Raw genomic sequence first — 40383 nt, 5'->3', positions numbered from 1 at the left:
CTTCGACCCGGCTGGGGGCTCTGCCCCCAGACCCCTGGGATATTTGGAAAGCAGAGAAAGTGGGGGGGCGTGATCGGCTCGAGCGTGTCTCGAGGAGGTCAGCAGAGAGGTCGGGATGGTCGCGCGGATCGATACCCCTCCGGCGCAGAGTTCAGGGATCGGCGAGGCGGCGGAGCTCGTAGATCAGGTCGAGCGCTTCGCGGGGGGTGAGCTCGTCTGGGAGGATGTCGCGGAGGCGGGTCTCGACGGCGCCCTCCTTTGCAGGAGCGGGCGCGGGCGGGGGCGCGGATGCGGCGCTGAAGAGGGGCAAATCGTCGATCAGCGCCTTGGGCCGGGTCCCCTGTTCGCCCGACTCGAGCGCGTCCAGCACTTCGCGGGCGCGGGCGACGACGGCGGGCGGAAGGCCGGCGAGCTTGGCCACCTGTACCCCGTAGGAGCGGTCGGCGGCGCCATCGCGGACCTCGTGCAGGAAGATGACGTCGCCATCCCATTCCTTGACCGCGACGGTGCGGTTCTCGACCCCCGGCAGGCGCGCGGCCAGGGCCGTCATCTCGTGGTAATGGGTCGCGAAGAGCGCCCGGCACCGGTTCACGTCGTGCAGGTGTTCGAGCGTCGCCCACGCGATCGAGAGGCCGTCATAAGTGGCCGTGCCGCGCCCGATCTCGTCCAGGATCACGAGCGCGCGGTCGTCGGCCTGGTTCAGGATGGCCGCCGTCTCGACCATCTCGACCATGAAGGTGGAGCGGCCCCGCGCCAGATCGTCGGACGCGCCGACCCGGCTGAAGAGCTGGCTGACCGTTCCGATATGCGCCTCCGCCGCGGGGACGTAGGCGCCCATCTGCGCCAGCACGGCGATCAGCGCGTTCTGGCGCAGCCAGGTCGACTTGCCGGCCATGTTCGGTCCGGTCAGAAGGCGGATCGCGGCGCCCTCCTCGGCGGTCAGGCGGGTGTCATTGGCGACGAAGGGCTGCCCCGTGGCGCGCAGGGCCCGTTCGACGACCGGATGGCGCCCGGCCGTCACCTCGAAGGCGCGGCTGTCGTCGATCCGGGGGCGGCACCAGTCGAGGCCGCGCGCCAGATCCGCAAGCGCCGTGGTCACGTCGAGTTCGGCCAGCGCGCGGGCGCAGGCGAAGAGGTCGGGCGCGGCCGCGAGGACGGCGTCGCGCAGGGCGGCGAAGGCGCGGGCCTCCAGGTCGGCCGCGCGGGAGGCGGCGTTCAGGATACGGGTTTCGAGATCCGAGAGTTCCACCGTCGTCCAGCGAAGCTGGTTCGCCGTCGTCTGGCGGTGGATGAAGGTGTCCGCCCGCTCGCGCATGGCCGCCTCGTGGGTCGCGGTGGTTTCCACGAAGTAGCCCAGCACGTTGTTGTGCTTGACCTTGAGCGAGGCGATGCCCGTCGCCTCGGCGTATTTCGCCTGAAGCGAGGCGATCACGCCGCGACCTTCGTCGCGCAGGGTGCGAGCCTCGTCGAGTTCGTCGTCGTAGCCCGCCGCGATCGCGCCCCCGTCCGAGAGGCGGGCGGGCGGCTCGGCCACCAGCGCGCGGACCAGAAGGGCGCGCAAGTCCGGCGCGGCGGTCAGTGCGGACAGGTCCAGCGGAGGATCGGCCAGGCGCTCGGCCAAGGCCGCCCCCGCCTCGAGCCCGGCGCGGATCGCGCCGAGGTCGCGCGGGCCGCCCCGATCCAGCGAGAGACGCGACAGCGCGCGGTCCATATCCGCCGAGCGGCGCAACGTGGCGCGGATCTCGTCCGAGAGGATCGGATCCTCGACCGCCCATTGCACCGCGTCCAGCCTGTCCCGGATCGTCGCCACCCGCGTCGACGGCGCGGCGACGCGGCGTTCCAGCAGGCGCGCGCCGCCCGCCGTCACCGTCCGGTCGATGGCCCAGAGCAGCGAGCCCTCGCGCCCCCCGCTCGCGCCGCGCACCAGTTCGAGGTTGCGCCGCGTGGCCGCGTCGATCTGGAGCTGGTCCGACGCCGCCTCCCTCCGGGGCGGGCGCATGAGCGGCAGCTGGCCGCGCTGCGTGAGGTCCACGTAGTCGATCAGCGCGCCCATCGCCGCGACCTCCGGCCGGGTGAACGTGCCGAACGCCTCGAGCGAGGCGACGCCGAAGAGGCGGGTCAGCCGGTCCTCGGCCCCGGCGCTGTCGAATGAGGCGCGGGCCAGTTCGGTGACCTGTGCGCCCGCCTCCTCGACCGTCTCGCGGCGGTCGGAGCCGTCGGGCAGAAGCACCTCGCGCACGCCGAGGCGCGCCAGATCGGGCCCCAGGCGGACGGCCGGACAGGGCGCGACCCGGAACTCTCCGGTCGAGATATCGGCCCAGGCCAGCGCGCAATCGTCCCGGATCGTGGCGAAGGCGGCGAGATAGTTGTGGGCCCGCGCATCCAGCAGCGTATCCTCGGTCAGCGTGCCGGGCGTGACCAGGCGCACGATGCCGCGCTCGACCACCGCCTTGGAGCCGCCACGCTTCCTGGCCTGTTCGGGGGTTTCGAGTTGCTCGCCCACGGCGACGCGAAAGCCCTTGCGGATCAGCGTCATCAGGTAGCTTTCCGCCGAATGCACGGGCACGCCGCACATGGGAATGGGCTGGCCCAGATGCTCTCCGCGTTTGGTCAGCGAGATGTCGAGGGCCGCGGCCGCGGCCACGGCATCGTCGAAGAACAGCTCGTAAAAGTCGCCCATGCGGTAGAAGAGCAGGGCATCGCCCGCCTCTGCCTTGATCTCGAGATACTGGGCCATCATCGGTGTGACGGCCGGTTTGGCGGACGCTTTGGCGGACATGGGCGACTCCCTCCGGTGGGGGTTGGTAGGCGGGCACGAGGGGGAGGTCCACATGCGGGTTGTGGTGGCAGGCGCGGGGATCGTGGGCGTGGCGACGGCGATCTGGTGCCAGCGCGCCGGGCACGACGTGACGCTGGTGGATCGCGACGGGCCGGCGGCGGAGGCGAGCCACGGGAATGCGGGCGTGCTGGCCGCGGGCGGGGTGATCCCGGTGACGGTGCCGGGGCTGGCGCGGCGGGCGCCCGGGATGCTGCTGGACCGGTCGTCGCCCCTGTTTCTGCGCTGGGGCTACCTGCCGCGGCTGGCGGGGTTCCTGCGAGCGTATCTGGGGCATGCGACCGAGGCCCATGTGCGCCACTATGCGGGGGCGATGGCGCGGCTGCTGGGCGACGCGCAGGCGCAGCATCTGGATCTGGCGCGCGGCACGGGGGCGGAGCGGTTCGTGCATCCCCATGACTACGCCTTCGGCTACGGGTCCGACGCCGCGCGGCGGGCGGACGAGTGGGGCTGGGGGATCCGGCGCGATGCCGGTGTGCGCTTCGAGGAGGTGGCGGGCGACGCCTATGACGATCCGTTCTGGCGCGGACGGTTCGCCCGCGTCGTTGTTTGCCGGGACCATGGGCGGATCAGCGACCCAGGGGCCTATGTCGCCGCGCTCTTCGATCATTTCCGGGCCGAGGGGGGCGACTTCGTACGGGCCTCGGTCGCGGATGTGGTGCTGGAGGACGGGCGGTGCACGGCCTTGGAGACCGACGCGGGGCGCGTCGGAGGCGACGCGGTGGTCATCGCGCTGGGGGCCTGGGCGGCGCCCTTGGCGCGCAAGCTGGGCGCGCGGGCGCTGCGCTTCGAGACCGAGCGGGGCTATCACGTGGAGCTGGTCGCGCCGTCGGCCTTTCCGCGCGATTCGATGATGGTGGCCGAGGGCAAGTTCGCCGTGAACGCAATGGAGGGCCGCATCCGCTGCGCCGGGGTGGTGGAGTTCGGTGGCCTGCGCGCCCCCGCCAGCCGCGCGCCGCTGACCATGCTGCGCCGGAGGATCGCGGCGCTGTTCCCCGACCTGACCTGGAAGGAAGAGCGCGAGTGGCTGGGTCACCGCCCTGCCACCGCGGACAGCCTGCCGCTTATCGGAGAGGCATCGGGCGCCTTCCTCGCCTTCGGGCACCAGCATGTCGGGTTGACAGGTGGCCCCAAGACGGGTCGCATCGTCGCCGGGATGATCGGGAAAGAGGCCGGCGAAGACTGGTCCGCATTCGCGCCCGAGAGACACTCAGGGAGAAAGACATGAGACACGCACTGATCGCCGCGATGGCCTTCGCCACGCCCGCGCTGGCCGACGGGCACGCCCAATCCTGGGACATGCCGATGGCCTATGCGGCCTCGAACTTCCATTCCGAGATGGGCGTGGTCTTCGCCGACAAGGTCCGCGAGTACACCGACGGCGCCATCGACATCACCGTCCATGCGGGCGGCAGCCTGTTCGGCGGCGGCGACATCAAGCGCGCGATCCAGACCGGGCAGGTGCCCATCGGCGAGCGACTGATGAGCGCCCATGCCAACGAGAGCGCGCTGTTCGCCTGGGACAACGTGCCCTTCGTCGCCACCACCTTCGAGCAGAACGAGGCGCTGTGGCAGGCCGCCCGCGACGCCGTGACCGAAGAGCTGGAGGGCCAGAACCTCGTGACGCTCTATACCTGCCCGTGGCCGGGACAGGGCTTCTATTTCAACAAGGAGGTCGCCTCGTCCGAGGACACGGCCGGGCTGAAGTTCCGCAGCTACAACACCGCCACCGCCACCTTCGCCGAGGAATTGGGCATGGTGCCGGTGCAGGTCGAGGCGGCCGAGCTGTCCCAGGCGCTTGCAACGGGCGTGGCCGAAGCCTTCATCTCGTCCGGCGCCACGGGCTACGACCGCAAGGTCTGGGAGCATCTGAGCCACTATTACAAGGTCAACGCCTGGATGCCACGCAACTACGTGATGGTGAACAAGGCGGTCTGGGACGGGCTGGATGACGGCGTGAAGGAAGGGGTCCAGCGCGCCGCCGACGAGACCGCCGCCGATTGCATGGCCCGCTCGGAGGAATTGACGAATTTCTACTTCGACGAGCTGGAGAAGAACGGCATGACCGTGACCGATGCCTCCGGCACCTTCGCTGAGGAACTGGACGCGATCGGCGCCAAGATGCAGGAGCAGTGGCTGGCCGAGACCGGAGAGACCGGGCAGGCCATCCTCGACGCCTACGAAGGCAACTGAGCGTGCGGCCCCGGTCAGCCCGGCTTGCGGGCCGGGGCCTGCCGCGTCAGGGCTTCGGACCTGCGCGTTGCGGCCTGCGGACGGCAGATCGGACCGGCATGCCCGCGGCCGTGTTCCATGCCGCGAATGACGGCGAGGGATACGGTCGCTCGGCCCGCGCGGCCCCCGTTCCGTGCCCGAGGCATGGGACCGCCCGCCGATGAATGACTGGTCCCCCTTTCTGGGCCTGCCGCTCTGGGTCTGGCTGTTCGTGCTGCCGAGTGTGCTGGCGCTGGCCGCCGCCTTCGCCGGGCCGGCCATGGCCCGGGCGATGCGGCCCGTCTGGCGGGCGCTGGACGCGATCTATGTCGCGGGCGGCGTGGTGGCCGCCCTGTTCCTCGTGACGATCCTGGGCCTGATCGTGGCGCAGATGATCGCCCGCTGGACCGGCACGGCATTCCCCGGATCGACCAATTACGCGGGCTACGCGATGGCGGGGGCCAGCTTCTTCGCTCTGGCCTACGCGATGACGCGGGGGGCGCATATCCGGGTGGCGATCTTCCTGAACATCAACCCGTTCCTGTCGCGCTGGCTGGATGTCGCGGCCCTGTTCGTCGCCGCCGTCACGGCCACCTACTTCGCGCGCTTCGCCGTCAAGGCGACGATCCTGTCAGAGATGCTGAATGACCGCACGCAAGGGCAGGACCGGCTGCCGGACTGGCTGATCTCGGCCTTCCGGCTGGAATTCGAGGGTGGTACGGGCTGGTCCTACACCCCGATCTGGATCCCGCAGCTTGTCATGTCGGCCGGGGCGATCCTGCTGGCGATCTGCCTGTGGGACCTGTTGATCCGCACGCTGGCCACGCGCGAGCGGCAGATCGTGGCGGAGGCGATGGAATGACCGAACTCGCGGCGACGATCATCTTCCTGTTCACGCTGTTCCTGCTTCTGGGCGGTTCGGTCTGGGTGGGCCTTGCGCTGATGGGCGTGGCCTGGGTCGGGATGGAGCTGTTCACCGTGCGGCCCGCGGGCGACGCGATGGTGACGACGATCTGGGCGATGTCGTCGTCCTGGACGCTGACGGCGCTGCCGCTCTTCATCTGGATGGGAGAGATCCTCTACCGCACGCGCCTGTCCGAGGACATGTTCCGCGGCCTCGCGCCTTGGGTGCGGGGGCTGCCGGGGGGGCTGCTGCATACCAACATCGCGGGATGCACGCTGTTTGCGGCCGTGTCGGGTTCGTCGGCGGCGACGCTGACCACGGTGGGCAAGATGTCGATCCCGGAGCTGCGCGCGCGCGGCTATCCCGAACATATGGTCATCGGCACGCTGGCGGGCGCGGCGACGCTGGGCCTGATGATCCCTCCATCGCTGGCGCTGATCGTCTACGGCGTCTCGATAAACGAGAGCATCACCAGCCTCTTCATCGCGGGCGTCCTGCCGGGTCTCGTCCTGGCGGGCCTGTTTGCAAGCTACATCGTCGTCATGCACTACGCCCGGCCGAGCGAGCGCGCCGTCCCCGAACCGGCCATGCCGCTGGGCGAGCGGTTCCGCGAGAGCCGCTTTCTGATTCCGGTCATGTCGCTGGTGACGGTGGTGATCGGGTCCATGTTCCTAGGCTACGCCACCGCGACCGAGGCCGCCGCCGTCGGCGTGATCGGCGCGCTGCTTCTGGCGGCAGCGCAGCGGAGCCTGACCTGGGAGACCTTCACCACCGCGCTGATGGGGGCCACGCGGACCTCGGCCATGATCGCGCTGATCCTGATGGGTGCGGCGTTCCTGTCGCTGTCGATGGGATTCACCGGCCTGCCCCGCGCGCTGGCCGAGTTCATCGAGACACTGGAGCTGTCTCCGGTCACGCTGATCGCGGCGCTGACGCTGTTCTACATCATCCTCGGAATGTTCCTGGACGGGATCTCTTCGATCGTTCTGACCATCGCGATCGTGGAGCCGATGGTGCGCGCCGCCGGAATCGACCTGATCTGGTTCGGCATCTTCGTCGTCGTCGTGGTCGAGATGGCTCAGGTCACGCCGCCCATCGGGTTCAACCTGTTCGTGCTGCAGGGCATGACCGGGCACGAGATCGGCTACATCGCCAAGGTCGCGCTGCCGATGGTGGGGCTTATGCTGCTAATGGTGGTGATCCTGGTGATCTTCCCCGAGCTTGCGACCTGGCTGCCCGAATTCGTGGCGGCCCAGCGCTAGGGATGGCGGCGCCCGCCCTGACCGTGCTGATGCTGGACACGGCCTTTCCGCGGATCCCGGGCGACGTGGCCTGCCCCGCCAGCTACCGCGAGCCGGTCGAGATCCTGCGCGTACCGGTCACCGTGGCGCAGGCGGTGCATTGGCAGCCGGAGCTTCTGGACGTCGCGCCGTTCGAGGCGGCTCTGGCGCGCGCGCGGGGCGAGCTGGTCACCACCTCCTGCGGATTCCTGGCGCCGTGGCACGACCATCTCGCTCGGCTCGCGGACCGGCCGTTCCTGGCCTCGGTCCTGAACGCGCCGCCGGTCGAAGAGAGCCTGCTGCTGACCTACGATGCCTGTGCGCTGGGCCCGGCGCATCTGGCGGGCTGGCGCAACGTTGCCTTCACGGGGCTGCCGCCGGACGGGCATCTGCGCGACGTGATCGGCAACGGCCGCGACCGGATCGACTTCGCACGCGCCGAGGCGGAGGTGGTCGCGACCGTGCACCAGAACCTCACCGACCAAGAGGCCGTCGTGCTGGAATGCACCAACCTGCCGCCCTTCGCGCCCGCGCTGCGCATGGCGACGGAGCGGCCGGTCCACCACATCCTGACGGCGCTGGAGGCGCTGCGACCGGGTCTCGTGCGGCGCGAGTTCCTGACAGCCGGGTAGGCCCGCACCGGCGCGGTGCCGCGAATGGCGCTTGCCAAGTGACCTGACGGCACATGAGGATGGCGCAGGGAGGCGGCCCGCCCGGGCCGTGACAAGCAGGAGAGACTCCAATGACGTCAAGACGATCCGTGATCCTTGCCGCTGTAGTGGCGGCCGTCGGCGTGGCGGGCGCCGCATTGGCGCAGGCACCGCAATTCTTCCGCATCGGGACGGGGGGCACGGCGGGGACCTATTATCCGATAGGCGGTCTGATCGCGAACGCCATCTCGAACCCGCCGGGATCGCGCCCCTGCGAGGAGGGCGGATCCTGCGGCGTCCCGGGTCTGGTGGCCTCGGCGCTGTCGGCGAACGGCTCGGTCGCCAACGTGAACGCCATCGCGGGCGGCGCGCTGGAATCGGGCTTCGCGCAATCGGACGTCGCCACCTGGGCGCAGACCGGCACCGGCATCTGGGAGGGCCGGGACGCCGTCGAGGAGCTGCGCGCCATCGCCAACCTCTACCCGGAATCGATCCACCTGGTCGCGAGCGCGGATGCGGGCATCGCTTCGGTCGCCGACCTGGCGGGCAAGCGCGTCAGCCTGGACGAGCCGGGATCCGGCACGCTGGTGGACGCACGGATCATCCTGGACGCCTACGGCCTGTCCGAAGAGGATATCGAGCCCGAATACCTCAAGCCAAACCAGGCCGGCGAGCGGATGCGCGACGGCGCGCTGGACGCCTTCTTCTTCGTGGGCGGCTTCCCGGCGGGCGGCATCGCCGAGCTGGCCAGCCAGCACGAGATCACTCTCGTCCCCATTGCGGGCGCCGAGGCGGAAGGCATCTTCGAGGAATACGGCTTCTTCGCCGAGGACCTGATCCCGGCCGGGACCTATGAAGGCGTCGATGCGGATACGGCCACGATTTCGGTGGGCGCGCAGTGGATCACCAGCGCCAACCAGCCCGAGGAGCTGATCTACCAGATCACGGCCGCGCTCTGGAACGAGAACACGCGGAAGCTGCTGGATGCGGGCCACGCCAAGGGCGCCCAGATCACGCCGGAGACGGCGCTGGACGGGATCGGCATCCCGCTGCACCCCGGCGCGGAACGTTTCTACCTCGAAGCGGGCCTGCTTCAGTAAAGACCAGACGGGGGGCGCCGATTGCGCCCCCCGAATTCCATCCGGAGGGCGGGACATGGCCGAGCAACGCAGCGGCGCGGGCGCGTCAGGTCAGGGCCGGGGGGCCGGACAGGCGGAGACGGACCGCGAGTTGAGCGCCGAGGAGCTGCGCGAGATCGAGGAACGCTTCGACCCCGAGAGCCGCTTTCGCCCCCTGAGCAAACCCCTGACCCGCGCGATCACCGTCGCGCTCTTCGTCCTGTCGGTCTACCACACCTACACCGCCGGGTTCGGCATCCCGCGGGCCACCAACCATATGGGCCTGCATCTGTCCTTCACCCTGGGCCTGATCTTTCTGTCCTTCGCGATCTGGGGCCGGGGCGAGACCGAGCCCGGCCTGCTGAGGCCACTGGGCCTGCCGGTCTGGGACTGGGCCCTGGCGATCCTGGGGATCGTGTCGGCCTATTACGTCGCCTGGATCTACGACGACCTCGCCTTTCGGGTCGGCAACCCGAACGCCACCGACCTGACGATGGGCACGATCCTGATCCTCGTCCTGCTGGAGGCGACGCGGCGGGCGATGGGCTGGCCGCTGCCCGTCATCGCGCTGTTGTTCATGGCCTACGCCTATTTCGGTCAGTCGATGCCCGGCGTGCTGCAACATCCCGGCGCGTCCTGGAGCAACATCGTCAACCATCTCTACCTGACCAGCCAGGGCATCTACGGCACCGCGCTGATCGTCATCTCGACCTACGTGTTCCACTTCGTCCTGTTCGGCGTACTGGCGACGCGGATCGGGCTGGGGCAGTTGTTCATCGACATGGCCTCGGCCGTGGCGGGGCGGTTCTCGGGCGGGCCCGCGAAGGTGTCGGTGCTGTCTTCGGCGATGCTTGGCTCGATCTCGGGCTCGTCGATCGCGAACACGGTGACGACCGGCGCGCTGACGATCCCGGCGATGCGCAAGATCGGCTACCCGAAGCATTTCGCCGCCGCCGTGGAGGCCGCCGCCTCGACCGGGGGGCAGATCACGCCACCCGTCATGGGCGCCGTCGCCTTCCTGATGATCGAATATCTGGGCGTCCCGCTGACGACGATCCTGACGGCGGCGCTGGTGCCCGCCTTCATGCACTTCTTCGGCGTGATCGTTCAGGTCCACCTGGAGGCCAAGCGCCGCGGTCTGCGGGGCCTGAGCCGCGACGAGATCCCGCGCGTGATGGCCGTGCTGGCCCGCGACTGGCTCACGGTGGTGCCGCTCATCCTGCTGGTGTCGATCCTGCTTTCGGGACGCACGCCCTACAACGCCGCCTTCTGGGGCATCCTGTCCTGCATCGCGGTGGGTCTGGCGCAGACCGGGCTTGCGCGGCTGGGCTGGATGAACCCGACCTGCCGGCTGGGCTGGCGCGACCTGATCGACGCGTTCGTGCAGGGCGCGCGGATGTCGCTGTCGGTGACGGCGGCCGCCGCGCTGGTGGGCGTCATCATCGGGGTCGTCACGCTGACCGGCGTCGGCTTCAAGATCGTCTATCTGGTCACCTCGACCGCAGGGCAATGGGCCGAGGCGGTGACGCCCATCGTGCCGTTCCTGACCGACCCGGCGGGTCTGACGCTGCTGTTCACGCTGCTCATGACGGCGCTGGTCTGCGTGCTGATGGGCTGCGGCATCCCGACCACGGCGAACTACCTGATCATGATCGCCATCGCCGCCCCGATCCTTGGCGCGCTGGGGGTGCAGCCCATCGTGGCCCACTTCTTCGTCTTCTATTACGGCGTGTTGGCGGACATCACGCCGCCGGTGGCGCTGGCCGCCTATGCGGCGGCGGGGATCGCGGGGGCGGATCCGTTCAAGGCGGGCAACACGGCGTTCCGGCTGGGGATGGGCAAGGTGCTGGTGCCCTTCGTCTTCGTGTTCTCTCCGTCGTTGCTGATCGTGGTGGACGGGTTCACCTGGGGCGAATTCTGGCTCGCGACTCTGGGCGCGATGGCGGGGATCTACGCGCTGTCTGCCGCCTTTGCGGGCTGGCTGTTCGGGCCGCTCTACGCCTTCGAGCGGGCGCTGATGGCGGTGGCGGCGATCCTGCTGGTCGCGCCGAGCCCGTGGCCAACCGCAATCGGCGTCGTGCTGGTGCTGCCGACGGCCCTGCGACAGATCCTGGGGCGGGGGCAGCCCGCTTCGGGATAGGGCGGACGGGATGCTTGCCAGCGCGGGCGCGACCTCCTAACGTTTCAATCAGCCGAACGCTATTTCGCATAGCGGAACAGGCATAGGGAGGAGACATAATGAGACGACTTTGCACGGCGGCCGTGGCGCTCGGCCTGTCGGTGGGCGCGGCATGGGCCCAGACGAACCTGATCCTGGGCGAGGCCGGGCCGAACCGGGGCGCACGGGCCGCGGCGCTGCAACACTTCGTGGACACCGCCGAGGCCAATGCCGACCTTCAGATCGACGTCCAGTGGGGCGGCGCCCTGTTCAAGGCCAATGCCGCGCGCCAGTCCATCTCCGACGGCGTCGCCGATCTGGGCACAATCATCGGCGTCTACTTCCCGCAGGAAATGGTGGGCTACGGAATCGCCGACCTGCCGCTGCAGAACGCCGATCCCTGGGTCGGCATGCGCGCCACCGACGAGCTGATGCGCGGCTCGGAGGCGATCCAGGCGAGCCTTGCGGACCAGAACCTCGTCTATCTGGGGACCTTCACCACGAGCGCGGTGAATATCGGCTGCAAGGACGCCGCCATCCGCAGCGTCGCCGATATCGAGGGGCTCAAGGTCCGGGGCGTCGGCGCCTACGGCAAGACCTTCGGCGATCTGGGCGCCAACATGGTCGCGATGTCGATCTACGACGCCTATCAGGGGCTCGATACCGGCCTTCTGGACTGTTCGCAGGGCTATTCCTACGCGGTCGCCGCGCTCAAGCAGCAGGAGGTGATGACCTCCTACACGCTGCTGGATTGGGGACAGGTCGGGGCGCTTGGCATCTTCATGAACAAGGACGTCTATGATGGCCTGCCGGACGACGTGAAGACCGCTCTGAACGATGCGGGCGTCGCAATGGCCGACAAGATGGGCGAACTGGTCACGGCCGACAACGAGGCCGCCATCGAGACGATGCGCGCGGCCGGCGTGGAGATCATCGAGCTGGACGCCGCCGAGCGCGACGCCCTGATCGAGCGCGGGCGCACCTATGTCGACGAGTGGGTGGAGAACGCGAACGACATGGGCCTCGACGGCGCGGCGCTGCTGGAGGAATACCGCGCGCTGCTCGAAAAGTACGAAGGTCTGCGCGACAGCCAGGGCTACCCCTGGGAGCGGAGCTGAGCCGGAGCGGGGCGCCTTCGGGCGCCCCCCTTGGCGGGCTGACCCATGCTGGCACGGATCGAACGGCTGCTGCTTGACCTGTCGGTCTTCGCGATCGCGGGCCTCGGCCTGTTGATCACTGCGAACGTCGTGGCGCGGGCGGCGTTCAACACGGGGATCCCCGACGCCATCGTCATGGTGCGCGAATTGATGGTGGCGGCCATCGTGCTGCCATTGGCGGCCGCGACGGCCGCCCGGTCGCATATCGTGGTCGAGTTCGTGACCAAGATGATGCCCGCGCGCCTGCAGGACTACCTGATCGTCTTCGGCAGCCTGTTCGGCCTCTTCGCGCTGGCGCCGCTGATCTGGGCCGGGTGGCGCGAGGCGGCCTCGACCCTGCAGTCGGGCACATTCTTCTTCGGAGAGCTGTCGCTGCCGAAATGGCCCGGCCGAGTGGTCTTCCTGGTGGGCTTGTCCTTCTGCTGGCTGCGGCTGGCGGTGATGGTCGCGGGCGACCTGCGGACGATCCGGGCGGGCGGGCATCTGGACGCGCCCGAGACGGCCAAGGACCTGCTGGAGGACCCCTAGATGGACGGAGGCACGATCGGCCTGGTGGCCTTTGCCGCCGTCATCGGCCTGCTCGCGATCCGGGTGCCGATCGCCTTTGCGCTGGCGGGTGTCGCGGCGATGGGCAGCTTCGTGCTGTTCGCATTCCGCACCGGGGATTTCACGCCGCTGCGGGCGCTGCGGCCCACCGTCTCTATGATCTTCTCGAACTCGTTCGACCTGATCCATTCCTACGACCTGTCGATGATCCCGCTCTTCGTGGCGTTGGGACACATCGCCTACCGGGCGGACATCACCACCAAGATCTACTACGCCGCCCGCGTCTGGCTGGCCCGTGTGCCGGGCGGCGTGGCGATGGCGAGCGTGATGGGCTGCGGCGGCTTTTCGGCGATCACCGGGTCGTCCATCGCCTGCGCCTCGACGATGGGGCGCATCTGCTCGCCCGAGATGCTGCGAATGGGCTACGACAAGCGTCTTGCCACCGCGTCAGTCGCGGCGGGGGGCACCCTGGGCAGCCTGATCCCGCCCTCGGTTCTGTTCATCATCTACGGCATCTTCACCGAGACCTCGATCTCGTCCCTGTTCCTGGCGGGCATCTTGCCCGGCCTTCTGTCGCTGCTGGGCTTCCTGCTGGTGATCGGCATCTGGGTCTGGCGCGACCCCGACGCCGCGCCGACGCCGGACGAGACCACGACCCTGCGCGACCGGGCCCGCGCCGCCTGGGCGGCCTGGCCTGCCGTCCTGCTCTTCGTCATCATCGTCGGCGGCATCTATGGCGGCATCTTCACCGCGACCGAAGCGGCCGCCGTCTGCGTGGTCGCCGCCGTCCTGATCGGGTTCGCCCAACGCCGCCTGACCCTGCGCAGCCTGCTGGAGGCGGGCCGCGAGACGGCGATCCAGACCGCGTCGATCTTCCTGATCGCGGCGGCGGCCAAGATCTTCGTCGCCTTCATCGCGCTGACCGGCGTCGCGCCCGAGATCGTCGGCGCCGTCACCGCGGCACAGCCCTCGCCGGTCCTGCTGATGCTGGCCATCGCGCTGATCTACCTGCTGCTCGGCATGTTCCTGGACCCGATCGGGATCATGGTCCTGACCCTGCCGCTGATGATCCCGCTGGTGGAAAGCTACGGCTTCGATCTGATCTGGTTCGGCGTCGTCGTCATCAAGCTGCTGGAGATCGGGCTGATCACGCCGCCCGTGGGACTGAACGTGTTCGTCATCGCGAATGTCGTCGGGCGCGACGTGCCGCTGGACCGGATCTTCGCGGGCATCCTGCGGTTTCTGACGGTGGACGTGCTGGTACTGCTGGCGATCATGGCGTTCCCCGTGATCTCTCTGTTGATCCCCTATTCGATGTGACCCCGATGGACGACCAGACCGACCGCCGCTTCGCCACCACTCTCGCCCGGGGGCTGTCCGTGCTGCGCGCCTTTCGCCCGTCTGATGACGGCTTGTCGAACGGCGAACTGGCGCAGCGGACGGGGCTGCCGAAATCCACCGTTTCGCGGCTGACCTTCACGCTAGGGCGGCTGGGCTATCTGACGCAGGCGGGACGCGGCGACCGGTACCGGCCGGGGCCGTCGCTTCTGGCGCTGGGGAACGTGGCGGCGGCCTCGATCTCTTTCGTCGAACTGTCGGGGCCCCTGATGCAGCGCGTGGCGGACGAGACCGGGACGCTGGCGCTGCTGCTGGTGCGGGACGGGGCGCGGATGCTGATCGCCAAGACCTGGCGGCCGTCCGGCGTGTCGTCGCTGTGGCTGGAAGTGGGGCACCGGCCGCCGCTGAACGGCTCGTCCTCGGGCCATGCCTTCCTGGCCAGCCTCTCCGAGCCGGACTTCGCCGCCGTGGTGGCCGAGGCCCGGGGCGACCGCGGCCTGACACCTGAGCGCGCGGCCGAGATCCGGCGCGAGGCGGGGGCGCAGGTGATGACGCGGGGCTACGTGATCGCCCCGCCGGATTCCTATTTCGCCGCCGGAATCCACGCCGTCTCGGCCCCGTTCCATGCCGCCGACACCGCGGAGCCGGTCGTCTTCACCTGCGGAGCGGGGCCGGACGTTTTGTCGGTCGAGCGGATGGAGGCGGAGGTCGGACCCCGTCTGCGCGACGCCGTGCGAGAGCTGGAGCGGATGACGGGCCGCCGGTCGCCCGATCTATAGCGTTCCGCGATGCGGAACAGGGGGTTGCATGTTGAAACAAAGCCGACGGCTGGGTAGAGGAACGCGATGGACCCCGTGAGAACCGAGATCGAGGGCCGCGTCGCCGTCGTCACCATCGACAACCCGCCGGTGAACGCCTTGTCGGCCGCCGTCCGGGCCGGTCTGGCCGCGGCGATCGCCGACGCGGAGAGAGGGCCAGCCGAGGCGATCCTGATCCTGGGCGCCGGGCGGCTGTTCATAGGGGGTGCCGACATCTCGGAATTCGGCAAGCCGCCCGTCGAACCATTTCTGCCGGACGTGATCGCTGCAATCGAGGCCTGCCCCAAGCCCGTCGTCGCGGCGATCCACGGCACCTCGCTCGGCGGTGGGCTGGAGGTGGCGTTGGGCTGCCATTACCGGCTGGCGATGCCGGGGACGAAGCTCGGACTGCCCGAGGTGACGCTGGGCATCCTGCCGGGCTCCGGGGGCACGCAGCGGACGCCCCGTCTGACGGGTCTGCGCGCGGCCGCCGAGATGATTACCGGCGGGCGGCCGGTCGGCGCCGAGGCGGCGCGAGAGATGGGTCTGATCGATCGGATCGGCGAGGGCGAGGTCCGCACCGCCGGGCTGGCCTATGCAGAGGAACTGGCCGGCAGCGCGCCGCGCCCCACGGGCGGGATGGCCGCGCCCGAGGCAGAGGATCTGTCGGACCTGCGCAAGACGCTGCAGGCGAGGGCTCGCGGCCAGGTCGCCCCGCTGGTCGCGCTGGAGGCGGTCGAAACGTCCGCCCGCCTGCCTTTCGCCGATGGTCTGGCCGAGGAGCGGCGGCTCTTCCATCACCTGATGGAGACGCCCCAGCGCGCGGGCCTGATCCACGCCTTCTTTGCCGAACGCGCCGTCGCCAAGGTGCCCGGGATCAAGGGCGTCGCCCCGCGCGACATCGGCCATGTCGGTATCGTCGGCGGCGGCACGATGGGCTCGGGCATCGCGACGGCCGCGCTGCTTTCGGGCCTGCGCGTCACGCTGGTCGAGCGGGACACCGACGCGCTGGATCGCGCGCGCGCGACGATCGGCAAGAACCTCGACGCCGCCGAGAAGCGCGGCAAGCTGAAGGATCGTGCCGCGGTCGAAGGGGCTCTGACGCTGGCGCTGGATTACGACGCGCTGTCCGAGGCGGATCTCGCGGTCGAAGCGGTGTTCGAGGCGATGGACGTCAAGCGGGAGGTCTTTGCCGCGCTGGACGCCGCGATGAGGCCGGGCGCGGTGCTGGCGACGAACACCTCCTATCTGGACGTGAACGAGATCGCGGCGGCCACGTCGCGGCCGGCAGACGTGATCGGCCTGCACTTCTTCTCGCCTGCCCATGTCATGAAACTGCTGGAGGTGGTCGTGGCCGACGAAACGGCACCTGATGTCGTCGCCACCGGCTTTGCGCTGGCCAAGCGGCTGGGCAAGATCGCCGTGCGCGCGGGCGTCTGCGACGGCTTCATCGGCAATCGCATCCTGTCGGCCTATCGCGCCGCCGCCGATCACATGGTGCTGGACGGCGCCAGCCCCTATCAGGTCGACCGCGCGATCCGGGGCTTCGGCTTTCCCATGGGGCCCTATCAGGTCAGCGATCTGGCCGGGCTGGATATCGGGTTCATGACCCGCGAACGGAAAGCCGCGACGGCCCATCCGAAGGACCGGCGTCCGGTCTTTGCCGACGCGCTCTATCATGCCGGTCAGCTGGGGCGGAAGGCGGGTCGCGGCTATTACGACTATTCCGACGACCCCAAGGGCCGTGAGGATCCGGAGGTCGCGCGCATCGTCGCCGAGGCGCAGGAGGGCCAGCGCGCCTTCACCGACGAGGAGATCGTCCGGCGCTACATGGCGGCCATGGTCAACGAGTCAGCCCGCGTGGTCGACGAGGGCATCGCCGCGCGCCCGCTGGACGTCGATGTCGTCCTGCTGCACGGCTACGGGTTCCCGCGCCACAGGGGCGGCCCGATGCACTGGGCGGATGCAGAGGGGATGGACCGCATCCTGGCCGATATCCGCGCCTTCGCCGAGGAGGACGACCATTTCTGGCGTCCCGCACCCTTGCTGGAGCGACTGGTGGCCGAGGGACGAACCTTCGCCGATCTCAACACGGGAGGACGGGCATGACCGATGCCGTCATCGTCTCGGTCGCGCGGACCGGCATCGGCAAGGCCGGACGCGGATCGTTCAACGCCACCCACGGCGCCACGATAGGCGGCCATGTCGCGGCCGCCGCCGTCGAGCGGGCGGGGCTGGACCCCGCTCTGATCGAGGACAGCATCTGGGGCTGCGGCTTTCCCGAGCATGTCACCGGCGGCAACATCGCCCGGCAGATCGTCCTGCGCGCGGGCCTGCCCGTCTCGGTGGCGGGCACGACGGTGAACCGCTTCTGCGCCAGCGGCTTGCAGGCGATCGCGATGGGGGCCCACATGATCGGCGAAGGCGCTGGCGCCGTCCTGGTCGGCGGGCTTGAGAGCATCAGCCTGGTTCAGCCGCCTCCCCGTCATTCGCGCGAAGCCTGGATCGAGACGCATCGCCCGGATCTCTACCTGCCGATGATCGAAACGGCCGATATCGTGGCCGAACGCTACGGCATCGACCGCGAGGCGCAGGACGCCTTGGGCCTGCAGAGCCAGGAACGGACCGCCGCCGCGCAGGAGGCCGGCCGGTTCGATGCGGAGATCGTGCCGATCACCGTCACGATGCGCGTCGAGGACCGCGAGACCGGCGAGACGAGCGAGCGCGAGGTGACCGTGACCCGCGATGAATGCAACCGGCCCGGCACGACGCTGGAGGGGCTGCGCAAGCTCTCTCCGGTGCGGGGGGAGGACCGGTTCGTTACCGCCGGAAACGCATCGCAGCTTTCCGACGGGGCGGCGGCGCTTGTGATGACATCCGCCGAACTCGCGGAGCGCGAGGGGCTGGAGCCCCTGGGCCGGTTCCGCGGCTTCGCCGTCGCCGGATGCGAGCCCGACGAGATGGGCATCGGCCCCGTCTTCGCGGTGCCCCGCCTGTTGGAGCGGCACGGGCTGGGCGTGGACGAGATCGACCTGTGGGAATTGAACGAGGCCTTCGCCTCGCAGGCGCTCTATTGCCGCGACCGGCTGGGCATCGACAACGACCGGATGAATGTCGACGGCGGATCCATCGCGGTCGGTCATCCGTTCGGAATGACGGGGGCCCGGATGACCGGGCACCTGATGCTGGAGGGCCGGCGCCGGGGCGCCAGGCTGGGCGTCGTCACGATGTGCGTCGGAGGCGGTCAGGGCGCCGCCGGCCTGTTCGAGATCTTCTGAAAGGAGACGGCCATGAACCTGGACTACACCGACGATCAGAAGGCCTTCCGCCAGGAGGTGCGCGAGTTCCTCGCCGCCGAGTTACCCGCGCGGCTGTCGGACAAGGTGCGCGCCGGGCAGGCGCTGTCGAAGGCCGACCACGAGGAATGGCACGCCATCCTGAACGCGCGTGGCTGGCTGGCGGGCAACTGGCCGAAGGAATTTGGCGGTACCGGTTGGGATGCCGTCGAGCGCCATATCTTCGAAGAGGAGACGACCGCCGCCCATGCCCCGCGCATCGTGCCCTTCGGCCTGCACATGCTGGGACCCGTCCTGCAGAAGTTCGGATCGAAGGCGCAGCAGGATCACTGGCTGCCCCGGATCCTTTCGGGAGAGGATTGGTGGTGCCAGGGCTATTCGGAGCCGGGCGCGGGGTCTGATCTGGCCTCGCTGAAATGCGAAGCGGTGCGCGACGAGGATCACTACGTCGTCAACGGCCAGAAGACGTGGACGACGCTCGGCCAGCACGCGAACATGATCTTCTGCCTCGTGCGCACCTCGAAGGAGGGCAAGCCGCAAGAGGGGATCAGCTTCCTTCTGATCGACATGGAGAGCCCGGGCGTCGAGGTCCGCCCCATTACCCTTCTGGATGGCGGGGTCGAGGTGAACGAGGTCTGGTTCTCGGATGTCCGCGTGCCCGCCGAGAACCTGGTGGGCGACGAGAACAAGGGCTGGACCTATGCCAAGTACCTGCTGACCCATGAGCGGACGAACATCGCGGGGGTGGGGTTCGCGAATGCGGGGCTGCAATCGCTGAAGCGGATCGCACGGGCCGAGCGGGATGGCGACCGCGCCCTGATCGAGAACCCCCATTTCGCCGCCCGGATCGCGCGGGTCGAGATCGACCTGATGGCGATGGCCACGACCAATCTGCGCGTCGTTTCGGCCGCTGCGGCCGGTCAGGCGCCGGGCCCGGAATCCTCGATGCTGAAGCTCAAGGGGACCGTCATCCGGCAAGAGATCAACGCGCTGACCAAGGCGGCCGTCGGGCCCTGGGCGATCCCGTTCCAGTCCGAAGCGCTGGAAGGTGCCAACGAGCCATCCGCCGGTCCCGATTACGCGATGCCGGCGACGCGGACCTATCTGAACAATCGCAAGCTCTCGATCTATGGCGGGTCGAACGAGGTGCAGCGGTCGATCATCGCCAAGACGATGCTGGAGCTGTGAGATGAACTTCGAACTCTCCGACGAGGCGCGGATGTTGCAGGACGGGCTGCGCCGATATCTGGCGGATGCCTATGCGAGACCCCTGCGTGAGCCGTCCGATACGGTCTGGGCCGGACTGGCCGAGATGGGCGTCATCGGCGCGCTGTTCCCGGAGGAGGCGGGCGGCTTCGGGGGCACCGGATGGGATATCGCGCTGGTCTTCGAGGAACTGGGGCGTGTGGGCTCGCCCGAGCCGCTGCTCGATACCGGCGTGCTGTCGGGCGGGCTGGTCGCCGCGGCGGGGGGCGACGTCGAGGCGGTAATCGCGGGCGGGACGAGGCTCGCCTTTGCCCATGGAGAGCCCGGCGGGCGGTACGATCCGACCCGTGTCGACACGCGGGTCGAGGACGGTCGGCTGACCGGGCGCAAGGCGGTCGTCGCCCATGCCACATCAGCCGACGAACTGCTCGTATCGGCGCGCGAGGGCGAGGCCCTGACGCTCTGGCGCGTTGATCCGGACGCGGTGGAGATGCACGACTACCCGATGACGGGCGGCGGCTTTGCGGCCGATATCGTGCTGAACGACACGCCCGGAGAGCGTCTGGGCGAGGGCGACGCGACGGAGGCGATCGTGCAGGCGCAGGCCCGCGCCACGCTGGCGCTTTGTGCCGAAGCGCTGGGGCTGATGGAGAGGATCCGCGCCCTGACGACCGACTACCTGAAGACCCGCAAGCAGTTCGGACGCCCCATCGGGACGTTCCAGGTGCTCCAGCACCGAATGGCCGACCTGCTGATCGAGATCGAGCAGGCTCGCTCGGCCGTCGTGAACCTGGCCGGGAACGTCGACGGGCCGGACAGGGACCGCCATGTCGCGGCGACGAAGAACCTGATCGGCGAGGTCGCGCGACTGGTGGCCGAAGAGGCGATCCAGATGCATGGCGGCATCGGCATGACCGACGAATACGAGCTCAGCCATCTGGTCCGGCGCCTGACGATGGTGGATCACCGCTTTGGCGACACGCTCTACCATCTGGAACGGTTCATCCGGCTGGCGGTCGCTTGATGGGCCTGATCGAAGGCGAGACCGGGACCCAGCGGCTGATCGGCTACGTGCTGGACGTCGGCGCGGGGGACGGGCGCGCGCGATGCCGCCTGACCCTGACCGATGACCACACCAATCGCCACGGGGCGCTACATGGCGGGATCGCGGTCGCGTTGCTGGACAACGCCATGGGCGCGACGGCCAGCCTGACGATCGACGAGAGCGGGCGCGCGCCCTTTCTGACGGTGTCCATGGCGAGCCAATTCCTGGCCCCCGCGCGCGCCGGCGACGAGCTGGAGGCCACGGGACGGGTGACGGGCGGCGGCCGGTCGCTGGTCTTCATCGACGGCGTGCTGGAGACCGAGGGCGGCCGCACGATCGCCACGGCGCAAGGCGTGTTCAAGCGCGTCCCGCCCGAGCGTCTGACATGAGCGGGGCCATCCACGATCTGGTCTTCGACCGGGCGGCCGAGGACCCCGACGCCGTCGCCGTCGTGGATTGCGACGGGACGTCCGTCACCTACACCGCCCAGCGCGCCGCGATCGAGGCGATGGCCGAACGGTTCGCAGATGCCGGGCTGGGCCGGGGCGACCGGCTGGTGCTGGTGGCCGAGAATTGCCACGCGGCGACGGTCGCGATCTTCGCCGCCAGCCTGTGCGGGGCCATCGCCGTTCCCGTGAATGCCCGCCTCAGCGCGCCGGAACTGGCTCGTATCGTCGACCATGCCGGCCCGCGCGCGATCGTCTATACGACCGACATCTCGGCCGAGGCGCGCGACCACGCAGAGGCCGCGGGTGCGGGGGAAACCGAGACCGGTCTCGCCCTGGCCAAAGGGTCGGGCGGCGGCGCGGCGGCGGCCGAGGGGACGGCCGTGATCCTCTACACGACAGGCACGACGGGAGCGCCAAAGGGCGTGATGCTGACCCACGCCAATCTGCGGTTCGCGGGCAAGACATCGGCCGAGCTACGCGGCATGACGCCGGCCGACATCATCTACGGCGTCCTGCCGATGACCCATGTGTTCGGGCTGGCCTCGATGCTTATGGCCGCCAATCATGCGGGGTCGACGATCCGGCTGGAGGCCCGGTTCGCCGCCGACCGCCTGCACGCCGCGCTGCGGGACGGCGTGACCGTGTTCCCGGGCGTGCCGCAGATGCACGCGCTCCTGATGGCGCATCTGGCCCGGACGGGGGGCGGGCGGCTGGAGGGATCGGCCCTGCGCTACGTCTCGTCCGGGGCCGCGCCGTTGGATCCCGCCTGGAAACGCAAGGCCGAGGCGTTCTACGGCCTGCCACTCCAGAACGGCTACGGCATGACGGAATCGACCGCGGGGATCTGCGGGACCCGCAACCCCATCGGTCTGGACGATATCAGCGTCGGCCCTGCCCTGCCCGGCATCGAGATCGCGCTAGACGAGACGAAGGGCGGCGGAGAGGTGGGGGTCGGCGAGATCCTGTCGCGCGGGCCGCACATCATGGCGGGGTATTACCGCGCGCCGGACCTGACGGCGCAGACCATCGACGCCGAGGGCTGGCTGAGAACGGGCGATCTGAGCCGGATCGACGGCGAGGGCCGGCTGCACGTCGTGGGCCGCTGCAAGGAGCTGATCATCAGAGGCGGCTTCAACGTCTATCCCCCCGAGGTGGAGGCGGCGCTGAACGATCATCCGGACGTGGTACAATGCGCGGTGATCGGGCGCGCGGCCGGTGGCGACGAAGAGATCCTCGCCTTCGTGCAATGCGCCGATCCCAAGGCGCTGGACCCCGCGACGCTGCGCGCCTTTGCGGCCGAGCGTCTGGCGCCGTACAAGCGGCCGACACATATCATCCTGGCGCGGACGCTGCCCGCCGCGCCGACCGGAAAGATCCTCAAGCACTGGCTGACGCAGGTCTTCGCCGACCGGCTCGCCCAGATCGGAGAGATGCAATGAAGGACATCGCCCAGCAAGCCGGCTTCGGCCCCGACCTGTCGTCGTTCGAATGGAGCGATCCGCTGCTTCTGGCGGATCAGCTGTCGGACGAGGAGCGGATGGTCGTGGATGGCGCCCGATCCTATGCGCAGGACGCGCTGCAACCGCGCGTGATCGCGGCCTATCGCGACGAGACGACCGATCCGGGCATCTTCCGCGAGATGGGAGAAATGGGTCTGTTGGGCGTAACCATTCCCGAGGAATATGGCGGGCTTGGCGGCTCTTACGTTTCCTACGGCCTTGTGGCGCGAGAGATCGAGCGCGTGGATTCGGGCTATCGGTCGATGATGTCGGTGCAGTCGTCTTTGGTGATGTATCCGATCCACGCCTACGGGTCCGAGGCGCAGCGTCAGAAGTATCTGCCGGGCCTCGCCTCGGGCGAGTTGATCGGCTGCTTCGGCCTGACCGAACCCGATGCCGGCTCGGACCCCGGCAGCATGAAGACCCGCGCCGAAAAGACGGCGACGGGCTACCGGATCAGCGGCAGCAAGATGTGGATCTCGAACGCGCCCATTGCCGATATCTTCGTCGTCTGGGCCAAGTCCGAGGCGCATGACGGCAAGATCCGCGGCTTCGTGCTCGAAAAAAGCATGGCGGGGCTGTCGGCGCCGAAGGTCGGCGGCAAGCTGTCCCTGCGTGCCTCGATCACCGGCGAGATCGTCATGGACGGCGTCGAGGTCGGAGAGGATGCGCTGTTGCCCAGCGTCGAGGGCCTGAAAGGGCCCTTCGGCTGTCTGAACCGCGCCCGCTACGGGATCTCCTGGGGGGTGATGGGGGCCGCAGAGTTCTGCTGGCAGGCCGCGCGGCAATACGGGCTGGACCGCAAGCAGTTCGGCCGTCCCTTGGCGCAGACCCAGCTCTTCCAGAAGAAGCTGGCCGACATGCAGACCGAGATCGCTCTGGGGCTGCAGGCCAGCCTGCGCGTCGGGCGCCTGATGGACGAGGGGAAGGCTGCGCCCGAGATGATCAGCCTGATCAAGCGGAACAATTGCGGCAAGGCGCTGGACGTGGCCCGCCTGTCGCGGGACATGCATGGCGGCAATGGCATCTCGGAAGAGTTTCAGGTGATCCGCCACATGATGAACCTGGAGACGGTGAACACCTACGAGGGGACCCACGACGTCCACGCCCTCATCCTGGGACGGGCGCAGACGGGACTGCAGGCTTTCGTGTGACGGCCTACTCGGCCGCCACGCGCAGGGGGACGGGCATGTCGGGCCGGTCCCCGACATCTCCGGATGCGGGTTTCGGCTTGCGGTAAACCAGCCGGAAGGCGGGCGGCGTGAAGTAGAAGCTGACAATGGTCGACAGCGCCACGCCCCCGGCCACCGCCATGGCGAAGGGCGGCCAGAACGCCCCACCCGCCAGGATGAGAGGCAGGAACCCCCCGACCGTCGTCACCGTGGTCGATACGATGTGGCGCGATGACGTCATGACGACTTCGGCCATGGCATCGGGGTCCCCGGCAGCGGCGTCGGCATCCTCTTGCAGGGCCGTCATGATGATCAACGCGGCGTTGATCGAAACCCCGATGGATCCGATCAGGCCGATGATCGCGTTGATCCCGAACGGGTAGTCGAAGATCGCGAGCGCGAGCATCGACAGCCCCGCCGAGAAGCCCGACACGACCAGCGCGATCCCCGCCAGCCGGAACGACCGGAAGGTCAGGACGACCACGGCGATGGACAGCGTGACGATCAGGCCGAGCGGGGCGAGGAGGTTGTTCAACGTCGAAGCGCGCGCATCGCTGTCGCCGCCGACCTGCAAGCGGTAGCCGGGCGGCAGGGCGAAACCCTCGGCCTCCATTGCCGCTTCCACCTGGGCAAAGGCCTCCGACGGAAGCACTCCACGCTGGATGAAGCCCTGGACGGTGTTCACCCGCTCTCCGTTGCGGCGGGTGATGACGCTTTCGCCCGGAACGACCGCGATCTCCGCTACGGCGGACAGCGGGATCGCGGCAAAGGCACCCTCGGCCGCGCGGGCTTGTCCGGCGGGCGGCACGAGCGGAAGGTCCCGGATCGCGGACGGGTCGGCGCGGCGGTCGTCGCCCAGACGCACCCGGACGGGCAACTCTTCGGATCCTTCGATCAGGCTGCCGCCGGTCAGACCGGTCAGGGCGGCTTCGAGTTGGCGTGCGACGCCGCCGGGATCGAGGCCCAGGAGGCGCGCACGGCCCTCATCCACCTCGACGGCGACCTTGGCGGCACCTCCGGCCAGGGTGGCACGCGAAAGGGTCACGGCATCCTGTTCGGCGACGATCCGGCGCAGCGTCTCTCCCTGCTCGCGCAGGACGGCGAGGTCGGCACCGACGATGCGCAACTCGACGGGCGCGGTGACAGGCGGCCCCTGGACCAGACCCCGGACAAGGATCTGCGCCTCTGGCGCAACACGCGGCAGATCGCGCTGCAACCGGGGCAGCATCGCCTCCGTCGCCTCGGGAGACGCGGTGCGGATCAGCGCCTGCGCATAGCGTGACGCGGCGTCGCGCCCGCCTGGAATGTTATAGTAGAAAGCCGGAGCGGAGCGGCCGAGAACCCAGGTCACGCTTTCGATCCCGGGTTCCGCGCGCAGGGCCGCATCCAGTTCGCGCACGGCAGCTTCGGTCCGGACGATGCCGCTGCCCGGAGCGAGGTCGACCTCGATATGGAACTGGTCGCGATCCACGCCGGGGAAGAATTGCGCCGTCAGTAGCGGCAGCGACAGGAAGCCCACAACCGGCAGCACTGTGGCCAGCGCCATCGAGCGGATCGGATTCCGGACGGCCAAGACCAGCGAGCGGCGGAAGAGGCGCCCCACAAAACCGGACGGAATGCCGTTGGCGAAGCCGCGGCCTTTCTTGTCCGGCATGATCCAGCCCGCCAGCGCCGGCGTGATCGTGACCGCGACGAGGAACGACCAGCAGAGCATGATGACGACGGCCAGTGCGATCGACCCGACGAAGTCCCCCGCGGGACCGGGCAGCAGGATCATCGGCGTGAACGACAGCGCCGTCGTCGCCGTGGAGGCGAAGAGCGGCATCGCCAGCCTGCGCGTCGCGCCCGCCACGGCCTCGCCGCGGGCCATTCCCGACCGGATCCCCCTGCCGATCTCGTCGGTCATGACGATCCCCGCATCGACCAGCAGGCCCAACGCGACGATCAGGCCCGTCACCGACATCTGATGGATGGGCAGCCCGATCGCGTTCATCGTTCCGAGCGAAGCCAGCGAGACGACGGGCAGGACGGTCGCGACGATCAGCGCGGCGCGCAATCCGAGGGTCAGAAGCAGGACCCCCACGACCAGCGCCACGCCGATCGCCATGTTGGTCCCGACCTCCGCCAGACGATCGGCGGTGTAGGTGGATTGATCGAAGATCAGATCTGCCGCGATGCCGCCCGGCAGGTCGGTCCGGAAGGCGGCAAGATCCTCGCGCACCATGCCCGCCCAGGCATCCACCTGAAGGCCGTCTTCCAGCGTCGCGGCGACCAGGATCGCCGGCCGTCCATTCTGGAATGCGGCCTCGGCGACGGGCTGGCGCGGACCGCGGGTGATCTCGGCGATGTCGCCGACGCGCAGGACGGCGCCGTTCGCGCCTTCACGCAAGGCGATCTCGCGCACGCGGTCCAGCGCCCCGATCTCGCCCGAGACCTCGACCACCAGATCGTCACCCGCGCCAGTCACCTGACCGGCGCGAACCTTGGCATCCGCCTGAGCGATGGCCTGCGACACGACATCGGCGGTCAGTCCCAGACCGGCCGCGCGCGCGGCGTCGAGCGTCACGGTGATCTCTTCCTCGGGATAGCCGAAGACATCGACCACCTTGGTTCCGGGCACGTTACGCAGGATGTCGGCCAGCGCCTCTCCGTACCGGGCCGTCAGCGTGACCGGGACATCGTCGCCCACCGCCGACAGGGAGATGATTGCCGCGTAGGCCCCGACCCCGTCGGTATTCAGTTCGGGCGCAAGCGCGCCTGCGGGAAAGCGAAGCTGCGCGTCAGCCAACGCGTCGCGCATTTCCGACCAGACCTGCTCGATCCGCTCTTCTTCCAGCGTTTCCAGCAGTTCGACCGCGACGATGGATACGCCCGTGGACGACGTCGACGTTATCACGTCCACTTCGGCCAGACCGCGCAATTCCTCCTCGATCTCGGCTGTGACCAGGGCCTCGACCCGCGCAGGCTCCGCGCCGGGATAGGGCGTGGTGATCGTCGCGAAGAGGTTCGTGATCGTCGGGTCTTCTTGGCGGCCGATCGTAAGCAGCGCCGAAACGCCCGCCGCGACGATCACCAGAAGGGCCAGCGCGACCGCACGCGGTTCGCGCCAGGTCCAGTTTGCGGCGCTCATGCCCCCTCTCCGAGGCTGAGCCGCTCGCCGGTCACGATGCGGTGGACACCCTCGGTCAGATAGCGGGTGCCATCGTCGAAGGTGCCGCGAACGAAAGCCCGGCCGTCGGCCTGCGCGATGATCTCGACCGCTTCGATCCCGGCGACCGGCCCGGCCGCTCCGTCGACCACGGTCACGATCTGCCAGCTTCCGCGCGGCCCTTGGCGCAGCGCCGACAGCGGCATCCATGCGCCGCGGCCGTCCAGCGTCTGCGTCAAGGTCAGTTCGCCAGTGGTCCTTGCCGGAAGGGCGCCCTCCTCCACCTCGAACCACAGCGTCCTGGTCCGCGTCGCCGGATCGAGGTCCGGTGCGATCTGCGTCAGTTTCGCGGTCACGCGTCCCGCATCGGTGTCGATCACGGCCGTCTCACCGAGGGGGAGGACGGATGCGAGACGGGGATCGACACCAACGCGGAACCTGGATGGCCCCCCTTCGAGCAATGTCAGGACGGGACCGCCGGGCGACACGACCGCGCCCGCATCCAGCAGCCGCGTGCCGATCGTCCCGGAATAGGGCGCGCGGAGTTCGGCCTTGGACAGCCTGACGTCGATCGCCGTAAGGCCTGCATCCGCCTCGGCCAGACGAGCCTGCAACTGGGTCAGGCCCAGAGACGTATCGTCGACCCGCTGATCGGTGGCGAAACCGCGTTCCCGCAACTCGGCCTGGCGCGTATTCGTTCGTTCGGCCAGGTCCACCTGCGCCGCAAGCGCCGTGCGCGCGGATTGGAGACGATCCCGCTCCGCTTCCAGCAGACGCGTGTCCAGACGGGCGAGTATCTCGCCGCGTTCGACCACTTCGCCCTCTCGGGGGCCGATCCATTCCAGCGTCCCGCTTTCTTCGAAACCCAGCGACGTTTCCTGATCCGCTTCGATCTGTCCGGCAAAGCGGCGGGAAACCTCGTAGCCGTCCTGCATCTGGATCGTAGCTGAAGTGACCGGTAGGGGAGGCGCCGGGGGAGGAGCGTCCGAGATGGACGCGCGGGTCGCCAACGCGCCGTAGAGAACCGTCCCGCCCGCGAAGGCGCCGACGACGATAAGGGTCGTGAACGAGAGTGTCAGAAGGCGCCGCAGAAGCGGGCGTCGCTTTGCAGGGGCAGCAACATGCTCGGTCATTGAAACGTCCTCGACAGAGGGAAGTTAGTGTTGCTGACATATGTATGCGTCACTAACTTAGTCAAACGAGTTATTGAGGTTCGAGTTTGGAAACGACAGAGAAAGCCCTGAAAAAAGGGCAGAAAAAATATCATCACGGCGACCTGAAAGGCGCTTTGCTTGAGGCGATCCGGACGCTGATCGAACGCGACGGCGCCGATGGCTTCTCGATTGCGGAGGCGTGCCGGATCGCCGGCGTCAGCACGGCGGCGCCCTACAAGCATTTCAGCGACCGGGGCGATATGTTGCGGGGTGTCGCCCTGCTCGCGATGGAACGTCTCTACGAAGCGATGAAGCAGGCAGCCGATGCCCACCCGCCCGGAACGACAGAGCGGATCGCGGCGCTGGGACAGAGCTACATCGATTTCGCCCGCGCGGAGCCGGGGACGTTCAGGCTCATGTTCGGTCTCAGCGAGGATCACGCGGACGATGCCGAACTCACCCACCAGGGCGATCTGGCGAACGCGCTGGTCGAGCGGGTCGTGGCGGATCATTTGGGAATAGACCCGACCTCGGACGAAGCGCGGTTGCGGGCCTACGCGCTCTGGTGCTTCGTGCATGGACACAGCTTCCTGTCGATCGACGGCAAGCTGAAGGACCACGACATCCCCGAGGCGGCGCTCTTGACGCTGGTGGGCCAGGCGATGCTGCCCGACCGCCGCTGATCCGACGAGCCCGCGACCGCTTGCACCCCGACGCGGTGGCCTGCATCCTCCCGCGCAGGACGAAAAGTCCAACCAACGGGAGAAAACGATGAAAAGAACGATTCTGGCCACGACGCTGCTCGCCACCACGGCGATGGGCGCGAATGCCGAGACGCTGCGATGGGCCCGCGCGGGCGACAGCCTGACGCTGGACCCCCACGCCCAGAACGAAGGGCCGACCCACACGCTCGCCCATCAGATCTACGAGCCGCTGATCATCCGCGACATGACGGGCGCGTTCCAGGCGGCGCTTGCCACCGACTGGGCCCCCAGGGAAGACGACCCGAATGTCTGGGTCTTCAACCTTCGCGAAGGCGTCACCTTCCACGACGGCGCGGATTTCACCGCCGAAGACGTCGTCTTCAGCTTCGAACGCGCGAAGTCCGAGACGAGCGCCATGAAGGAGCTGCTGACTTCGATCACCGAGATCCGCGCGGTGGACGACTACACGGTCGAGTTCGTGACCGACGGTCCGAACCCGATCCTGCCGAACAACTTCACCAACCTGTTCATGATGGACAAGGGCTGGACCGAGGCGAACGGCGTGACCGCCGTGCAGGACATCGCCAATGGCGAGACGACCTTCGCGGCGACGAACGCCAACGGGACCGGTCCCTTCACGCTGGTCTCTCGCGAACCCGACGTGCGCACGGTATTGGAGCAGAACCCGAATTACTGGGGCATGGACCAGTTCCCGATGGAGGTGACCCGGATCGAGTACACCCCGATCCAGAACGCCGCCACCCGCGTCGCCGCGCTTCTGTCCAACGAAGTCGATTTCATCCAGGATGTGCCGGTTCAGGATCTGGGTCGCGTGGCCGAGACCGAGGGGCTGGTCGTCAAGACCGCGCCGCAGAACCGGACGATCTTCTTCGGGATGAATGTCGGCGCGGACGATATCGAACGTGACGACGTCGAGGGCGCCAACCCGCTGGCCGACGTCCGCGTGCGTCAGGCAATGAACATGGCGCTGAACCGCGACGCGATCCGTCAGGTCGTGATGCGCGATCAGTCGGTGCCCGCCGGCATCATCATGCCGCCCTTCGTGAACGGCTGGACCGAAGCGCTGGACCAGATCCCCGAAGGCGACATGGCCGCAGCTCAGGCCCTTATGGAGGAAGCCGGCTACGGCGACGGCTTCTCGATCCAGCTCGACTGCCCGAACGACCGTTACGTCAACGACGAGGCGATCTGCCAGGCAGCGGTGGGCATGCTGGGCCAGATCGGTGTGAACGTGAACCTGAACGCGCAGCCCAAGGCGCAGCATTTCCCGCTGATCCAGAACGGGACGACCGACTTCTACATGCTGGGCTGGGGCGTTCCGACCTACGACTCGGAGTACATCTTCAACTTCCTCACCCACACGAAGGGCGACGAGCGCGGATCGTGGAACGCGACGGGCTATTCCAACACGGATCTGGACGCCAAGATCGTCAGCCTCGCCTCCGAGACGGATCTGGATGCGCGCAACGCGACCATCGCCGAGATCTGGGACACGATCCAGTCCGAGACGCTGTACCTTCCGATCCACCACCAGGTCCTGAACTGGGGCATGGCCGAAAAGGTCGGCATCGAGGTGAGCCCGGAAGACGATCCGAAGTTCAAGTTCTTCGAAATGAACTGACCGGCCCTTCGGGACCGAAAGGGGGCGGCCTTCGGGTCGCCCCTTTGCGTTCTGGAATACCCCTTCTGCCGAACGGGCCGGGATGCAGCCATTCCGCCGGATCAGACCTCTTCGACGGTCGCGATGCCGGGAAGCGAGCGCAGCGCCCCCTTCACCTGCGGATTGACCGGCCACATGCCCGGAAGCTCCAGTTCCACCTCGCCCGGCAAGTCGTCGTCCAGAAGGCACAGATGCATCGGGCCGCGGCCTCTCGGACCGCCCTCGGCCTTCAGGCGATCAAGAAGGCCCGTCAGCGCGGGCAGAGCATCGGACCCTTCGAGGAAGATCCGCAGACCGGCGCCCGGTCCATCCGCGACGGCATCGTCCATCGGCGTCACACCGCGACAGAGCAGCTTCAACTGATCCGCCTCCTGCGTCGCCTCGACCTGAAGGACGACCTTGGCCCCGGGCTCCAGGTTGTGCCGGTGGGCGTCCAGCGTGTCCGAGAAGACCATCGCCTCGTAGGCCCCCGACGGATCGGACGCCGCGAGGAAGGCGAACCGGTTGCCCCGTGCCGACTTGCGTTCCTGTCGGGCCGACACGATCCCGGCCAGCTTGGCGACGGCCGGACCCTTCCGGGTCAATTCCTGCAATTCGGCCAGCGTGCGTACGTCCTTGCGACGCAGGCCGGGCATGTAATCGTCCAGCGGGTGACCCGAAAGGTAGAAGCCGATCGCGGTGAATTCCTCGGCCAGACGCTCTGCCGGCAGCCATGCCTCACGATGCGGCAGCCGCGGCTCTCGGAGGTCTTCGCCCGCCTCGCCGAAGAGGCCCATCTGGTTCGAGTTGCGCTGCTCGTGGATCGCCGCCGAATAGCCGACCAGCGCGTCCAGCCCGTCGAGCACGCGCGCCCGGTTGTCGTCCAGCTCGTCGAAGGCCCCCGCGCGGGCCAGCATTTCGAGCGGGCGCTTGCCCACACGCTTGAGATCCACCCGCCGCGCCAGGTCGAACAGCGTCGTGAACGGCGTCTCGGCCCGCCCCTCGACGACCAGTTGCATCGCTTCGACGCCCACGTTCTTGAGGGCGCCGAGGGCGTAGACCAGTTTGCCGTCGCGCACGGTGAACCGCGCCTCCGACCGGTTTACGCAGGGCGGCACGATCTCCAGACCCAGGCCGCCACGATCCTGTGCCTTGCGGACCTCTTCGGCGTAGATCGCCAGCTTGTCCGTCAGGTGGATGTCGGAATTCATGATCCCGGCCATGAACTCGACCGGGTGGTTCGCCTTGAGCCAGGCCGTCTGGTAGCTGACGACGGCGTAGGCTGCCGCGTGGGATTTGTTGAAGCCGTAATTCGCAAACTTGTCGAGCAGGCGCCAGACCTCGTCCGCCTTGGCCTTGTCGACGCCATTCCTGGCTGCGCCTTCCAGGAAGATTGGCTTCTGCGCGTCCATTTCGGCCTGGATCTTCTTGCCCATGGCGCGGCGCAGCAGGTCGGCGCCGCCCAGGGAGTACCCCGCCATCTCCTGGGCAATCTGCATTACCTGTTCCTGATAGACGATGATGCCCTGCGTCTCGTCCAGGATGTGGTCGATGGACGGGTGCAGCTTGTCGCGCGCGCTGAGCCCGTTCTTGACCTCGCAATACTTCGGGATGTTCTCCATCGGGCCGGGGCGGTAGAGCGCCACGAGCGCCACGATGTCCTCGATGCAGGTCGGCTTCATGCGCCGCAGCGCGTCCATCATGCCAGTGGATTCCACCTGGAACACAGCGACCGTGCGGGCGGCGGAATAGACCTCGTACGCCCCCGGATCGTCCAGCGGGATGGCGTTGATATCGTTCTCGGTGCCGGGTTGCGGCCTGTAGATCTCGCGCCCGTCGGCGGCGAGATGGATCTCGCGGCCCTGCATCCGGATCAGCTCGACGGCGTTCTGCACCTGCGTCAGCGTCTTGAGCCCCAGGAAGTCGAACTTCACGAGACCCGCCTTCTCGACCCATTTCATGTTGAACTGGGTCGCCGGCATATCCGAGCGCGGATCCTTGTAGAGCGGCACCAGCTCGTCCAGCGGCCGGTCCCCGATCACCACGCCCGCCGCATGGGTCGAGGCGTTCCGCAGCAGCCCCTCCAGCTTCTCGGCGTAATCCAGCAGGCGCTTGACCGGGTTCGTGCGTCCCTCGCGGCGGTCCTGCTCGGACTCGGCGGCGGCCTCGCGCAGGCGCGGCTCGTCGGCCAGCGCCTTGGTGATCGAGACAGGCTTCACCCCCTCGACCGGGATCATCTTCGAGAGCTGGTCGCATTGCATGTAGGGCATACCCAGCACGCGCCCCACGTCCCGCACGGCCGCCTTGGACAAGAGCGCGCCGAAGGTGATTATCTGCCCCACCCGGTCGCGGCCGTACTTTTCCTGGACGTACTGGATCACCTCTTCCCGGCGATCCATGCAGAAGTCGATGTCGAAGTCGGGCATCGACACCCGCTCGGGGTTCAGGAACCGCTCGAACAGGAGCGCATATCGCAGCGGATCGAGATCGGTGATCGTCAGCGCATAGGCCACGAGGCTGCCCGCGCCCGAACCGCGACCGGGGCCGACGGGAATATCGTGCTCCTTGGCCCACTTGATGAAGTCCGCGACGATCAGGAAGTAGCCGGGGAAGCCCATGCCCTCGATGATGCCAAGCTCGTAGTCGAGCCGCTTCTCGTAGTCCTCGACCGGAGCGGCATGGGGTATGACGGCGAGGCGGGCCTCCAGCCCCTCCTTTGCCTGCCTGCGCAGTTCGGCCACCTCGTCATCGGCGAATTTCGGCAGGATCGGGTCGCGGCCATAGGCCTTGAAGGCACAGCGCCGGGCGATCTCGACCGTATTCTCAAGCGCCTCGGGCAGATCGGCGAACAGCGTCGCCATCTCGGCCGTCGTCTTGAAGCGATGCTCGGGCGTCAGACGCCGGCGCGGCGCCTGCTGGTCGACATAGGCGCCCTCTGCGATGCAGAGCAGCGCATCATGCGCCTCGTGCATCTGCGCCTTGTCGAAATAGACATCGTTCGTGGCGACCAGCGGCAGGCCTCGCGCATAGGCCTGCTCGACATGGAAACGCTCGGTCGGCACTGCCTCGGCGTGGCGCTGAAGCTCGATGTAGAGCCGGTCGCCGTAGACTCCGTGCAGGCGGCCCAGCACGTTCGCGGCCTTGTCCTCCTGCCCCTGCGCCACCAGCCGCCCCACGGCGCCGTCGGGCCCGCCCGTCAGGCAGATCAGACCATCCCCGTGACGTTCCAACTCGTCGAAGGTCACCTGCGGCTCCATCTCGGGTCGCGCGAGATAGAGGCAGGAGTTGAGCTTCATCAGATTCTCGTAGCCCGCCTCGTTCTGCGCCAGAAGGACGATGGGCGCGGGGCGGCGCGGGCGCTGCCCCGGATCGGCGGCGTCGTGCATCAGATCGACCTGACAGCCCATGATCGGCTGGATCCCCCGGCCTGCCAGCGCAGTCGCCGCCTCCAGCGCCGAGAACATGTTGTTGGTCTCGGTGACGGCGACGGCGGGCATGTCGGCGCCCGCCACAAGGTCCGGTAGCTTCTTCAGGCGAACCGCGCCTTCCAGAAGCGAATATTCCGTATGAAGGCGCAGGTGTATGAATCGGGGGGCGGCCATGGCACGACATCTAGCCCCCGCAGGCCGGGGGCGGAAGGCGCGACCCCAGGCCATCGCTCGGTTTTCCACAGCCATTTATCGGGTGGCACAGGCGCTTCGACTGCGACGCCACGCCCGCCTTGCCATTCGGGCCAAGGTTGCGAAGACTGCGCCGGTCCGCCGCCCCCTCTACGCCGCATCGAGGGGGGCCCCGGCGCCACACGGTATCGCGGCCGATGCCTCTCATGGAGATCACGTTCCGCCTCAATGGCGAAGACATGACGATTCCGGTCGACGACCCGACCGAGACACTGCTCGACTGGCTGCGCGCCCGCGGCCTCACCGGCACCAAGGAAGGCTGCAACGAAGGGGATTGCGGCGCCTGCTCGGTCATCGTGACCGATGCGCGCGGGGCCAAGCCGCTGAACGCGTGCATCCTGTTCCTGCCGCAACTCGACGGCAAGGCCGTCCGGACGGTCGAGGGCATCGCCGCCCCGGACGGAACGCTTCACCCGGTCCAGCAGGCGATGATCGACCATCACGGCAGCCAGTGCGGGTTCTGCACACCCGGTTTCGTCACCACGATGGCCTGCGCGCATCTCAACGGCGCCCGCGACCATGCCGACCAAATCGCGGGCAATCTCTGCCGGTGCACGGGCTACGCACCGATCCTGCGCGCGGCCGAAGCGTGTGCCGACATGCCGGTGCCCGATCACATGAACGATACACTCCCTCATCCTGCCGGAAATATCCCGGGAGAGCGCGAGAGGGCTGGCCCTCTCGCTCCCGCCTCCGCCGACGCGGTGGCACAGGCCTATCTCGAAACGCCCGACGCCACCCTGATCGCCGGGGCGACCGATGTGGGGCTCTGGGTGACCAAGCAGTTCCGGGACCTGGGACCGGTCATCTTTCTCGACCGGTGCGATGATCTGCGTGGAGTCACGATCACCGCCGACACCATCGAGGTCGGCGCGATGACCGACATGGAGACTTTGCGCCACGCGGTCGCGGATCATTTCCCCGCCTTCGCGGAGCTCTTGCGGCGTTACGGCAGCGTGCAGGTGCGCTCGGCCGCGACGATCGGCGGCCACATCGCCAACGGCTCGCCCATCGGGGACAGCCCGCCGCCGCTCATCGCCCTTGGGGCCAAGCTGCATCTGAGGCGGGGCGACGAGAGGCGGTCCATGCCCCTGGAAGACTTCTTCCTCGACTACGGCAGGCAGGATCGCCGTCCGGGCGAGTTCGTCGAGCGGATCACGATCCCGCGCCAGCCGGACACGCTTTCGGTCCAGAAGCTGTCCAAGCGGTTCGATCAGGATATCTCGGCCGTTTGCGGCGCCTTAAACCTGCCGGTCGAGGACGGGATCCTGCGCGGTGTCCGCATCGCGTTCGGCGGCATGGCGGGTGTGCCCAAGCGAGCCGCGGCCGTCGAGGCGGCCCTCGAGGGACGCCCCTTCCAAGAGGCGACGTTCGAGGCCGCGTCGAAATCCTTCGCCGAGGATTTCGAGCCGCTCAGCGACATGCGTGCCTCTGCCGAGTATCGGCTGATGGCCTGCGAAGGGATGCTCCTGCGCGCCTTTCAAGAGTTGCAGGGGGTGCCCGGGCTGCTGGAGGTCGCGCCATGACCGTCGCGAAGCCCCTGCCCCATGAGAGCGCGCGCCTCCATGTCACCGGGGCGGCGCGCTACACGGATGACGTACCGGCACCGGCGGGATGCCTGCATCTCGCCTTCGGCCTGTCGGAGCATGCCGCCGGGACGCTCGACGCGCTGAACCTCGACGCCGTCCGCGCCGCACCCGGCGTCATCGCGGTGATCGGGCCGGACGACCTGAACCCCATGCCCGATTGCTCGCCCTCGCTGCATGACGAGCCGCTGCTCTGTGACGGGACGATCCACTATGCGGGCCAGCCGCTCTATATCGTGGTTGCGGACAGTCACCTGGCGGCGCGGCGCGCGGCGCGCCTCCACGAGGCGACCGTCACCGAGGCCGACCCGATCCTGACGATCGAACAGGCGTTGGACGCCGAGGCCTGGTTCGACGGCGGTCCGAGGGTCTGGGGCAAGGGCGATTTGGACGCCGCGCTCGCGAGGGCGCCCCGGCGGATGGATGGCACGCTTGAGATCGGGGGCCAGGAACATTTCTACCTCGAAGGTCAGGCCGCCCTGGCCCTGCCGGGCGAGGACGGGGAGATGCACGTCGTCACCTCGACCCAGCACCCGACCGAGATCCAGCACAAGGTGGCCGACGCACTGGGCGTCCCGATGCATGCCGTCCGGTCCGAAGTGCGCCGAATGGGCGGCGGGTTCGGCGGAAAGGAAAGCCAGGGCAATGCGTTGGCCATCGCCTGTGCCGTCGCCGCGCGCCTGACGGGTCGCGCCTGCCGGATGCGCTACGACCGCGACGACGATTTCGTCGTGACCGGCAAGCGCCATGACTTCCGTATCGGCTACGAGGTCGGCTTCGACGATGCGGGCCGGATCCATGCCGTCCGCTTCCGTCACTGGGTCCGCTGCGGCTGGTCCCAGGACCTGTCGCTGCCGGTGGCCGACCGCGCCATGCTGCACGCCGACAATGCCTACGACATTCCCGCGATGGAGATCACCTCCTGGCGGCTGCGCACCAACACGCAATCCGCCACCGCCTTTCGCGGCTTCGGCGGACCGCAGGGAATGGTCGGGATCGAACGGGTGCTCGACCATGTCGCCCACGCCGTCGGACGGGACCCGCTCGAGGTGCGGCGCCTGAACTATTACCCGGATGCCGGCCGCGAGACCGGGAACGCGGGCGAGACGCATTACGGTCAGCGCGTGACGGATTTCTGCCTGGGCGCGATGACGGACAGATTGGCAGAGACATGCGACTATGCCTCTCGCCGCGAGGCGGTGGCGGCATGGAACGCCGCGAACCCGCACCTGAAGCGCGGCCTCGCCCTGACGCCCGTGAAGTTCGGCATCTCGTTCACGCTGACCCACCTGAATCAGGCCGGGGCGCTGGTCCATGTCTATGCCGACGGGTCGATCCATCTGAACCATGGCGGCACGGAGATGGGGCAAGGGCTGCACTCGAAAGTGTCGGCCGTGGCTGCGGCACGCTTTGGGTGCGACCCGGCGCGCGTGCGGATCACGGCGACAGATACGGGGAAAGTGCCCAACACTTCGGCCACGGCGGCCTCTTCCGGGGCGGACCTGAACGGAATGGCCGTGGCGAAGGCCTGCGACACGATCCGCGACCGGATGGCCAAGTTCCTGGCGGCCGAGCATCAGACCGACGCCGCGACGGTCGTCTTCGCGGACGATCGGGTCAAGGTCGCGGGCGCCGAATACGGGTTCGAAGAGGCGGCCGCGAAGGTCTACGCAGCGCGCGTTTCCCTGTCGTCGACCGGGTTCTACGCCACCCCCGAAATCAGCTGGGACCGCCAGGCGGGACGGGGACGGCCATTCTATTACTTCGCCTACGGCGCCTCTTGCTCTGAAGTGATCCTCGACACCCGAACTGGCGAGAACCGGGTGTTGCGCACGGACATCCTCCACGATGCCGGTGCTTCTCTGAACCCGGCACTGGATATCGGACAGATCGAGGGCGGGTACGTGCAGGGCATGGGCTGGCTGACGATGGAGGAACTCGTCTGGGACGGCGCGGGCCGCCTGCGGACACATGCGCCCAGCACCTACAAGATCCCCTGCGCCTCGGATGCGCCCCCGGACTTCCGGGTCCACCTCTGGGAAGGCGCGAACCGGGAGGAGACGATCTATCGTTCAAAGGCCGTGGGCGAGCCGCCTTTCATGCACGGGATAAGCACGTTCCTCGCGCTGTCGGACGCGGTGACTGCCTGTCGGGACGACTATCCCGCGCTGGACGCGCCCGCGACGGCGGAGCGACTGTGGCGGACGCTCCGCCGATGAGCTTCGACGCCGCGGCCCTGGCCGCCGCGCTGGAACACGGCCCGGTCGCCCGTGTCGTGGTGGCCGAGGCGCGCGGGTCGGCCCCGCGTGGGGCGGGCACCGAGATGTGGGTCGGACCGTCCGGCCAGCATGGGACGATCGGGGGCGGGGCTCTGGAATGGGAGGCGACGCGGATCGCGCGCGAGGTCCTCTCGGGTGGCGCTCCGCGTGTCATGCGTATGCCGCTGGGTCCCGCGCTCGGCCAATGTTGCGGCGGGTCCGTTACGCTGGTCGTCGAGCGGGTCGAGGCGATGCCGGGCGATCCCTGGATCCGGCGGGTCGAGGGAGACCGCCCTGCCCCGTCCGGCGAGTGGACCGGCCTGCAGGACGGGTGGATGCGCGAGGCCGCTGTTCGGCCGGGCGCGCCGCTCTGGATCTGGGGGGCGGGTCATGTGGGACGGGCGCTGGTGGACGTCCTCTCACCGCTGCCGGATCTGGCGCTGACCTGGGTCGACATCGCGCCGGACCGGTTTCCGGAAATTCCAGCCTCGGTGACGCAACTGGTCGCCGCCGACCCGCCCCGCCTGATGCCCCGCGCGCCGATGGAGGCGCGCCATCTGATCCTGACCCACAGTCACGAGATCGACCTCGCGCTCTGCCACGCCGCGCTGTCGCACGGCTTCGCGGAATGCGGATTGATCGGGTCCGAGACCAAGTGGGCCCGCTTCCGATCCCGTCTCGCCGCGTTGGGGCACGAGGCGTCCGCCGTTACGCGGATCACTTGCCCGATCGGCGATCCGGCCCTGGGCAAGCATCCCCAAGCCATTGCGGTCGGCGTCGCGGCCGCGTTACTCTCTGCGCAGCACCGCAAAGGCGGGTTTTAGGGAATCGCCTTTGACCGACCTCCTCCGGATCGACGGACTGACGAAACGCTACCCCGGCGTGGTGGCGAATGACGGCGTCAGCTTCGCCGTTCGGACCGGCGGCATCCACGCCTTGCTAGGCGAAAACGGGGCTGGAAAGTCCACTCTGGTCAAGGTCATCTACGGACTGGTCAAGCCGGACGCGGGCACGATGAAGCTGGACGGCGCATCCTACGCTCCGTCCGACCCCAAGGCGGCCCGCGCCGCGGGCGTGGCCATGGTGTTTCAGCATTTCAGCCTGTTCGAGGCACTGTCCGTGGCCGAGAATGTGGGTTTGGGGATGGAGGATCCGCCGCGGATGCGGGATCTGTCGCGTCGGATCCGCGAAGTGTCAGAGACTTATGGCCTGCCGCTCGACCCCTCGGCGCGGGTGGGGGACCTTTCCGCGGGCGAACGGCAACGGGTAGAGATCGTGCGCTGCCTGTTGCAGGACCCCCGGCTGCTGATCATGGACGAGCCGACCAGCGTGCTGACGCCGCAGGAAGTCGCCATCCTGTTCGAAACCCTGCGCAAGCTGGCCGGAGAAGGGACGTCGATCCTCTATATCTCTCACAAGCTTGAGGAAATCCGCGTGCTTTGCGATGCCGCCACGATCCTGCGGGGGGGCCGTGTCGTCGGCGAATGCGACCCGCGAGAGACCAGCGCGGCCGAATTGGCGGAGCGGATGGTGGGGACCAAGCTCGCCGCCCCCAAGGTGCGGACGCACAAAGCCGGGGATGTCGTGCTGGAAGTGGCGGGCCTGTCGCTGCCCGCACCGGGGCAATTCGGGACGGCGCTGAAGAACGTCGGATTGCGGCTTCGCGCGGGCGAAGTGCTGGGCGTGGGCGGCGTCGCCGGGAACGGGCAGGACGAGCTTTTGTCCGCACTGGCCGGCGAGAGGCTGGCACCGGTCGGGTCTATCCTCTTGGAAGGGAAAGACATTTCAAGATCCGGACCCGCGAGGCGGCGGCGGGCAGGGCTATTGACCGGGCCGGAAGAGCGGCTGGGCCATGCCGCGGTTCCGAACATGAGCCTGACCCGGAACGCGGCTCTGACCGGGGCACAGCGCAAGGGGATGCTGCGCCGGGGCTTCGTCGATTGGGCGCGGGCGAAAGGCTTTGCCGATGAGGTGATCGCCGCCTTCGACGTACGCACGCCGGGACCGGAGGCGGCAGCGCGGAGCCTCTCGGGTGGCAATCTCCAGAAGTTCGTGATCGGGCGGGAAGTCCTGCAGAATCCGAAGGTTCTGGTCGTCAATCAGCCGACATGGGGGGTCGACGCCGCGGCGGCGGCAGCGATCCGGCAAGCACTCGTGGACCTGGCCGCCGGAGGGGCGGGCGTCCTGATCATCAGTCAGGATCTCGACGAGTTGCTGGAAGTCTCGGACCGGTTCGCCGCCTTGAACGAAGGCCGCCTGTCGGATCCCGTGCCGACCGCCGATCTGACGCTGGAACGGATCGGGCTGATGCTCGGAGGAGCGCACGGAATGGAAGCGGCGCATGTCTGACGGTGCGCAAATGCCGATGCACCCCCTGTGCACCCCCTGTGCACCCCCCGTCTGCACAATCGGCACCGTCACGGTGCCCGGGGCTTGGCCCGTCTGCACGATCGGCAAACGGACCGGTTGCGCGCCGCCTTGCGCGGCCCGCCCGGGAGCGGATCGGACGGGGCATCGAGCCCCGTCCGATC

General features: G+C 68.5%; 28 protein-coding genes. 24 read left to right on the top strand and 4 right to left on the bottom strand.

Annotated elements, in window-relative coordinates; genetic code table 11:
* Positions 1 to 151 precede the first annotated feature (151 nt).
* Positions 152 to 2779: a DNA mismatch repair protein MutS gene (gene mutS / locus jaqu_RS01910; protein WP_043917252.1), complete on the bottom strand. Its 2628-nt coding sequence runs from the start codon at positions 2777 to 2779 to the stop codon at positions 152 to 154.
* Between mutS and jaqu_RS01905 the strand changes: the two genes are divergently transcribed.
* The 18 genes from jaqu_RS01905 to jaqu_RS01820 all read left to right on the top strand — a co-directional run bounded on the left by jaqu_RS01905 (position 2778) and on the right by jaqu_RS01820 (position 23644).
* Positions 2778 to 4064 carry an NAD(P)/FAD-dependent oxidoreductase gene (locus jaqu_RS01905; protein ID WP_236687719.1) on the top strand — a complete coding sequence of 429 codons (1287 nt, stop codon included), beginning with the start codon at positions 2778 to 2780 and terminating at the stop codon, positions 4062 to 4064. The genes mutS and jaqu_RS01905 overlap by 2 nt on opposite strands.
* Positions 4061 to 5029: a TRAP transporter substrate-binding protein gene (locus jaqu_RS01900; RefSeq protein ID WP_043917250.1), complete on the top strand. Its 969-nt coding sequence runs from the start codon at positions 4061 to 4063 to the stop codon at positions 5027 to 5029. Before jaqu_RS01905 ends, jaqu_RS01900 begins: the two co-directional genes overlap by 4 nt.
* 199 nt (positions 5030 to 5228) lie before the next feature.
* Positions 5229 to 5909, top strand: a complete 681-nt coding sequence (locus jaqu_RS01895) for a TRAP transporter small permease (protein ID WP_043917249.1) — start codon at positions 5229 to 5231, stop codon at positions 5907 to 5909.
* Positions 5906 to 7213 carry a TRAP transporter large permease gene (locus tag jaqu_RS01890; RefSeq protein ID WP_043917248.1) on the top strand — a complete coding sequence of 436 codons (1308 nt, stop codon included), beginning with the start codon at positions 5906 to 5908 and terminating at the stop codon, positions 7211 to 7213. Before jaqu_RS01895 ends, jaqu_RS01890 begins: the two co-directional genes overlap by 4 nt.
* 2 nt (positions 7214 to 7215) lie before the next feature.
* On the top strand, positions 7216 to 7863 hold the full coding sequence (locus jaqu_RS01885) for an aspartate/glutamate racemase family protein (protein WP_043917247.1): 648 nt from the start codon (positions 7216 to 7218) through the stop codon (positions 7861 to 7863).
* 110 nt (positions 7864 to 7973) lie between these two features.
* Positions 7974 to 8981, top strand: a complete 1008-nt coding sequence (locus jaqu_RS01880) for a TAXI family TRAP transporter solute-binding subunit (RefSeq protein WP_043917246.1) — start codon at positions 7974 to 7976, stop codon at positions 8979 to 8981.
* A 55-nt stretch (positions 8982 to 9036) separates the two neighbouring features.
* The gene (locus jaqu_RS01875; protein ID WP_043917245.1) at positions 9037 to 11139 is read left to right on the top strand and encodes a TRAP transporter permease; all 2103 of its coding nucleotides are present in this window, start codon (positions 9037 to 9039) and stop codon (positions 11137 to 11139) included.
* A 98-nt stretch (positions 11140 to 11237) separates the two neighbouring features.
* Entirely contained in the window at positions 11238 to 12275 is a 1038-nt protein-coding gene (locus jaqu_RS01870) for a C4-dicarboxylate TRAP transporter substrate-binding protein (protein WP_043917244.1), read from the top strand.
* Positions 12276 to 12320: 45 nt separating this feature from the next.
* Positions 12321 to 12842, top strand: a complete 522-nt coding sequence (locus jaqu_RS01865; RefSeq protein WP_043917243.1) for a TRAP transporter small permease — start codon at positions 12321 to 12323, stop codon at positions 12840 to 12842.
* On the top strand, positions 12843 to 14180 hold the full coding sequence (locus jaqu_RS01860; protein WP_043917242.1) for a TRAP transporter large permease: 1338 nt from the start codon (positions 12843 to 12845) through the stop codon (positions 14178 to 14180).
* 5 nt (positions 14181 to 14185) lie between these two features.
* A complete protein-coding gene (locus tag jaqu_RS01855) occupies positions 14186 to 14977 on the top strand; it encodes an IclR family transcriptional regulator (RefSeq protein WP_043917241.1) in 792 nt (263 codons plus the stop codon).
* 66 nt (positions 14978 to 15043) lie between these two features.
* Positions 15044 to 17104 (top strand): 3-hydroxyacyl-CoA dehydrogenase NAD-binding domain-containing protein, encoded by a 2061-nt coding sequence (locus jaqu_RS01850; protein WP_043917240.1) that lies wholly within the window; start codon positions 15044 to 15046, stop codon positions 17102 to 17104.
* Positions 17101 to 18273 (top strand): acetyl-CoA C-acyltransferase, encoded by a 1173-nt coding sequence (locus jaqu_RS01845; protein WP_043917239.1) that lies wholly within the window; start codon positions 17101 to 17103, stop codon positions 18271 to 18273. Before jaqu_RS01850 ends, jaqu_RS01845 begins: the two co-directional genes overlap by 4 nt.
* Before the next feature lie 12 nt (positions 18274 to 18285).
* Positions 18286 to 19479, top strand: a complete 1194-nt coding sequence (locus jaqu_RS01840) for an acyl-CoA dehydrogenase family protein (protein ID WP_043917238.1) — start codon at positions 18286 to 18288, stop codon at positions 19477 to 19479.
* A gap of 1 nt (position 19480) precedes the next feature.
* Positions 19481 to 20521, top strand: coding sequence for an acyl-CoA dehydrogenase family protein (locus jaqu_RS01835; RefSeq protein ID WP_043917237.1), 1041 nt, complete (start codon positions 19481 to 19483; stop codon positions 20519 to 20521).
* Complete coding sequence (locus jaqu_RS01830) at positions 20521 to 20931, top strand: PaaI family thioesterase (protein ID WP_043917236.1); 411 nt, start codon at positions 20521 to 20523, stop codon at positions 20929 to 20931. Before jaqu_RS01835 ends, jaqu_RS01830 begins: the two co-directional genes overlap by 1 nt.
* Positions 20928 to 22430: a class I adenylate-forming enzyme family protein gene (locus tag jaqu_RS01825; RefSeq protein ID WP_043917235.1), complete on the top strand. Its 1503-nt coding sequence runs from the start codon at positions 20928 to 20930 to the stop codon at positions 22428 to 22430. The genes jaqu_RS01830 and jaqu_RS01825 overlap by 4 nt, the downstream gene beginning before the upstream one ends.
* On the top strand, positions 22427 to 23644 hold the full coding sequence (locus jaqu_RS01820; RefSeq protein WP_043917234.1) for an acyl-CoA dehydrogenase: 1218 nt from the start codon (positions 22427 to 22429) through the stop codon (positions 23642 to 23644). Before jaqu_RS01825 ends, jaqu_RS01820 begins: the two co-directional genes overlap by 4 nt.
* Before the next feature lie 4 nt (positions 23645 to 23648).
* On the opposite strand, the gene jaqu_RS01815 is transcribed toward jaqu_RS01820, so the two are convergent.
* Together jaqu_RS01815 and jaqu_RS01810 are read right to left on the bottom strand one after the other, a co-directional pair.
* Positions 23649 to 26792, bottom strand: coding sequence for an efflux RND transporter permease subunit (locus tag jaqu_RS01815; RefSeq protein ID WP_043917233.1), 3144 nt, complete (start codon positions 26790 to 26792; stop codon positions 23649 to 23651).
* Positions 26789 to 27943, bottom strand: coding sequence for an efflux RND transporter periplasmic adaptor subunit (locus jaqu_RS01810; RefSeq protein ID WP_043917232.1), 1155 nt, complete (start codon positions 27941 to 27943; stop codon positions 26789 to 26791). The genes jaqu_RS01815 and jaqu_RS01810 overlap by 4 nt, the downstream gene beginning before the upstream one ends.
* 86 nt (positions 27944 to 28029) lie before the next feature.
* Between jaqu_RS01810 and jaqu_RS01805 the strand changes: the two genes are divergently transcribed.
* Positions 28030 to 28647 carry a TetR/AcrR family transcriptional regulator gene (locus jaqu_RS01805; RefSeq protein WP_043917231.1) on the top strand — a complete coding sequence of 206 codons (618 nt, stop codon included), beginning with the start codon at positions 28030 to 28032 and terminating at the stop codon, positions 28645 to 28647.
* Between the two features lie 88 nt (positions 28648 to 28735).
* On the top strand, positions 28736 to 30310 hold the full coding sequence (locus jaqu_RS01800) for an ABC transporter substrate-binding protein (RefSeq protein WP_043917230.1): 1575 nt from the start codon (positions 28736 to 28738) through the stop codon (positions 30308 to 30310).
* Positions 30311 to 30411: 101 nt separating this feature from the next.
* Here the strand turns inward: jaqu_RS01800 and dnaE are convergent, their stop codons facing one another.
* Positions 30412 to 33930 carry a DNA polymerase III subunit alpha gene (gene dnaE, locus jaqu_RS01795; protein WP_043917229.1) on the bottom strand — a complete coding sequence of 1173 codons (3519 nt, stop codon included), beginning with the start codon at positions 33928 to 33930 and terminating at the stop codon, positions 30412 to 30414.
* Between the two features lie 224 nt (positions 33931 to 34154).
* Between dnaE and xdhA the strand changes: the two genes are divergently transcribed.
* From xdhA to jaqu_RS01775, 4 genes are read left to right on the top strand one after another with little or no spacing between them, the layout of a single operon-like run.
* Positions 34155 to 35534 carry a xanthine dehydrogenase small subunit gene (xdhA, locus tag jaqu_RS01790; protein ID WP_043917228.1) on the top strand — a complete coding sequence of 460 codons (1380 nt, stop codon included), beginning with the start codon at positions 34155 to 34157 and terminating at the stop codon, positions 35532 to 35534.
* Positions 35531 to 37813 carry a xanthine dehydrogenase molybdopterin binding subunit gene (gene xdhB, locus jaqu_RS01785; RefSeq protein WP_043917227.1) on the top strand — a complete coding sequence of 761 codons (2283 nt, stop codon included), beginning with the start codon at positions 35531 to 35533 and terminating at the stop codon, positions 37811 to 37813. The genes xdhA and xdhB overlap by 4 nt, the downstream gene beginning before the upstream one ends.
* Complete coding sequence (gene xdhC, locus jaqu_RS01780) at positions 37810 to 38676, top strand: xanthine dehydrogenase accessory protein XdhC (protein WP_043917253.1); 867 nt, start codon at positions 37810 to 37812, stop codon at positions 38674 to 38676. Before xdhB ends, xdhC begins: the two co-directional genes overlap by 4 nt.
* 10 nt (positions 38677 to 38686) lie before the next feature.
* Complete coding sequence (locus jaqu_RS01775; protein ID WP_043917226.1) at positions 38687 to 40201, top strand: ABC transporter ATP-binding protein; 1515 nt, start codon at positions 38687 to 38689, stop codon at positions 40199 to 40201.
* Positions 40202 to 40383 lie beyond the last annotated feature (182 nt).

The sequence above is a fragment of the Jannaschia aquimarina genome (assembly GCF_000877395.1).
GTDB classification, from domain to species: Bacteria; Pseudomonadota; Alphaproteobacteria; order Rhodobacterales; family Rhodobacteraceae; genus Jannaschia; species Jannaschia aquimarina.
Note: the sequence above shows the minus strand (reverse complement) of the source record. Positions and strands in the feature narration are given on the sequence as shown.

Bases quoted from the DNA above. Each gene is read 5' to 3' on its own strand.
- jaqu_RS01890 (WP_043917248.1), top strand. From the start codon at position 5,906: ATGACCGAACTCGCGGCGACGATCATCTTCCTGTTCACGCTGTTCCTG.
- jaqu_RS01830 (WP_043917236.1), top strand. From the start codon at position 20,521: ATGGGCCTGATCGAAGGCGAGACCGGGACCCAGCGGCTGATCGGCTAC.
- jaqu_RS01815 (WP_043917233.1), bottom strand. From the start codon at position 26,792: ATGAGCGCCGCAAACTGGACCTGGCGCGAACCGCGTGCGGTCGCGCTG.
- jaqu_RS01820 (WP_043917234.1), top strand. From the start codon at position 22,427: ATGAAGGACATCGCCCAGCAAGCCGGCTTCGGCCCCGACCTGTCGTCG.
- jaqu_RS01800 (WP_043917230.1), top strand. From the start codon at position 28,736: ATGAAAAGAACGATTCTGGCCACGACGCTGCTCGCCACCACGGCGATG.
- jaqu_RS01810 (WP_043917232.1), bottom strand. From the start codon at position 27,943: ATGACCGAGCATGTTGCTGCCCCTGCAAAGCGACGCCCGCTTCTGCGG.
- jaqu_RS01880 (WP_043917246.1), top strand. From the start codon at position 7,974: ATGACGTCAAGACGATCCGTGATCCTTGCCGCTGTAGTGGCGGCCGTC.
- xdhB (WP_043917227.1), top strand. From the start codon at position 35,531: ATGACCGTCGCGAAGCCCCTGCCCCATGAGAGCGCGCGCCTCCATGTC.
- jaqu_RS01885 (WP_043917247.1), top strand. From the start codon at position 7,216: ATGGCGGCGCCCGCCCTGACCGTGCTGATGCTGGACACGGCCTTTCCG.
- jaqu_RS01905 (WP_236687719.1), top strand. From the start codon at position 2,778: ATGGGCGACTCCCTCCGGTGGGGGTTGGTAGGCGGGCACGAGGGGGAG.
- jaqu_RS01895 (WP_043917249.1), top strand. From the start codon at position 5,229: ATGAATGACTGGTCCCCCTTTCTGGGCCTGCCGCTCTGGGTCTGGCTG.
- jaqu_RS01835 (WP_043917237.1), top strand. From the start codon at position 19,481: ATGAACTTCGAACTCTCCGACGAGGCGCGGATGTTGCAGGACGGGCTG.
- xdhC (WP_043917253.1), top strand. From the start codon at position 37,810: ATGAGCTTCGACGCCGCGGCCCTGGCCGCCGCGCTGGAACACGGCCCG.
- jaqu_RS01870 (WP_043917244.1), top strand. From the start codon at position 11,238: ATGAGACGACTTTGCACGGCGGCCGTGGCGCTCGGCCTGTCGGTGGGC.
- mutS (WP_043917252.1), bottom strand. From the start codon at position 2,779: ATGTCCGCCAAAGCGTCCGCCAAACCGGCCGTCACACCGATGATGGCC.
- jaqu_RS01900 (WP_043917250.1), top strand. From the start codon at position 4,061: ATGAGACACGCACTGATCGCCGCGATGGCCTTCGCCACGCCCGCGCTG.
- jaqu_RS01865 (WP_043917243.1), top strand. From the start codon at position 12,321: ATGCTGGCACGGATCGAACGGCTGCTGCTTGACCTGTCGGTCTTCGCG.
- jaqu_RS01825 (WP_043917235.1), top strand. From the start codon at position 20,928: ATGAGCGGGGCCATCCACGATCTGGTCTTCGACCGGGCGGCCGAGGAC.
- dnaE (WP_043917229.1), bottom strand. From the start codon at position 33,930: ATGGCCGCCCCCCGATTCATACACCTGCGCCTTCATACGGAATATTCG.
- jaqu_RS01875 (WP_043917245.1), top strand. From the start codon at position 9,037: ATGGCCGAGCAACGCAGCGGCGCGGGCGCGTCAGGTCAGGGCCGGGGG.
- jaqu_RS01840 (WP_043917238.1), top strand. From the start codon at position 18,286: ATGAACCTGGACTACACCGACGATCAGAAGGCCTTCCGCCAGGAGGTG.
- jaqu_RS01850 (WP_043917240.1), top strand. From the start codon at position 15,044: ATGGACCCCGTGAGAACCGAGATCGAGGGCCGCGTCGCCGTCGTCACC.
- xdhA (WP_043917228.1), top strand. From the start codon at position 34,155: ATGGAGATCACGTTCCGCCTCAATGGCGAAGACATGACGATTCCGGTC.
- jaqu_RS01855 (WP_043917241.1), top strand. From the start codon at position 14,186: ATGGACGACCAGACCGACCGCCGCTTCGCCACCACTCTCGCCCGGGGG.
- jaqu_RS01860 (WP_043917242.1), top strand. From the start codon at position 12,843: ATGGACGGAGGCACGATCGGCCTGGTGGCCTTTGCCGCCGTCATCGGC.
- jaqu_RS01845 (WP_043917239.1), top strand. From the start codon at position 17,101: ATGACCGATGCCGTCATCGTCTCGGTCGCGCGGACCGGCATCGGCAAG.